The following is a 57,074-nucleotide window of genomic DNA, read 5'->3' as shown; positions in this document are numbered from 1 at the left end:
GTTTGCTCAGCCCGGCCCGCGGCCAGTTGGCGTTTGACGGCGCGCCGCTGTCGGGCACCCTGGCCGGGCGCACTGACGATCAGTTCCGGCGCATCCAGATGGTGTTCCAGAACGCCGATACCGCGCTCAACCCGATGCACAGCATCAGCACCATTCTGTCGCGGCCGTTGAAGATGTATTTCGGCCTCAAGGGTGCGCCGTTGCGCCAGCGCATCGATGAATTGCTCGACCTGGTGCGCTTGCCGCGGGACATCGCCGAGCGCCGCCCCAACGAGCTGTCCGGCGGTCAGAAGCAGCGCATCAACCTGGCCCGGGCGCTGGCGGCCAAGCCGGACCTGATCCTGTGCGACGAGGTCACCTCGGCCCTCGACACCGTGGTCGGTGCCGCGATCCTCGAGCTGTTGCGCGATCTGCGCCGCGAGCTGGGGGTGTCCTATCTGTTCATCAGTCACGATATCTCTACGGTGCGTGCGCTGTGCGATGACATCATGGTGATGTACAGCGGCCACAAGGTCGAACAGGGCCGCCGCGAAGCGTTCAGTCGCCCGCCGTTCCATCCTTACACCGATCTGCTGGTGCATTCGGTGCCCGAGCTGCGCCAGGGCTGGCTGGAGCACTGCGGTACCCAGTGCGGTCCGTTGCCGAGCATAGGCGCGCCGGCCAACGTGCCCGAGCTGTGCACCTTCCTCAATCGCTGCCCGCAGCGCATCGACGGCCTGTGCAACAAGACCGCACCCGGCCGCCGGGTGATCGAGGGCGGCAGCGAAATCCTCTGCCACCGCGACAGCGTCGAACTGCAGGACACACAAGAACCTTTGAACAGCATGATCGTGGGAGCCTACGCATGAAAGGGCGATTCGCAAGACTCGGCGAGCGCGACCGCGCCACCGTCAGCCTGCTGGTCGATGGCATGCCCATCGAGGCGTTGCAGGGCGACACGCTGATGGTCGCACTCCTGACCCAGGGCGTCGCGCTGCGCGAGTCGGAGTTCGATTCCGGGCGCCGCGCCGGTTTCTGCCTGATGGGCGCCTGCCAGGACTGCTGGGTCTGGACCCGCAGCGGTGAACGCTTGCGTGCCTGCTCCAACGAAGTCCGCGAAGGGCAAGACATCATCACCACGCAACCGGAGGCGGTATGGCCACTGCACGGGTAGTCATCGTCGGCGCAGGGCCGGCCGGCACACGCTGCGCCGAAACCCTGCTGGCGGCCGGTATCACGCCCATCGTGGTGGACGAAAATCGCCGCGATGGCGGGCAGATCTATCGTCGTCAGCCCGAGGGCTTCACCCGCGATTACCAGGCGTTGTATGGCAGCGAGGCAGCCAAGGCCGAGGCGCTGCATCAGAGTTTCGACCGCCTGCGCGACCGCATCGATTATCGGCCGGACACCCTGGTGTGGAACCTCACGCCGGGGCAGTTGCATTGCCAGAGCCAGGGCCGGCATTCGGTCATCGAGTATGACGCGCTGATTTTATGCACCGGCGCGACTGACCGGCTGATGCCGCTGCCGGGCTGGCAACTGGCGGGCACCTACAGCCTCGGCGGGGCGCAGATCGCGCTCAAGGCGCAGTCGGTGTCCATCGGCCACAACGTGGTGTTCATGGGCAGCGGGCCGCTGTTGTATCTGGTCGCCAGCCAGTACCTCAAGGCCGGCGCACAGGTGGCGGCGGTGCTCGATACCTCGCCGCTGAGCAAGCGCATCAAGGCGTTGCCCAAGCTGCTGGCGCGTCCAACCGTGCTGCTCGAAGGTGCCCGGCTGCTGGCGCGCTTGTACCGGGGCAAGGTGCCGGTGCACTTGGGTGTGGCGCCGCAACAGGTGCTGGGCGACGCTCGCACCGGGGTCAGCGGCGTGCGGTTCAAGACGGCCGACGGCCGCGAGGTGCAGCTGGACTGCGACGCCGTGGCCCTGGGATATCACTTGCGCCCGGAAACCCAGCTGGCCGATCTGGCGGGCTGCGATCTGCGTTTCGATGACGTGTCAGGGCAGTGGTTGCTGGCGGTCGATGACGAAGGGCGGACCTCGGTGAGCGGCGTTTATGCGGCCGGCGACGGTGCCAGGATTCGCGGCGCCGATGCCGCCGAACAGGCCGGACGGCTGGCGGCGATGGCGCTGTTGCACGATTTGCAGCAGCCGGTGGACGCCACCGCCCGGCAAGCCTGCAGTCAGTCGCTGGCGGTGATGGAGCGTTTCCGAGTGGGGCTGGCTGAAGCCTTCCCCTGGCCCCAGGCGCAGGCCAAGGCGTTGCCTGATGACGCGATCGTTTGTCGCTGCGAGATGATCACCGCCGGTGAGCTGCGCGGCGTGGTGCGCGAAAAGGGCGCGTGCGAAGTGAATCGCGCCAAGGCCTTCAGCCGGGTGGGCATGGGCCGTTGCCAAGGCCGTTACTGCGCGCAGGGTGGGGCGGAAATCATCGCCGCCGAGGCCGGTGTGGCCGTCGAATCGGTCGGCCGCCAGCGTGGCCAGGCACCGGTCAAGCCGCTGTCGATGCGCATCGAAGAGGAGGTGTCATGAGCCCGCAAAAAAGTGATGTGTTGATTGTCGGCGGCGGCTTCATGGGCGCGGCGTCGGCGTTTTTTCTGCGTCAGCGCGGGCGCTCCGTGATCTTGCTGGAGCGCGATCAGATCGGCCAATACGCCAGCGGCGTGAACTTCGGCAACGTCAGGCGCCAAGGCCGGCACCTGGGCCAGCTCGACCTTGCCAATCGTTCGCTGGCCTTGTGGAAGCGCCTGCCGGAGCTGATCGGTGAAGACCTGGAGTTTCTCCCCAGCGGCCATATGCGGGTGTGTTACGACGAGGCCCACATTGAAGAATTGCATGCCTATGCCGCAGCCCCCGAAGCGCGCGAGCTGGACCTCGAGGTGATTGCCGGCAAGGCCCTGCATGAGCGTTTTCCATTCCTGGGGCCAGAGGTCAAAGGCGGCTCTTATGCTCCCCACGATGGCCACGCCAACCCGCGTCTGGCCGCACCAGCCTTTGCCCGCGCCGCCGTTCGTGCCGGTGCTCGGGTCGAGGAACGTACCGAAGTGGCCGAGGTGCAGAAAGTCGGCGGCCAGTTCCACGTCACCACCACCGATGGGCAGGTGTTCATCGCCGAGCAACTGTTGATCACCGCCGGTGCCTGGGGCGCAAAGCTGTCCCAGCAGTTCGATGAGCCGGTACCGCTGGAAACCCACGGGCCGCAGATGGCGGTGACGGAACCGGTGCCCTATTCATTGCCGACGGTCATCGGCGTGTACACCCGAATCCCCGAAGAAGTGATCTATTTTCGCCAGATCGCCCGCGGCAACATTGTCATCGGTGGGGGCTATCGCAGCCGCCCCGACATGCTCAATCGCCGCGCCCTGGTCGAGCCGCGCAGCACCATCAATCAGATCGAACAGATGCGCAGGCTGCTGCCCGGGGCGGTGAACCTCAACATCATTCGGGTCTGGAGTGGCATCGAAAGCTACACGCCGGATTCGTTGCCGGTCATCAGCCCCAGCGGCAAGGTCGATGGCCTGTTCTATGCGTTTGGCTTCTGCGGCCATGGCTTTCAGCTCGGCCCTGCGGTGGGGGACGTGATGGCCGAGTTGATGAGCACTGGCCAGACCACCACCTCGATCGCGCCCTTCGACGTTCGTCGTTTCTCCACGGCCCGTGTGGGAGCGGGCTGCGTGTCCGGCGAAGCCCTGCAGCCCCCCGCACCGCCCATACCTCTGGCCGGCGACCTGGCCAGCCTGCAACCGAGGAGCACCCTGTCATGAAAGCCCGTGTGAGCGACATCCTGAAACGCCTGATCGCCTTCGATACCGTGTCGAGCGAGTCGAACATGGCGCTCATCGAGTACGTGCGTGATGTGCTGGCCAGCAAAGGCATCGATGCGCTGATCGTCAAGGACGAGACCGGCCGCAAGGCCAACCTGTTCGCCAGCGTCGGGCCTCAGGGCACGCCGGGCATCGTGCTGTCGGGGCACACCGATGTGGTGCCCGCCGCAGGGCAGGCCTGGACCGTGCCGCCCTTCGAGGCCACCTTCAAGGATGGCCGGGTATATGGCCGCGGTACCTGCGACATGAAAGGCTTCATTGCTTTGGCCATCGACACGATGCTCGAGGCGGCTGACCTCGACTTGAACCGACCGCTGCAGCTGGCACTGTCTTATGACGAAGAAATCGGCTGCGTCGGCGTGCGGCGCTTGCTCGACGTGCTGGAAATGGCGCCGCTGCGCCCATTCCTCTGCGTGGTGGGCGAGCCCACGCTGATGCAATTCGCCGTAGGCCACAAGGGCAAGGCGTCGTACCGCACCTACTGCCGCGGCCAGGAGGCGCATTCCTCACTGGCGCCACGGGCGATCAATGCTATTCACCTGGCCAGCGATTTCATCTCGACGTTGCGCGACAGCCAGCGGCGCATCGAACAGCACGGCCAGCGCGACGAAGGCTACGACATCCCCTACAGCACCGTGCACATCGGCCGGATCGACGGCGGTAAAGCGCTGAATATCGTGCCCAACCTGTGCACGCTGGAATTCGAGTTCCGCAACCTGCCGGCCGATGATCCGCAGTTGCTGCTGGAGGAGTTGCGCGAGCGCGCCGAAGCGCTGGTCAGCGAAGCCCGGCAAGTGTCCAGCGTTGCCGCCATCGACATCGAGCTGATGAACGAGTACCCCGCGCTCGAGACCCACCCCAGCGTCGAGGCCGTACGGCTGCTGCACCGCTTTGCCGCGCCGGGCACCGAGCACATCAAGGTCTCGTTCGGCACCGAGGGCGGCTTGTTCGCCAATCGCCTCAACGTGCCGGTGGTGGTCTGCGGCCCGGGCTCGATCGAGCAGGCACACAAGCCTGACGAATATATCGAGGACAGCCAGCTCGAAGCCGGCGAGCGGTTCCTGCACACCCTGCTCGGCTCGTTGAAGCAGTAGAGCCTGCCGTGGGCGCGTGAATTTCAGCATCCCGCGCTGCTGGCGCACCGCTTTCAGCATCCTGCACCGAGGCGCCTGCATAGACTGGCAGTTGTCTCGGATCAGGACTCGATCATGCTCAAACATCAATTGAAAGATGCCAGCCTGCTGGTAGAACGCGCCTACGTGAACGGTCAGTGGATCAGCGCGCAGGACGGCGCCACGCTGGCGGTGATCGACCCCGCCACCGGCGAGTGCCTGGCCCATGTGCCGGCCATGCAGGGCGACGACACCCGCCTGGCCATCGCCGCCGCCGAGCGCGCCTGGCCGGCCTGGCGCGCCAAACCTGCGGCCGAGCGCGCGGCGCTGCTCGAGCGTTGGCATCAGGCCATGCTGGATAACGTCGACGATCTCGCCCTGATCATGACCCTGGAGCAGGGCAAGCCGCTCAACGAGGCCAAGGGCGAGATCCGCTACGGCGCCAGCTTCGTCAAATGGTTCGCCGAAGAAGCCCGCCGCAGCTACGGCCAAACCATCCCGTCGCCTGCCGCCGACCGTCGCCTGATGACCCTCAAGCAGCCGGTGGGCGTGTGCGCGGCCATCACCCCATGGAACTTCCCCAACGCCATGATCACGCGCAAATGCGCGCCGGCGCTGGCGGCGGGTTGCCCGATCATCGTCAAGCCCTCGGAACTGACCCCACTGTCGGCGCTGGCGCTGGCAGTGCTGGCCGAGCGTGTCGGTATTCCCGCTGGCGTCTTCAACGTGATCACCGGCTTGCCCGCCGCAATTGGCGAGGAGATCACCGGCAACCCCGCCGTGCGCAAGATTTCGTTCACCGGTTCGACCGCGGTCGGGCGTTTGTTGATGCGCCAGAGCGCCGAGCACATCAAGCGCTTGAGCCTGGAGCTGGGCGGCAATGCGCCGTTTATCGTGTTCGACGACGCCGACCTGGAGCAGGCCGTGGCCGGCATCATGCTCAGCAAGTTTCGCAACGCCGGCCAGACCTGCGTGTGTGCCAACCGCATCCTGGTGCAGAACGGCATCTATGAACGGTTCGCCCAGCGGCTGGTGGAGGAGGTCGGCAAGCTCAAGGTCGGCAACGGCCTGGAAGACGGCGTGACCATCGGCCCGCTGATCAACCCCGCCGCCGTCAGCAAGGTCGCGCGGCACATCGACGATGCCCTGAGCCAGGGCGCCAAGCTGCTGTGGGGCGGCATCCCGAGCGGCGACAGCCAATTCGTGCAGCCCATGGTGCTGGGCGATACCCACGCCGGCATGCTGTTGGCCAACGAAGAGACCTTCGGCCCGGTGGCGCCGCTGATGCGCTTTACCGACGAGGCCGAGGCGCTGGCGCTGGCCAATGCCACGCCTTACGGGCTGGGTGCCTATTATTTCACTCAGGACCTGCGTCGCTCGTGGCGCTTCGGTGAGGCGCTGGAGTTCGGCATGGTCGGGCTCAACACCGGAATCATCTCCATGGAAGTCGCACCGTTCGGCGGCATCAAACAGTCGGGCCTGGGCCGAGAAGGGTCGAGCCACGGGCTGGACGAGTACCTGGAGGTCAAGGCCTTCCACGTGGGTGGTCTATAACCTATTGCACGCTTCGATCGATTGGCTGAGGGCACAACAATAATGAGCAAGGTATTCAGGATCGCCGCAATCGCCGGCGATGGGATCGGCAAGGAAGTCATGCCCGAAGGGCTGCGCGTGCTCGATGCCGCAGTGCGCAAGTGGGGCCTGGCGCTGGAAGTCGAGGTGTTCGAGTGGGCGGACTGCGATTATTACCTCGCTCACGGGAAGATGATGCCGGATGACTGGTTCGCTCAGCTCAAGGGTTTCGACGCGATTTTCTTCGGCGCGGTCGGCTGGCCGGACAAGGTCCCGGACCACATCTCCCTGTGGGGGTCACTGCTCAAATTCCGCCGCGACTTCGACCAGTACGTGAACATCCGCCCGGTGCGCTTGTTCCCCGGTGTGCCGTGCCCGTTGGCGGGGCGCGAGCCGGGCGACATCGATTTTGTGGTGGTGCGCGAAAACACCGAGGGCGAGTACTCGTCGGTCGGCGGCAAGATGTTCGAAGGCACCGAGCACGAGTTCGTGCTGCAGGAGTCGGTGTTCACCCGGCGTGGCGTTGACCGCATCCTCAAGTTCGCCTTCGAGCTGGCGCAAACCCGGCCGCGCAAGCGTCTGACTTCGGCGACCAAATCCAATGGCATCTCCATCAGCATGCCGTATTGGGATGAGCGCACGGCGCTGATGGCCGCCAATTACCCCGAAATCACCTGGGACAAACAGCACATCGACATCCTCTGCGCGCGCTTCGTGTTGCAGCCGGATCGTTTCGACGTGGTAGTGGCCTCCAACCTGTTCGGCGATATCCTCTCCGACCTCGGGCCCGCCTGCGCCGGCACCATCGGTATCGCGCCGTCGGCCAACCTCGACCCGCAGCGGCGCTTCCCTTCGCTGTTCGAGCCGGTGCATGGCTCGGCGCCGGATATTTATGGGCGCAACATCGCCAACCCGATCGCGATGATCTGGTCGGCGGCATTGATGCTGGATTTTCTCGGGCAGGACGACGCGCGTTATCGCGCGGCCCATGACGGCATTCTCGCGGCCATCGAGCAGGTCATCGCCAATGGGCCGACCACGCCTGATTTGGGCGGCACGGGGTCGACCCAGGCCGTGGGCGAGGCCATCGCGCAGGCGCTGTGACGCTCTGCGCCCGATGCGGCAATGGCCGACTCAGTAGCCGCGGATGCGGTCGACCTGGCCTTGCATCGGCTCGCCGCGTTCGAAGCGGCGGATGTTTTCCAGCAGCTCGGGGAAGGCGCTGTCGGGTTGCGTCATGGCGGCGATGTGTGGGGTGAGCAGGATGTTCGGGTGGCCCCAGAAGGGGTGATCCGGCGCCGCTGGCTCGTGCTGCAGCACGTCGAGTACGGCGGCGCTGAGCTGACCGCTGTCGAGCGCGTCCAGCAAGTCGGCTTCGACCAGATGCTTGCCGCGGCCCATATTGATCAACGCCGCGCCGGGAGGCAGTTGCGCGAACAAGGCGCGGTCGAGGATGCCCTCGGTCTGCTCGGTCAACGGCAGGACGCACAGCAAGATATCGCACTGGCCAAGAAAGGCGGGCAACTGCTCGACGCCCGCGTGGCAGGTGACCCCTTCGATCTGATGCACGCTGCGCGCCCAGCCTGAGAGCTCAAAGCCGAAGGGCTTGAGGCTCGACAAAATATGCTGCGCCTGCAAACCCAGGCCTATGACCCCGATCCGGCGTTTGGCGGCCGGCACCAGCCGATGTGCTTGCCACTGGTGCTGTTGTTGCTGCTGGCGATACCGCAGCAAGTCGCGGTGCAGGCTCAGTACGGCCAGGCAGGCGTATTCGCACATGCCCTGGCTGATGCCTGGATCGAGCAGCCGTACCACCGGCAAGCTGGCCGGCAAACGGCCCAGGTCCAATTGGTCGACCCCCGCGGACAAGGCAAACAGCACCTTGAGATTGGGCAGTCGTTGCTCCAGGTCTTCGGGCGCCTGCCAGGCGGCGAGGTAGTGAATGTCTTCAGGGTTGCCGATATCCGGCCACGCGCGCCATTCGATATCCGGGGCATGCTGGGCGAACAGCGCTCGCCACTGTTCACCGCGCACGGGGTCAGCTTTATAGAGGAGCGCCATGGGCATTTCCTGAGTCGAGAAAGAGGGCGCTTCATGATGCCCGAGTGGCAAAGCAGGATCGCCTGAATGGATGATCCAGGCGGCGCGCGAAGGCCCGTATTCGGGCCCGCTGCAGCAGATTCGACGGGCCCGATGGTGGCTGAAGGATTCTGCCGTTTGCCAGGGGTAAAACAGTGGATGTGGACGTCTGGGCGGGCAAGTTCGGCGTAGTCGATTGTGCCGAAGCTTTAACCTGAACAGCATCGCCACCCCCTGCCGATTGTCAGGACCCTTATGGAAATCGCCATGAACAGCAAAGTCGACGAAGCACCTCATTTTCTGCGCCTGCGTGATCAGTATGTTCCACGCGGCATTGTCACGGCCCACCCGTTGGTCATCGATCGCGCCCAAGGCTCCGAGTTGTGGGACGTGGACGGCAAGCGTTATCTGGACTTCGTCGGCGGCATCGGCGTGCTGAATATCGGGCACAACCACCCGAATGTGGTCAAAGCGGTGCAAGCCCAGCTGACCAAGGTCTCTCACGCTTGTTTTCAGGTGGTCGCGTATCAGCCCTATATCGACCTGGCCAAGCGCCTGTCGCAGCTGATCGGGGGCGCACAACCGTACAAGGCGGTGCTGTTCACCTCCGGTGCCGAAGCGGTAGAAAATGCCGTCAAGATTGCCCGCGCCCACACGCAGCGCAGCGCGGTCATCGCCTTTCGAGGTGGTTTCCATGGCCGCACCTTGCTGGGCACCACGCTGACCGGCATGAGCCAGCCCTACAAGCAGAACTTCGGGCCGTTCGCGCCGGAGATCTTCCATACCCCGTACCCCAATGCGTATCGCGGGTTCAGCAGCGACATGGCCCTTGCCGCGCTGGATGAACTACTGGCGACCCAGGTGGCGGCCGAGCGCGTGGCCGCGATCATCATCGAGCCGGTGCAGGGCGATGGCGGCTTCCTGCCCGCGCCCGTGGAGTTCCTGCAGGCCTTGCGCGCCTTGACCCTCAAGCACGGCATCGTGCTGATTGTGGATGAAATCCAGACCGGCTTCGGCCGCACCGGCAAGATGTTCGGCTTCGAGCACGCGGGCATCGAGCCGGATCTGGTCACCGTCGCCAAGAGCCTGGCCGGTGGCTTGCCGCTCTCCGGGGTGGTCGGCCGCGCGCAGATCATGGATGCACCGCTGCCCGGCGGCTTGGGCGGCACCTATGGCGGCAACGCGCTGGCCTGCGCCGCAGCGTTGGCGGTGCTCGACACCTTTGAGCAAGAGCAACTGGTCGAGCGCGGCCAGCAGCTCGGCGCTCGCTTGCGCGATGGCCTGCTGGCGTTGCAGGGGCGTTACCCGCAGATCGGCGACGTGCGCGCGACGGGCTTCATGGTCGCCATCGAGCTGATCAAGGACGACGATCAGCGCAGCGCCGACGCCGATCTGACGCAGCGCTTGATCGACCAGGCCCGCGTGGGCGGGCTGCTGGTGATCAAGTGCGGGGTCTACCGCAACGTCCTGCGCTTCCTGGCGCCGTTGGTGACCACCGAAGCGCAGATCGACGAAGCCCTGCAGATTCTGTCGGCGGCCTTGGCACGCGTCTTGATCACCAAGTAGCCATCACTGCGCTGGCGTGGGGAGTGTTCTTCGCGCCGACGTGCACGCAATGAATGTTGGGCTGTATCGGAGGTTTGACTTGCCATGGGGCTGACTGAATATCGCGCACTGCTGATCGACTGCGATGAAGTATTGGTAGACCGCGACTCCGGGGTATGGAGCGCCTTGCAGCCCTTGCTCGAAAGCCGCAGTGGCGCGTCTGACCGGGCGCAGATCCTGGCCGAGTACAAGACCGTGATCGGCGCACTGTATCCACGGTTCGACGAACTGGGCTTCAGCGGCTTGCTGTGCTTTGCCCACCGCCAGATGGCCGAACGCCTGGGCATCAAGGCCAGCTGGGAGGAGGGCATGACCTTCGCCCGCTCGGTGCCGACCTGGAGCGTGTTCGAGGATGCACCGGGGGCCATGCTGTACCTGCGCAAGTTCTACCGGCTGCTGGTGTTCGTGGACCGCGATGCCGAAGACCGCGGCGTGCTGTGCGAGCGCCTCGGCTTGGTGCCTGACGACCTGCTGTCGCCCGCAGCCTACCCGATCGAGCGCACCGATTGGCTCAGCGCGCTGGACATCGATCCGCGCCATACCCTGCGCCTGTCTCGGCCACCGGCCAGCGCCATGGCCGACGGCGGCCTGTGCCTGATCCGCCGCGACCGCGCCGACCACCGCCAACCGTGCCCGGCCGACGTGTGCATCAGCAGCATGGCGGACCTTGTCCGACAACATCAGCTGTCTTTACGGCGCTGATTTTGCTAGAAGATTGACCACAACGAACGGCAGTGCAGAGGCGCGTAATGGAAGGCTTGGTCAAACTGGATCGTATTGACATCAATATCCTGGTCGAGCTGCAAAAGGATGGACGCATGACTAACGTCAGCCTCGCTGACGCGGTCGGGTTGTCCGCCAGCCCGTGCCTGCAACGGGTCAAACGCCTCGAGTCGGCCGGCTATATTTCCAGCTACAAGGCGCATCTGAACCTGGCGAAGATCACCGAATCGGTGACGGTGTTTACCGAGGTGTCGCTGAGCGATCACAAACGCGAGGATTTTGCCAAGTTCGAGGCGAATATTCGCTTGGTGGACGAGGTGCTGGAGTGTCATTTGATCAGCGGTGGGTATGATTATCTGGTGCGGTTCATGACCCGCAGCATTCAGCATTATCAGGATGTGATCGAGGAGTTGCTGGACAAGAATATCGGGATTTCGAAGTACTTCAGTTACATCGTGATCAAGTCGCCGGTGATGAAGGATGGGGTGCCGTTGAGGAAGTTGTTGCGGCATTGAGGGGGGGGATTCGATCAAGGCTGCTTTAGCATTGGTCGAAGCCGTTCAAGATGGGGATGCTGCAGATGACAATACGCTGATCCGGTCGATGCCTGTAGCCTGTGAAGTTAGTGGCGAGCCTCAGCCTTTCGATGCTTGCGGGGGGTGGTCGGATGGCCCACGACAAACGCGCTGAAACAAGTGCTGCCTCAAATTAAAAACTCAAAGATTGATAATAGCTTCACGGTCTCGGGCAGCTTTTGTTGAAGCAACTTATCGAGGTACTGCCTTGCGCTCAGTGGTGGTGTAGCCAGTGACCAAGCCGTCAGGCACAGCTGCATCCATCAGTGAGGACGTCCTGTCCAACTGTTCCCGGTTGAGCTCAGGGCGATTCACTAAAAGATTACGCTTCCACTCCTCATGGATTTGCTCTGACCACCGTGCGCGATACACACCGGTTAGTGCCAGATGCATCAGGAAATCACGCAGCGGGGCAGGTTAAAGCACGTTCGCATCATAAACCGCTGTGAACGGCGAACACCTCATTCGTATCCCATCCCCAGTTCCTGGGCTTGCGCCGCCAACTCGTCCATTGCCGAACGACTTGCGTGATCGCGCTTTTCCTTATACGCCATCAAGTCAGCGAATTTGACCCTGCGGTGGCGGCCCGTCTTCGTGTGGGGCAACGCACCTTCATCCAGCAGCTTCACCAGGTGTGGCCGGGAAACATTAAGGATGTCCGCGCCTTCCTGAGTGGTCAGCTCGGCATGAATCGGCACGACCTTGACGGCATTGCCTAGCGCCAGTTCGCTGAGGATTTCGCCGAGCAAGCGCAGAGCGAATGTCGGCAGTTCGACGATTTCACGATGCTGGCTCTCACCCACCAGTTCAATCTGTTGAGTTTCAAGCTTAGTGGACAGGAACGCGGCCAACTGGCGGCTTGACTCCACGGCGGCAGCAATTTCCTTCGCGTCAGGAAGCGCAGTGCGGGTGAGGTCGGCGGTGAACATGATCATCTCCATAAAGGCTGTATTGAGCTGTGACCGAGTGCACGATCGCCAGCTACGAGGCCTTTATATTCGAAATCAAAGATAATCGCAATAAACGAAACGATCTTGTCAGCAGAACCAGCCGCCCACAAAAAAGCCCTGACTCTTGCGAGCCAGGGCTTTTTTGTTTGCAATCAATGGTGCACCAGGCGGGATTCGAACCCACGACCCCCGACCTAGGGATGCTCCGATCAACTTGCCGCGCAGCGATGGCAGGCCGTAATTCACCAGGCACACAGCGCTATTTCCGGAAAAACGGCCTAATACAGTGTGCAGCGGAGCGTTTTCCGCTCGGCTCTCCGTGTTAAGTGCGCAACTCACCCAAACCCATCAGTCGTTTTCGAGCCATCCACAGGTTCGACAGGGCGAACAGCGTGGTCAGTTGGGCCGTGTTTTTCAACAGACAGTTTGTCTTTAGCACCCGCGAAGGTACGCCGCACGCATATCTCTGTTAGGTCTACGGGTAGAGCGTGAACCGTGCCGATGCGAGGTACACGTCCGCTCAAGTCATCTAGCTGGCCATTTGGATATGTGGTAACTGCTGCTCTACCGCTGTTTCAGCTTCGTCGTGCTTACGAGGCGCAGACCTCAGCAGCATCATCGAGGCATTGAACTTAGAGCCGGATCACGCTCACGTCGACGCTATTCGTGACTTTGGAGCAAATATCATTTACCTACGCCGATCTTTTTCGGCATGAATAAAACTCACAAACTCCGCTCCACACATCCTTGGAGCGGCAACCATGCCCATAGCCTTACTTGCTTTGACCCTGAGCGCATTCGCGATTGGAACCACCGAATTCGTCATCGTCGGCCTACTACCGACAATTGCGAATGATCTAGGCGTCACTCTCCCCTCGGCGGGGCTGCTCGTCAGCCTTTACGCTCTCGGCGTCGCCATTGGCGCACCACTCCTCACCGCACTTTCTGGAAAAGTGCCGCGCAAACCCCTACTGCTGTCATTGATGGTGCTGTTCACCCTTGGCAACCTGCTCGCCTGGAAAGCCCCAAGCTATGAGTCATTGATCATCGCGCGAATTGTGACCGGTCTTGCGCATGGGGTGTTCTTCTCGATTGGATCGACCATCGCCACCAGCCTGGTTTCCAAGGAGAAAGCCGCGAGCGCTATCGCAATCATGTTTACTGGCCTGACGGTTGCCTTGGTCACAGGCGTTCCTTTGGGCACCTTCATCGGGCAACATTTCGGTTGGCGCGAAACCTTTCTGGCTGTCTCGGCCCTTGGCGTCATTGCATTCGTCGGTAGCCTTATCTTCGTGCCGAAGAACATTCACCACAGCGCCCCTGCATCGATCATGCAACAACTGCAAGTCTTGAAGCAGCCTCGCCTGTTATTGGTGTACGCCATGACGGCCATTGGCTACGGCGGGTCTTTCATTGCGTTCACCTACCTTGCACCAATCCTTCAAGATATCTCCGGTTTCGAACCGTCGACAGTTGGACTGGTGCTCCTGGTGTACGGTGTTTCGGTGGCCATCGGTAATATCTGGGGAGGCAAACTTGCCGACCGTAAAGGCCCGGTGGGTGCGCTGAAAATCATCTTCCTGGCGCTTGCCGCCGTATTGATCCTACTGACCTTTACTGCGAGTTCACCCTGGCTTGCCTTGCTCACGGTACTCCTCTGGGGCGCGGTTGCGTTCGGCAACGTACCAGGCTTGCAGGTCTATGTCGTGCGTCAAGCCCAATTGCACACCCCTCGCGCCGTCGATGTCGCTTCGGGCCTCAATATCGCCGCGTTCAACCTGGGTATCGCCGGGGGCGCCTGGGGAGGTGGTTTGATCGTCGAGAACTTCGGCCTGATCAATACCGCTTGGATCGGTGGTTTGGTGGTGTTGGTTGCCTACGTCCTGACTGTCCTAAGCGGCCGGCTCGACAAACACCAACCTTTGTCGACTACGCCTATTAGCGTATCGGCTCACTGATCAGGGAAGCGAACCATGCATCCAAGATTTCAACGCCTGATTGGCACTGGCGGTTTTTCAATTGGCCTGGAGTTGCCGCTGGATAATGACTGGTCCACAGCCGGCCAACAGCTGCGCGAGAAGCAGGGGCGCCCCTTCGGGGTACCGGACATGCACCGACATGGGGAACTGGCCCGTCAGGCAGATGAAAGTGGGTTCTCGGCGCTTTGGGTACGTGACGTACCACTCTATGACCCATCGTTTGGTGACGCGGCCCAGGTGTTCGAGGTATTCGCATACCTCGGATACCTGGCGGGTATCACTCGCAATGCCATGCTGGGGACCGCAGCAGTGGTGCTGCCGCTTCGCCGACCCTGGCTGACATTGAAATCCGCCAACAGCGTCGACCAGCTCAGTGACGGGCGCTTGCTCCTTGGCGTTGCCAGTGGTGATCGCCCCATGGAGTATCCACTGTTCGGCCTGGACTTCGCCGGCCGTAGTGAAGTATTCCGGCGCGCTGTCGAACTGATCCGGCACAACGGTGAGGGATCGCTGCACAACGGCGCACAATTGGTCCCGCAGCCTCACAGCGCATTGCCGCTCTTGGTGGCCGGACTGGCTCAGCAGACGCCAGAATGGGTCGGCCAGCACATGGACGGTTGGCTGAGCTACCCAGGAACACCTGAAGACCATCACAAGCGTATAGCAATGTGGCGCCAGGTCGCCGGCGACAAACCTTACATCACATTCATCCACCTGGACCTGGAGGCAGATCCGGAGGCTCCTCTGCGGCGGTTTCATTTCGGCATGCAGACCGGAGCCAGGGGGTTGATCGCTGAATTGCAGACTCTACGCGACGCAGGCGTGCAACATGTGGCCCTGCATCTACGCCGAAGTCAGCGCGACGTCAGCACAGTAATTGAAGACCTGTCGACACAGGTGCTGCCACACTTTCATTCCTGAGCATGCCGGCACCAGGGGCTTCGCCCTCGGGACGATGGGCATCAAATACCCACGGTAGCGGTGGTGAAGCCCGCTACCGCAACCTCCTCTTTCAAACAGTATTGCTGCGTAACCAACTCACCACCCTACCTAATGGGGAACCTGGATCTGGCTCGGTAGCAGTGAGCAGGTAAAACCCGGCACGGATATCCAAGTAGTCTGGAGTTGTCAGGGCTTCCACGAGCGTTCCGATCCTCAAGGCATCCCCTACCAAAACTTCAGAGACCAAAGCGACCCCTAAGCCCTGCTCGGCGGCCTCAATCGCCAGACTGGTTTGCGAAAATCTTTGTACACTCGATGTTGTTCGCGGCCCGTTTGCTGTGACCCATTTCGCCCAGTTGTCATGCGAGTCGGCGATCAACGGAGCGTTGCGCAAAAGGTCACTGATAGTTTCCCAGCGATAGGCTTCTTTCAATTCAGGTGAGCAAACGGGAATGGCCCTGCCGGAGTGCAATGGGCAAGCCCAGCAGCCTAAGAAAGGAGGTTCGCCCCAGCGAATCGCCACATCAACCGAACCGGGCCCCTTCAACGGGCGGAGCGCCTCGGATGCATCAATCATGATCGATACCTGGGGCTCGACAATGCTTAGATGAGCTAGTTTTGGAATCAGCCAACGACTCGCAAAGGCGCTCGTGGTGCTAAGCGTAATCGCTTGTATTGCCGTGGTGCTTCGCAGGGATGTTATTTCGTGTGTTGCGTCATCGACAAGGTCCAAGGCGAGCTGGACTTTGTTTAAAAAACCTTCAGCTTCAGTTAGCAGACGAGTCCCGCGTGGTAATCGCTCAAACAATTTCATACCCAGTTTTTGTTCCATCAGCCGTATCTGTTGCGCCACGGCACCTGTCGTAAGATGAAGCTCATCAGCCGCAGCGCGAAAACTATTTAGCCGAGCGGTCGCTTCGAACGCCACGAGCTGGCCAAGCAACGCCTGACCTAAACGGCGGGTTCTGCCCAATGCCATCCCCTGCTCCAAGATCAAATAAAAGCTTCACTGCCCGAGCAATCCGGACCCGCAAAAACGGCTCTCGGCTCTCGGAGCCTGTAGTATTTCTACACTCTGAAGAGTTAATAAATCAATAGTAACTGCCCCCTGTTGGCACTAAATTGAACGCTTAACAGCGAACTCAGCAGAGGATTGGACATGCTCGACTCCAAGGTGGCAGTGATCATTGCAGGTGGTAGCGGTATGGGAGCAGCGGCCGCGCGCCGTTTGGCCGCGGATGGATTCAAAATTGGAATTTTGTCTTCATCCGGTAAAGGTCAATCCCTAGCCGAGGATCTGGGCGGCATAGGCATCACTGGTTCGAACCAATCCGTCGATGACATTGATCGCTTGATAAAAGCGGTGGTTGAGCAATGGGGGCGTATCGACGTGTTGGTTAACAGTGCCGGACACGGCCCCCGTGCGCCAATCCTGGATATTACGGATGATGAGTGGCATCGCGGAATGGACGTGTATCTGTTAAACGTCATTCGAGCGACGAGAGCAGTGACGCCTTACATGCAAAAACAGAACGGCGGCGCCATCATCAATATTTCCTCCGCCTGGACGTTCGAACCGAGTGACCTATTCCCGACATCAGCGGTTTTTCGCGCAGGACTTGCCTCATTCACCAAAGTTTTTACGCAGACATATGCTGCTGAAAATATTCGCATGAATAATGTACTGCCAGGTTGGATTGACAGCCTGCCTGGCACCGAGGAGCGGCGTGACAGCGTGCCGCTCAAACGGTATGGGACTAGCGAAGAGGTGGCCGCTGCCATCGCCTTTCTCGCCTCAGAAGGAGCGGCCTACATCACAGGCCAAAATATCAGAGTCGACGGAGGCGTCACCCGCTCAGTTTGATATGACCTGGATACATGCGGGTCGACCAAAGCGTGTCCAATCAAGTGCCATAGCACTGAATCAGGGTAATAACATGCGTGCAGTAGTGTTCGATCATTTTGGTTCACCAGACGTTTTAGAGTGGCGGCAAGTCTCCGACCCTCAGCTCTTGGAAGGTCAGGCTCTAGTCAGCATCAAAGCGGCAGGGTTGAATTATGCAGACGTCTATCGTCGCCAAGGCAACTACCATATGGAAGCAACGCCACCTTGGATCCTGGGCTATGAAGGAGCAGGAGTTATTGTTGAGCTGCTTGGGCATAGCGATACGTTCAAGGTAGGAGATCGTGTCGCCTTCGCCGACAGCCCACGCGCCAACGCAGAACTGGTCGCTGTCGCGTTGGACAAGTTAGTCAAGCTACCCGACGACATACCTTACGAAATAGCTGCCGCCATTATGCTCCAGGGCCTAACCGCGCAATATCTCATACAAGATAGCTACGTCGCCAAAGAGGGCGACATTGCACTGGTGCATGCTGCGGCCGGTGGAGTCGGAATCCTCATCACTCAGATGCTGGTTGCACGCGGTGTGACCGTCGTAGGCTTGACATCGAACCCACAGAAAGCAGCGGTTGTGAAAGCGCTGGGCGCCCGTCTGGTGTTATCCAATGACGAAGATTGGGCACAACAGATTCTCAGCCACTTCGGAAGAGGGGCAGATGTCGTCTATGAGTCTACGGGCAGTACTCTGCTAAAAAGCATGGAAGCTTTACGAACAGGCGGTCGTGTCGTTTTCTTTGGCTTCGCGGGCGGAGAACCGCCCCCGATCAATCCACGAGCCTTGATGGATCGCTCTCTCACCATCACTGGAGGCGACCTTTGGAATGTATTGACCGGACCCGAAGAGCGCCGCTGTCGCACAGACGATTTATTCATGCTCTACCGCAAAGGGATTATCGTACCGACAATCGCCGCTGAAGTGCCTATGTCACAAGCCGCACACGCCCATACCCTGATCGAACGCCGTGGAACGGTTGGTAAGATTCTTCTTATCCCCACTCCAGAACCAGTTCGCATCGGCGTTTCATCGTAAGCGTACGGGGAATACGCCTTGCGTAGTTCAGCTCGACATCCACTGATGCGGCAGCAACTGCTCGATCCCACTGGCCTTCTGCGTCTGCAGCCGCATCAGCACATCCTTGAGGTATGCATACGGATTATGCCCGTTCATGCGTGCCGACTGGATCAGACTCATGATCGGCGCAGCCCGTTTACCACTGCGCAGCGACCCAGCAAACAGCCAGTTGGAACGGCCAAGCGCCCATGGCCTGATCGTATTTTCGACCGGGTTATTGTCGATGGGCACAGCACCATGATCCAGGTAGCGCGTCAGCGCTACCCAGCGTTTGAGGCTGTATCCAGTGCCTTGGCCGTGGCCGATCCCTCGGGCACAAGCGCTGAGCCAACATCCACTCATGCAACTTCTCAGCGACGGGCACCGCAACTTCTTGGCGTAATCGCCAGCGATCTTCATCGCTCATGTCCTTGGCCTGCCGTTCGACTTCGTACAACCCGCCGATGGAGTCCTAAAAGTCGGCGTTTAGAATCAATACGTTAGCGGGGATTAGCTACGAAATCAACGGGTTGTGTTAGCTGGGGTTAGCGAGTTTTCGCCCCGGTTAGTGGGGTGAGTGTGGCAAAATTGTGGCATTGGAAAACTGCCGTCGTCATTGGCAGCGTGGGTGGTGACCAAATTGACCCTTTGATTCACATCCATTAGCTGAACGGATCGGCTGCCGACCTACAGCTGACCAAAGCTCGTGCCGCATGAGCATCATCCGCGCTGGCTTTCAGCTAACGACTGGCGTGGTAGCCTTGCGCTATCACCAAGTTAAAGTTGGCGGTAACGTCAATCGTGTAGTGGTCAACTGATCCCGGACACTGAATTGAGTTTTTCCTCAGCGACCGCAGGCGCTAGCCCTTCGTTGAACTGATGCGGTCGCCGCCAGTTGTATCGCTCCATTAGGAATCGGCCGATATCCTGTTGCGCTAGCGCAGCGCTCATGTAGCCCACCGTCGGTATCCATTCTGTTTTCAGACTGCGAAACAGCCGCTCCATCGGCGCGTTATCGTGGCAGTTGCCGCGCCGACTCATGCTCTGTGTGAAGCGGTATCGCCATAGTCTTTGGCGGAAACTTCGGCTGCCATATTGGCTGCCCTGGTCGCTATGAAACAGTACGTTTTGCGGCCTGCCACGCTGCTCGTAAGCCATGTCCAGTGCCTTGATTACCAAGTCGGCGTCGGGCTTGGGTGAGAACGCCCAACCCACAACACGGCGGGCACAAAGGTCGATGACAGCTGCTAGATAGTGCCATCGACCTTCGGCCCAAACGTATGTGATGTCACCGCACCAGACCTTGTTTGGGGATGCGACGGTGAATCCTCGATCAAGCACGTTCGGAATATCAGGTCGCTCCACGGTCGCCTTTTTATAGGAATGCGAACCGGGCTGTTTGCTGATCAGGTTCATCTCGCGCATCAACTCGCGCACCTTGAATCGCCCGATCTGCATGCCGTCCTCTTTCATCATCAGCATGATGCTCCGGCTGCCCGCAGCGCTTCGGCTTTGCGTAAACAGCTCGTTCACGCGGCTGCGCAAAACCACCCGTTCGGCATCTGAATACCGGCGTTTTCGGCAGTACGCGTAGTAGCAAGATCGGGTTACTTCAAATACCGAGCACAACAGATCAATCGGCTCTTGAGCCCGCAATTGATCGATTAACGCGAACGCTCGTGTTCCTCGGCCATCAAGAGCGCGGTGGCCTTTTTTAAAATCGATTTCTCTCGTTCCAGGCGGTTGATTCGGGCTTCCAGTTCCTGGATTTTCTGCTGCTCGGGTGTCAGCGCTTTGCTTGTCGGTGTGGCACCGGCTCGTTCCTGCTGGAGCTGGTTGACCCACCGGCGCAAGGCCGACTCTACCAACCCAAGCGACTGGGCTGCATCAGCGTGGCTGTAGCCCTGGTCAAGCACCAAGCTGGCAGCTTCGCGCTTGAATTCGGGGGTGAAGGTACGTCGTTGTCTGCTCATCGAACACCTCTGTGTGGCGATCATTTTCGCCTAAAAAGGTGTCCGGGGTTAGTAGACCACTACATTAAGCAACTGAATAGCCTTCGGCGAAAGCGGGACGGTTCTGGGCAGTCCGTTCTTCGTCGCGGGTAGGTGCGCGGTTCTACGATCCAGGTTCACATGCTTCCAGCGCAGCTCGAAAATCCCGCCACGGCGCATTGCTGTCTCAAGCGCCAATTGGACGATGGGCCGTATCCAGGGGTTGTGTGATGCATCGGCGTAGGTCCCATCGGCACGTCGCTCACGAAGCTCCAAGGCTCCGAGCATGTATTGCTCTTCAATTGGATCGAGCCGTCGCGAGCGTTCGTCGTTGTAGCTGGGACGGCTGACCATCCGCACCGGATTCTCGGCAAGATGGATTCCCCACTCGCGGCGAGCGACTTCGATCACGCACTGAAACAAAGCCAGCTCACGCTTCACCGTATTGCCCTTGCGGATCTTCAGGCGCTCGTCACGGTAGCGGGCGAAATCTGAAGAGGTGAGGGTGGCGACGATGCGCGTCGCCAGCGGATGACGCTTGAGCGCTTCCAGGCGTTTGATTTCCGAATACGCGCCTTTGTGCTTCGGAGCAATTTCGGAGATGTAGCGATCAATGAGTTGATGAAAGGCGGTGCGTTCAGCCTCGACGCGAGAGACAAAGATGCCCCGGTCGATTTCGCTTTCGATCATGCGCGCCCAAGCTTGAGCATCGGATTTGGTTTCGAAGGTTTTGCGCTGGGCTGGATAGCCCTTACGGCGAATTTGCGCTTCCCACTGCCCTTTCCTAACGGCTGGGCCGCGATTCCTGATTGTTGCCATTTCGACCATTCCCGCCACACTTGAGTGTGGCAAATTTGTGGCAAAAATGACTTTCAGGACTAGGACAGGTTTCTGGCAGTGAAGCTAATCCCTTGTAATACAAGGGATAGAAGATGGTGCACCAGGCGGGATTCGAACCCACGACCCCTGCCTTCGGAGGGCAGTACTCTATCCAGCTGAGCTACTGGTGCAGCGCGGGCGCCATCATACCCATCTCGATACCCGTCGTCCATGGCGACGAACTGCACATCATTTCAGGATGTATGTGGTCAAACCCCACACAGTGAGTGGAAAAACCCACATCTGCCGCTACAATTGTTCTTTTTTTCGAACGGCCTATTGTCCTTTGGCCCCATAGATCCTAGGATTCGTTTGAGATTTCAAACGCTATTGTCTGGTCGCTGACGCCCTGCACCCACCTGTGCAAACCTTCGCTTCAGCCTGGGCACCTTTTCATATTTATCCTCGCGCCCGCCAACGGGTGCCGTTAAGGAAGCCGACATGCAGCTCAAAGATTCGTCCTTGTTCCGCCAGCAAGCCTATGTCGATGGTGCCTGGCTCGATGCGGACAGCGGTCAGACCATCAAGGTCAACAACCCAGCCACCAATGAAATCATCGGCACCGTGCCAAAAATGGGCGCCGCCGAGACTCGCCGTGCCATCGAGGCTGCCGACAAGGCGCTGCCGGCCTGGCGTGCTCTTACCGCTAAAGAGCGCTCGGGCAAGCTGCGTCGCTGGTACGAACTGATGCTCGAGAACCAGGACGACCTCGGCCGCCTGATGACACTGGAGCAGGGCAAGCCGCTGGCCGAGGCCAAGGGCGAGATCGCCTATGCCGCTTCCTTTATCGAGTGGTTTGCCGAAGAAGCCAAGCGCGTCTATGGCGACACCATTCCGGGCCACCAGCCGGACAAGCGCCTGATCGTCATCAAGCAGCCGATTGGCGTGACCGCCGCCATCACCCCGTGGAACTTCCCGGCGGCGATGATCACCCGTAAAGCCGGCCCGGCGCTGGCCGCCGGTTGCACCATGGTGCTCAAGCCCGCGTCGCAAACGCCGTTCTCGGCGTTGGCGCTGGCTGAGCTGGCTGAGCGTGCCGGCATCCCTAAAGGTGTGTTCAGCGTGGTCACCGGCAGCGCCGGCGACATCGGCAGCGAGCTGACCAGCAACCCGATCGTGCGTAAACTGAGCTTCACCGGCTCGACCGAAATCGGTCGCCAGTTGATGGCCGAGTGCGCCAAGGACATCAAGAAAGTCTCGCTGGAGCTGGGTGGCAACGCGCCCTTCATCGTGTTCGACGACGCGGACCTGGATAAGGCCGTCGAAGGCGCGATCATCTCCAAGTACCGCAACAACGGCCAGACCTGCGTGTGCGCCAACCGCCTGTACGTGCAGGACGGCGTGTACGACGCGTTCGCCGAGAAGCTCAAGGTCGCGGTGTCCAAGCTCAAGATCGGTAACGGTCTGGAAGACGGCATCACCACCGGCCCGCTGATCGACGACAAAGCCGTCGCCAAGGTCAAGGAACACATCGCCGACGCCCTGAGCAAAGGCGCCAAGGTGCTGACCGGTGGCAACGCGCTGGAAGGCAGTTTCTTCGAGCCGACCGTGCTGGTCAACGTCTCCAAGGACGCCGCCGTGGCCAAGGAAGAGACCTTCGGCCCACTGGCGCCGCTGTTCCGCTTTACCGATGAAGCCGAAGTCATCGCAATGGCCAACGACACCGAGTTCGGCCTGGCGTCGTACTTCTATGCCCGCGACCTGAGCCGCGTGTTCCGTGTCGCTGAAGCGCTGGAATACGGCATGGTCGGCATCAACACCGGCTTGATCTCCAACGAGGTCGCGCCGTTCGGTGGGATCAAGGCGTCGGGCCTGGGCCGTGAAGGCTCCAAGTACGGCATCGAGGACTATCTGGAAATCAAATACCTCTGCATTTCGGTCTGACCGGCAGCGGTAGTACCCACCCGTGGGGCGCGAGAGCGACGCTCCGCGGGCGTTTGGCCCGCACTATCATTTTCCAGTCGGGAGGCCGTGGCAGTCGATCATCGTATGCTGCCACCGTTGACCCTGGCTGTTTTCTCCTTGAACCACGCCGACCGATGAGCGGCGAATGAGGACATCATGAGCAAGACCAACGAATCCCTGATGCAGCGCCGCGTCGCTGCGGTACCCCGCGGCGTGGGCCAGATTCACCCGATCTTCGCCGAGTCGGCGCAGAACGCTACCGTGACTGACGTCGAAGGCCGCGAGTTCATCGATTTCGCCGGCGGTATTGCGGTGCTCAACACGGGCCACGTGCATCCAAAAGTGATCGCCGCCGTTGAGGCGCAACTGCACAAGCTCACCCACACCTGCTTCCAGGTGCTGGCGTACGAGCCGTACGTTGAAGTGTGCGAAAAAATCAACGCCAAGGTACCGGGCGACTTCGCCAAGAAGACCCTGCTGGTGACCACCGGTTCGGAAGCGGTCGAGAACGCCGTCAAGATCGCCCGTGCCGCTACCGGCCGTGCTGGCGTGATCGCCTTCACCGGCGCTTACCACGGCCGCACCATGATGACCTTGGGCCTGACCGGTAAAGTCGTGCCGTACTCGGCCGGCATGGGCCTGATGCCCGGCGGTGTGTTCCGCGCCCTGTACCCGTGCGAGCTGCATGGCGTCAGCGTCGACGACTCCATCGCCAGCATCGAGCGCATCTTCAAAAACGATGCCGAGCCCAAGGACATCGCCGCGATCATCATCGAGCCGGTTCAGGGCGAGGGTGGTTTCTATGTGGCGCCGAAGGCGTTCATGACCCGCTTGCGCGCGCTGTGCGACCAGCACGGCATTCTGCTGATCGCCGACGAAGTACAGACCGGCGCTGGCCGTACGGGCACCTTCTTCGCCATGGAGCAAATGGGCGTGGTTGCTGACCTGACCACTTTCGCCAAGTCGATCGCGGGCGGCTTCCCGCTGGCCGGCGTGTGCGGCAAGGCCGAGTACATGGATGCCATCGCTCCAGGTGGCCTGGGCGGCACCTACGCCGGTAGCCCGATCGCCTGTGCGGCGGCGTTGGCGGTGATGGAGGTGTTCGAAGAAGAGCACCTGCTGGATCGCAGCAAGTCGGTGGGCGAGCTGATCGTCACCGAGCTCAAGGCGATTCAGGCCAAGTACCCGGTCATCGGTGATGTCCGTGCTCTGGGCGCGATGATCGCCATCGAGCTGTTCGAAGGCGGTGACAGCCACAAGCCGAACGCTGCGGCAGTGGCGCAGGTGGTCTCCAAGGCTCGCGACAAGGGTCTGATCCTGCTGTCCTGCGGCACTTACGGCAACGTGTTGCGTATTCTGGTGCCGCTGACCGCGCCGGACGAGCAACTGAAGCAAGGCCTGGCCATCATCGAAGAGTGCTTCGCCGAACTGGCGTGAATTCTCATCGTTGAATGAAAAAACCCGCTTCGGCGGGTTTTTTTTTGCACAAACGGCAATACCGGCCGTTAATAAGTAGATCAATAGCCTTTTGATTGCAGGGAGCGACTGAAGATGAGCGAAGAGTCGGTGACGGCGCCGCGAATACTGATTGCGGAGACCGACCCTTGGACCCGTGACCTCCTGACCCAGATTATCCTGACCGTGCGCTGCGACGCCGTGGTGGACATCTGCGAGAACGGTTTGCAGGCGGTGGCCAGGCTGGCGCAGCATCCCGATCTGGTGCTGGCCTCGCGCGAGCTTTCGGGCGTGGATGGGCTGGACCTGTTGCGCCACGCGCGGCGGACCCGGTCGGATCGCATCCTGCCGTTCATCCTGATCAGCAGCCGCAGCGACGCCGCCAGCGTGCGCGAGGCCTTGCCGCTGGCGCCTACGGCGTATCTGACCAAACCCCTGAATGTCGAGTCGCTGCGCCAACGCCTCGAAACCTTGCTGCTCAGCGGCGGCGCCCCGGTGTTTTGCGAAGTGCCGGCGATCATGCCGGGGATGGTCCTCAATCGGTTTCTGGACAGCCGCCGCGAGCAGTCCGACGGTGCGCCGTTGTTGGCGGACGTGCAGGTGGCGGTCAAGCGCAGCCTGCAGGCTGATGGCTTGAACCTCAAGTTGCTGGAAGAAGAGGTGCGCGCCGATCCGCAGATCACTGCCGTACTCATCGCTGCCGCCAACAGTGCCGCGCAGCACCGCGAAGGCCCGGCGCAAACCCTGTTGCAGGCCATGAACCGACTGGGCGCGACCCAGAGCATGAACCTGATCCTGGGCCTGACGCTCAAGCGGGCCGCACGGCTCACCGACCCGCGCCTGGCCGAGCCTGCCGAGCACTATTGGAACTTGTCGTTGCACACCGCTGAATACGGGCGCACGTTGGCACGTTTGATGGGCCTCGATCAGGAACGTTGTTACTGCGCGGGGCTGCTGCACTGCCTGGGCGACCTGGCGCTGCTGCGCTGTCTGCAGGAATGGACCCTGGCCGGCGGTAGCCTTTCGGAAGAAGACATCCCCAACTCCCTGAAGCAATACGGTGCGGGTTTTGGCTCGGCGCTGCGCACGCGCTGGCGGCTGCCGCTGGAACTGCGCGAGCTGATCGCGGCGATCTACCAGTTGGGCGGCGGGGTGTATTCGCGTGATGCCTTGGCGATGAATCTGGCGGCGCAGATGGCTCGGCTCAAGCCGGGCGAGGATCTGGACGCGGTGATTAAAGGCAAGACCGCGCGGTTACTGAAGATCAGCCCGGTGGAGTTGCAGCGGATGCGACGTAGCTGAGTGCGTAGTGGCCTGATAGGTTGCGCGTCCCCAATGCTGTTCACTTTGCTTGCCCAGGTAAACGACTGTGGGAGCAAGGCTTGCCCGCGAAGAGGCCGGGCACTGCCAGCCCGTCTCGATAAAGACTACGCCAGCACGATCTGATTCTTGCCCTGACGCTTCGCTTGGTACATTGCCGTATCCGCGCGAGAAAACAACGCGTCGAGCATCTCGTCTTCCGGGCTCAGATTGGTCAGGCCCTGGCTCACCGTCACGCCGTATTGCTTGCCGTTGTGGTTGAAGCTCAGACGCTGAATTTCGCGCTGCAGGCGTTCGGCAATCTGCTTGGCCATCTCTGGCGCACAGCCTGGGAATACCGCCGCGAACTCTTCGCCACCGATGCGCCCGAATAGATCGCCGCGGCGCAACGCGCCTTTGCCGCTCTCAGCAATACGCTGCAGCACCTGATCGCCCGCAGGGTGGCCGTAGGAGTCGTTGATGATCTTGAAGTCGTCGATGTCCAGCAGCAGGAAGCCCATGGGCGTGCCGTCCAGCCTGGCCTGCTCGAACTCGCGATGGGCACACTCGAAGAAGTGCCGGCGGTTGCTGCTCTGGGTCAGCACGTCGGTGGTGGCCAGGCGTTGCAGCTCGCCTTCGAGGTGCTTCTTTTCGGTGATGTCCTCGGCGATGCCGACAACGATGACCTTGCTTGCATCCACTTGCTGATTGACGAAGCACTTGTCGCTGATCCAGCGCACTTGCCCGTCGGCGCGGATGATGCGGTATTCGCGGTCGACGACCGAGCCTTTCTCCAGCACCTCGGCCAGGGTACGTTCGGCGTAATCCAGGTCGTCAGGGTAGATGCTGTCGCGCCACTCGTTGTAGTCCGCCAGCAACAGTCCGGCCGAGCGCCCGAAAATGCGCTCGTAGGCCGGGCTGACATAGATCATCTGCTGGGTTTCCCAGTCGAACGCCCAGAGCACCGCATTGACGCTGACCAGCAGCGAGCTGAACAATTGCTCGCGCTCGCTCAGGCGTGCCACTTCCCCCTGAGCATGCATCAACGCCATCAATGTCTCAGCGGCTTCGGGCATCTGCTTGAACGGAATCGAATGCGGTTTTTTTATACCCATCATGGGTGCATCTCAAAAGGCGTGGGGTCTATGGCGAAATGCGCAAGCGATAGGCAGCCACGGCACTGCCCGCTGACACGGCGAGTATGTCCTGAGAGTAAAAAATTGTTACGAAGTTCCGACAGACGCCCCCTATTTACGGGGGCGTACCGATGGACGGCTCACGCCAGGGCAGGGCGCAGCGAGTAGGTTTTAAGCTGGGCGGCGAACTCGTGCAGCGATTGGATACCGCTGGTTTCAGCGTCCTGTACCCACTCCTTGATGGCGGCCAGCATGTCATGGCCGTTCGCGCTGGTTCGCGCCCAGATCAGCTGCAGTGCCAGGCGCTTCTCATAGATCACCTTGAGCGCGTGGCTGTGCTCCAGCATGCCCTGTATGCGCTGCTGGTGCCGATCATCGAGCAGGCTGGTTTCGCGCGACAGCAGGCGCTTGGCCCGGCGGAATTGGTGGCGCACCGACTGGTCGACGCGATCGAGCTCCTGTTGCACCAGCGGCGCGATCACCAGCTTGCGGTACTGCGCCATGATCTGGAATCGGTTGTTGAGGATGGCCATGGCGGTGTCCATGTCCAGGTGGCCCTTGCCTTCGACGCGGTGGGCGATCGGTGCCACGCGCTGCACCTTGGCCAAGCGCAGGGCGCTGAAGATGCGGATCCACATCCAGCCCATGTCGAATTCCCACTTGCGCACCGACAGCTTGGCCGAGTTCGGGTAGGTATGGTGGTTGTTGTGCAGCTCCTCGCCGCCCACGATGATGCCCCAGGGCACCAGATTGGTGGCTGCGTCACGGCACTCGAAGTTGCGATAGCCCATTGCGTGGCCCAGGCCGTTGATGACGCCGGCAGCCCAGGAGGGGATCCACATCATCTGCACGGCCCAGACGGTCAGGCCGAGCGCGCCGAACAAGGCGATATCGATGACCGCCATGATGGCGATGCCGCCCAGCTTGTAGCGGCTGTACAGGTTGCGTTCGATCCAGTCCTCGGGGCAGTTCTTGCCGTAGATACGCAGTGTTTCCGGGTTCTGCGCCTCGGCGCGATACAGCTCGGCGCCGGTGCGCAGAACCGTGCCCAGGCCCTTGATGACGGGGCTGTGCGGGTCGTCGACGGTCTCGCACTTGGCGTGGTGCTTGCGGTGGATGGCAGTCCACTCGCGGGTATTCTGGCCCGTGGTCAACCACAGCCAGAAACGAAAGAAGTGCTTGAGCCCGGCATTGAGCTCCAACGAGCGGTGCGCCGAATAGCGATGCAGGTAGATCGTGACGCTGAGGATGGTCACGTGAGTCAGCAACAGGGTGATGGCCACCAGTTGCCAAGGCGATAAATCGAGAAAACCGTTGTACCACATAGGCAAGAAAGCCCTCGGTAGAAAATGAAACCGTGACCGGCATTATCAACATGCGCCGGGATAAAACCAGTCGCGATTTTAAAGAATGGTGGCAGAATGTACGCTGCTTATAATCGCCGTTTCAGTGTAAGGGTTTTGCAACACAATGGCCGTACCCTCCCGAAATGCGCTGCGTGTAGCGCTGTCTTACCTTGCACTGTCGGTGCTCTGGTATGTGCTCACTGATCAAATATTGAGCAGATTTTTCGATAATTCCGTCCAAATTGCCCATGGGCAAATGATTAGCGGATATTTCTGGATCGTGCTCAGCGCCTTGGTGCTGCTGTTCGCGCGTTCCAGGCTGCTGCGTGACCTGGCTGCCGAGGGCTCCCAGCGCCGTGCCGAGCAAGACCGCCTGCGCATGGCCGCTGCGGTCTTCGACAGCACCCTTGAAGGCGTGCTGGTGACCAACGCTCAAGGACAGATCGTGCACGTCAACCGAGCGTTCATGGACATCACCGGTTACTGCGCTGAAGAGGTTATCGGCTGCAATCCGAGCAAGTTCAAGTCCGGTCGTCATGATCCTGCCTTCTACCATCAACTGTTCGCCGATCTCGATGCCAAGGGCGAATGGCATGGCGAGATCTGGAATCGGCGCAAAAGCGGCGAAGTGTACCCGCAATGGCAGACCATCCGCGTCATCCGGACCCCGCGTGGCGTCATTACCCATTATGTCGCAGTGTTTTCCGATGTCAGCGCGAGCAAGCGCTCGGCGCAAGAGCTGACCCGCCTGGCGCACCACGACCCACTCACCGAGTTGCCCAATCGCCTGTTGTTCAGCGACCGCGTCGAGCAATCGTTGAGCGCGGCGCGGGCGCACAAGCGTATTTGCGCGCTGTTGTTCATCGATCTCGATCATTTCCAGAGCGTCAACGATGGCCTCGGCCATGCGGCGGGTGATCGCCTGCTCAAGGCCGTCGCCCAGCGCCTGGAGGCGTTGATGGGTGAGAGCATGACCTTGGCGCGGCTGGGCGGCGACGAGTTTGCCGTGCTGATCGAGAACTGTGTACAGGTCGCCCAGGCCGCCGAACTGGCGCAGCGCCTGGCAAACGCGCTCAAGGAGCCGTTCACGCTCGACCAGCAAACGCTGTTCATGGGCGCCAGTGTGGGTATCAGCCTGTTCCCCGACGATGCCAGCAGCGCCGAGCAACTGCTGCGCAACGCCGACTCGGCACTGTTCAAGGCCAAGAACAGCGGTCGCGGCGGCTACGCCTTATATACCGAAGCGCTCACGGCCCACGCCCGCCAGCGTCTGGAGGTGGGCGCCGAACTGCGCCGGGCCTTGCAGCAGGAAGAACTGCGCGTCTATTACCAGCCGGTGCACGACCTCGGCAGCGGGGCCATGGTCGGCGTCGAGGCGCTGGTGCGCTGGATGCACCCGCAGCGCGGCCTGGTGCCGCCGATCGAGTTCATTCCGGTGGCCGAAGACAGCGGCTTGATCGTCGATATCGATCGTTGGGTCACGCGCCAGGCCTGCGAGCAGATGGTCGCCTGGCAGGCCCAAGGGCGAGCGCTGGAATTCGTTGCGGTCAATCTGTCGAGCCGGCTGTTCGGACACGCTGACCTGAATGCCGGGTTTGCCCAGGTCCTCGACAGCACCGGGCTGGACCCGGCGCTGCTGGAAGTGGAAGTGACGGAGAGCGCGGTCATGGACGACCCGGACCGTGCGCTGGAGCAGTTGCACAGCTTGCGCGCGCTGGGCCTGCGCCTGGCGATCGATGATTTCGGCACCGGTTATTCGTCGTTGCTGCGCCTCAAGCGCCTGCCCGTGCACAAGCTGAAGATCGACCAGGGCTTCGTGGCCGGTCTTCCAGATGACGAAGACGATATCGCCATCGTCCGCGCCATCATCGCTCTGGCCCACAGCATGGGCTTGCAGGTGCATGCCGAGGGCATCGAGCAGCCCGAGCAGGGCGAGTTCCTGCGCCGCCATGGCTGCGAACTTGGCCAGGGCTATGGCTTCGGTCGTCCTGTGCCTCCCGAGCAGCTTCAGTGGGCGCAGGCCTTGTAGCGACAGTAGCTGGCGGGCAGATTGAACAATGTTTATTTGGTTATATAAGCATTCTTAAATAGTCTTTTTAAGAATATCCCGCCTCTTTTATAGTTCGCTCAAGCCCTGCCTCAGCAGAGCACCCCTTGCCATAGGAGCATGATCATGAGCGCACCTCTGCGTAGTGTCGACGGACAGGACGAAGCCACCATCCTGCGTGAAATTCAAAGCGCGTTGCGCGATCTGCGCTTCGGTGCCGTGGAAATCACCGTGCACAACGCTCAGGTCGTGCAAATCGAGCGCAAGGAAAAATTCCGGCTTCAGCATCAGGGCAACAAGCCCAGCTGAGCCAATCGACTACCGTTTCACCCAAAGCGCCCATCAGAAGCGCGAACCACACTCCAGGAGCATCATTCATGTCGATTCGCCGTTATGCGTTGGCCGCCATCGCCAGCGCCGTATTTGCCGGTTCCGCCGTCGCCAAAGACTACGAACTGCTGAACGTGTCCTACGACCCGACCCGCGAGCTGTACCAGGACTACAACGCCGAATTCACCAGCTTCTGGACCAAGGATCACCCTGGCGACACCGTCAAGATCCAGCAATCCCACGGTGGTTCGGGCAAGCAAGGGCGTTCGGTGATCGATGGTTTGCGCGCTGACGTGGTGACTTTGGCCCTGGCCGGTGACATCGACGAAATCGCCAAGCTCGGCAAGACCCTGCCCGAAAACTGGCAGACCCGCCTGCCGGATGCCAGCACCCCGTACACATCGACCATCGTGTTCCTGGTGCGCAAGGGCAACCCCAAGGGCATCAAGGACTGGGGCGATCTGACCAAGGACGGCGTTTCGGTCATCACGCCTAATCCAAAAACCTCGGGTGGCGCGCGCTGGAACTTCCTGGCAGCCTACGCCTACGGCCTGAAAGCCAACGGCGGTGACGAAACCAAGGCCAAGGAATACCTCAAGACCCTGTTCAAGCACGTCCCGGTACTGGACACCGGTGCGCGTGGCTCGACCATCACCTTCGTCAACAACGGTCAGGGCGACGTCTTGCTGGCCTGGGAAAACGAAGCGCACCTGGCGCTGAAAGAAGACGGCGGCGACGCCAAGTTCGACATCGTCACCCCGTCGCTGTCGATCCTGGCCGAACCACCGGTCGCCGTGGTCGACAAGAACGCCGAGAAGAAGGGCAACGAAGAGATCGCCAAGGCGTACCTCGAGCACCTGTACAGCCCGGCCGGCCAGGAGATCGCAGCGAAGAACTTCTACCGCCCGCGTGACGAGAAGGTCGCGGCCAAATACGCTGCGCAATTCCCGAAACTCAACCTGGTTACTATCGACAAGGACTTCGGCGGCTGGAAAACTGCACAGCCGAAATTCTTCAACGATGGCGGGATTTTCGACCAGATCTATCAGGCGCAGTAATCAGCGCTTAGGCGGCTGGCCCCTTCGCGGTCAGAGACTGCTCCCACAGGCGTAAGCGTATCCTGTGGGAGCGGGCTCTCCCCCGCGAAGGGGCCAACGCGTATCTGCAATCTGCCAAACCAAGGACCACTATGTCGCGTCGTATCTCCCCCGTCATACCCGGCTTCGGGCTGACGCTGGGCTACACCATCGTGTACCTCAGTCTGATTGTGTTGATTCCTCTGGCGGCGATGTTCATCCATGCCGCCCAGCTGACCTGGGACCAGTTCTGGACCATCGTCACCGCACCACGGGTGCTGGCGGCGCTCAAGTTGAGCTTTGGCACGGCGCTGGCCGCCGCCATCATCAACGGCATCATCGGCACCTTGCTGGCCTGGGTGCTGGTGCGTTACACCTTCCCCGGTCGCAAGATCATCGACGCCATGATCGACCTGCCATTCGCCCTGCCCACGGCCGTGGCCGGGATCGCGCTCACCGCGCTGTATTCGCCCAACGGCCTGGTCGGCCGCTTCGCCACCGACCTGGGCTTCAAGATCGCCTACTCGCCGCTCGGCATCACCCTTGCGCTCACTTTCGTGACCCTGCCGTTCGTGGTCCGCACCGTGCAACCAGTGCTCGCCGACATCCCCCGTGAAGTCGAAGAAGCCGCCGCCTGCCTGGGCGCCAAGCCGCTGCAGGTGTTTCGCCACATCCTCGTGCCGGCCTTGCTGCCCGCCTGGCTGACCGGCTTCGCGCTGGCGTTGGCCCGGGGCGTGGGCGAGTACGGATCGGTGATCTTCATCGCCGGCAACATGCCGATGAAGACCGAAATCCTGCCGCTGCTGATCATGGTCAAGCTCGATCAATACGACTACACCGGCGCCACCGCCATCGGCGTGATGATGCTGGTGGTTTCCTTCATCATGTTGCTGCTGATCAACTTGCTGCAGCGGCGTATCGAAACCCCTTGAAGGAGCGCTGAACATGTCTTCGTCCACTACTTCGGCGGCCAATGCCGCGCGGCGTGGCAGCGTACTTTCACGGCGCATCCTGATCACCCTGGGCTGGCTGGTGTTCGCGTTGTTCCTGTTGCTGCCGCTGTTTATCGTGGTGTCCCAGGGGCTGAGTTCCGGCCTGGGCGCCTTCTTCACCGCTATCTTCGAGCCTGACGCGCTGTCGGCGCTGAAGCTGACCGTGCTGGCGGTGGTCATTTCGGTGCCGCTCAACTTGCTGTTCGGCGTGTGCGCGGCCTGGTGCGTGAGCAAGTACAGCTTCCGCGGCAAGACCATCCTGGTCACCCTGATCGACCTGCCGTTCTCGGTCTCGCCGGTGATCGCCGGCCTGGTCTACGTGTTGATGTTCGGCGCCCAGGGGTTGCTTGGGCCGTGGTTGCAGGATCACGACATCCAGATCGTCTTCGCCCTGCCGGGGATCGTGCTGGCGACCATCTTCGTCACTGTGCCCTTCGTCGCCCGCGAGCTGATCCCGCTGATGCAGGAGCAGGGCACTCAGGAAGAAGAGGCCGCGCGCCTGCTCGGTGCCAACGGCCTGCAGATGTTCTGGTACGTGACGGTGCCCAATATCAAGTGGGGCCTGATCTACGGCGTGGTGCTCTGCACGGCGCGGGCGATGGGCGAGTTCGGCGCGGTGTCGGTGGTGTCCGGGCACATCCGCGGGGTGACCAACACCTTGCCGCTGCACGTCGAGATCCTCTACAACGAATACAACCACGTGGCTGCGTTTGCAGTGGCCAGCCTGCTGCTGATCCTGGCGCTCTTTATCCTGCTGCTCAAGCAGTGGAGCGAGTCCCGTATTAACCGCCTGCGCAATAGCGCCGCGGAGGAATAAATCATGTCGATCGAAGTGCGTAACGTCAGCAAACGATTCAATGCCTTTCAGGCCCTCGACCGCATCGATCTGGACATCCAGAGCGGCGAGTTGGTGGCGCTGCTCGGGCCGTCGGGCTGTGGCAAGACCACCCTGCTGCGTATCATCGCCGGGCTGGAGACGCCGGATCAGGGCAATATCGTCTTCCATGGCGAAGACGTCTCGGGCCATGACGTGCGCGATCGCAACGTCGGCTTCGTGTTCCAGCACTACGCCTTGTTCCGCCATATGACAGTGTTCGACAACGTCGCCTTCGGCCTGCGCATGAAGCCCAAGGCCGAGCGCCCCAACGAGACCCGCATTGCCGAGAAGGTCCACGAGCTGCTGAACATGGTGCAGCTCGACTGGCTGGCCGATCGATATCCCGAGCAATTGTCCGGTGGCCAACGCCAGCGTATCGCCCTGGCCCGCGCGCTGGCGGTGGAGCCCAAGGTGCTGCTGCTCGACGAGCCCTTCGGCGCACTGGATGCCAAGGTGCGCAAGGAGCTGCGCCGCTGGCTGGCGCGCCTGCACGAAGACATCAACCTGACCTCGGTGTTCGTGACCCACGACCAGGAAGAAGCCATGGAAGTGGCCGACCGCATCGTGGTGATGAACAAGGGCAAGATCGAGCAGATCGGCTCGCCGGGGCAGGTCTACGAGAACCCGGCCAGCGATTTCGTCTATCACTTCCTCGGCGACTCCAATCGTCTGCATCTGGGCGGTGAAGAGCACGTGCTGTTCCGCCCCCACGAGGTGTCGCTGTCGCGCAGCGAGCTGGAAGACCACCACGCCGCCGAAGTACGCGATATCCGCCCACTGGGTGCGACGACGCGAGTGACGTTGAAGGTGGAAGGCCAGCCGGACTTGATCGAGGCTGAGGTGGTCAAGGATCACGACAGCCTGGTGGGCCTGGCGCGCGGCGAGACGTTGTTCTTCAAGCCGAAGGTGTGGCAGAAGGTTTCGGGCATCTAGGCAGGTTTGGTGGCGCCTGTGATGGCCACCTCGCCGCCGGAGCTGCGAGCCTGCTCCCACGGGTCTACAAGAAGCCTGTGGGGGCGTGCTATGCCCGCAGGCCGTTATAACGGCTGATAAACTTTTTTATGTGCTTTTTAGTTATTAATAAATAGCCTCTTATTCCTTAGAGAATATAAAACTCGCCCCTATACTAAGCCTCTGACAACGTATTTTTTTGGCAGGAGGCTCCCTCTCATGCGCAACGACTCCATCCGCTACCTGATCGTGCCGGGCTGGCAAGGCTCTGCCGATGATCATTGGCAGAGCCATTGGCAGCGCAGCCTGCCGAACAGCAGCCGTGTCGAGCAGGCCGACTGGATGACGCCGTCGTGCGCGGATTGGGTCGCGGCGCTCGAGCAGTCGATCATCGCCGCCGCCGGCCCGGTCATCCTCATCGCTCACAGCCTGGGCTGCATGGCCGTGGTGCACTGGGCTGCGCAGGCGCCTCGCGCACTGTTGCAGCAAGTCCAGGGTGTGCTGCTGGTGGCGCCGGCCGATGTCGAGCGTCCCAACTGCCCGCCAGCGCTGCAGAATTTCGCACCGATCCCACGGCACTTGCTGCCGTTCCCGAGCCAGGTGGTGAGCTCCGACAACGATGCGGCCATCAGCGCTACGCGGGCGATGGAACTTGCCCGTGACTGGGGTGCCGAAATCGGCATCCTCACCGGTGCCGGCCACATCAATGTCAAGTCCGGACATCAGCGCTGGGAGCAGGGGTTCGCCTACCTGTATCGCCTGCAAAGCCGTCTGGAGCAAGGGTCGCTGCGCCGCGCCTGACGCCACAAGGTTTTTCCAAAATTCGTTCTTATAACGCTGCCACCCCCATTGGGTGACGGCGGGAGTTTCCCATGAGTGTGCAAGACCTTTTCGCCCAGCCATTGCTGACCTTCCCCGATGCCGAAAAGAGCCCGTTGAGCATCCGTGCCAAGGCGCTGGTGTTTGTCGATCCACGCTCGCGGCAGCTGCGCGAGCAGCTCGAGACCCTGGCCCCGAAGTCGGTGCCGGTGCTCATCCACGGTGAAACAGGCACGGGCAAGGAACTGCTGGCCCGGCACATTCACCGTGGCAGCGATCGTGCCGGTCTGTTCGTGTCGGTCAATTGCGGGGCGATCAGCCCGACCTATGCCGATGCCGAATTGTTCGGGTATGCCGCCGGCGCCCACAGCGGCTCGGTCAGCAGCCGTGCCGGGTGGTTTGGTTCGGCCAACGGCGGCACCCTGTACCTGGACGAGATCGGTGATTTGCCGCTGGCCATCCAGACCAAACTGCTGGCCGCGTTGGAGAATCACGAAGTGACGCGGGTCGGTGCCCATCAGCCCAGCCCCGTGGACGTGCGCCTGGTGGCGGCCACCAGCATCGACCTGTCCAAGGCTGTAGCGGCGGGTAAATTCCACGAGCGCCTGCTTCGTTATCTGCACGAAGGTGTACTGGAGCTGCCGCCCTTGCGTGATCGCCCGGGCGACATCCCTTCGCTGGCCGAATATTTCCTCGGTATCTACAGCCAGCGCCTGGGCCTGGCGGTGCCGTTGATCAGCGATGCCGCGCAGCAATTGCTCGACCAGCACCCGTGGCCGGGGAACACTCGCGAGCTGGAGAACGTCATACATTTTGCCCTGCTGGTCAGCAGTGCGGACGTGATCCTGCCCGAGCATCTCAATCTGCCGATCGGGCTTGCTACAAAATAGATATAAGTACCTGATTAAACGGTATTTCTGCATCGCTACCAGAGTCGGTATCGTCGCGCGCAAGCCAGCTCGCTGGCGCCCTTATAAAATCGAGATCATCCATGAAAAAGACTTTGTTGTTGACCGCTTTCGCCGCCGCTCTGTCCCTGGCAGGCTTCGCCCATGCCGGCGAAAAACTGGTGGTCGCGGCCACGCCTATCCCGCACGCCGAGATCCTCGAGCTGATCAAGCCGACCCTGGCCAAAGAAGGCGTGGACCTGGAAATCAAAGTCTTCACCGACTATGTGCAGCCGAACGTGCAGGTCGCCGAGAAGCATCTGGACGCCAACTACTTCCAGACCAAACCGTACCTGGACAACTTCAACAAAGGCAAAGGCACCAACCTGATCACCGTTGTCGGCGTGCACGTCGAACCCTTTGGCGGTTACTCGAAGAAGGTCACCAAACTGGCTGATCTGAAAGACGGCGCCACCGTGGCCATTCCTAACGAGGGCAGCAACAGCGGCCGCGCCTTGCTGCTGCTGCAAAAATCCGGCTTGATCACCCTGAAAGATCCGACCAACGCCCTGGCCACGCCGAAAGACATCGTCAAGAACGACAAGCACCTGAAGTTCAAGGAGCTTGAGTCGGCCATGCTGCCGCGCGTACTGGACCAGGTCGATCTGGACATGATCAACACCAACTACGCGCTGGAAGCGGGCCTGAACCCGGCCAAGGATGCGCTGGTGATCGAAGGCGCCGATTCGCCGTACGTGAACTTCCTGGTGGCACGTCCTGACAACCAGAACAGCGACGCCATTCAGAAGCTGGCCAAGGCGCTGACCAGCCCTGAGGTCAAAGCCTTCATCGCGGAAAAATACAAAGGCGCCGTACTTCCTGCGTTCTAAGCCTTTAGCCTGAACCCATGTAGCGAGGGGGCTTGCCCCCGAAAGATCTTCGCCCTCCTCGGATTTTTGCAGGGAGGCGAGATTTTTCGGGGCAAGCCCCCTCGCTGCATCTGTATGGCGGATCCGCCAAAATTGGGTTCGTGCGTGTCATGCGTGCATAGCAAATGCTATAAGGAACCCTTTCAGCCCGCTCGCAGTCGCATAGTCACTGCGCGCCCCCCTCTCGATCATTTCAGCGCACGCAAAGGAGCCTGCATGGCTGTCTCTTTCTCACGGTGGCGGCTCGGCCTGTGCCTGGTCAGCCTCCTGGCCCTGTCTGCTTGCGACGATGCCCCGCCAGCGGCGCCCGAGCTGGTCCGCGTGCGGGTACAGCCGGTACAACCCGCCGATTTTGCCAGCACCGCCAACATGACCGGTGATATTCAGGCCCGCGTGCAGACTGAGCTGTCGTTCCGCGTGGGCGGCAAGATCGTCCAGCGCAAGGTCGAAGTCGGCGATCGAGTCACCGCCAAGCAGGTGCTGGCGCAGCTCGACCCCAAGGACCTGCAGGTCAATGTCGATTCCGCCAAGGCCGAGGTCGGCGCCGAGCAGGCACGGGTCACGCAGGCCCAGGCCGCCTTCGAGCGTCAGGCCAAGTTGCTGCCCAAGGGCTACACCAGCCGCAGTGAATACGATTCCGCCCAAGCGTCGCTGCGCAGCAGCCAGAGCGCCCTGGCCGCTGCCAACGCGCAGCTGGCCAACGCCCGCGAGCAGCTGGGTTATACGGCGCTGGTGGCCGATGCGCCGGGCGTCATCACGGCACGCAAGGCCGAGGTCGGGCAGGTGGTGCAGGCCACCGCGCCGATCTTCAGCCTGGCCCGTGATGGCGAGCGCGATGCGGTCTTCAACGTGTACGAATCGCTGTTCGTGCAGCCACCCACCGATCAGCCCGTCACGGTCAGCTTGCTCGAAAATCCGGCGATCAAAGCCACCGGGCGCATTCGTGAAATCACCCCAGCGGTCTCGGCCGACACCGGCACGCTGCAGGTCAAGGTGGCACTGTCGCAGGTGCCCGCGCAAATGCCACTGGGCGCGGTGGTCAGCGGCGCGCTGGTAGGCCAGGGCAAATCCAGCGTCTCGCTGCCGTGGGCGGCGTTGACCAAGGACGCCAAGGACCCTGCCGTATGGCTGGTCGACAACGACAGCAAGGTCGCCTTGCAGCGGGTCACGGTGGGCCGTTACCTCACCGGCCAGGTGATCATCAGCGACGGCCTGGATCAAGGCCAGCGAGTGGTAGTCGCCGGGGGCCAGTTGCTGCACCCCGGCATGCAGGTTGAAGTGGCTGATGAGGTCAAGCAATGAAGCGGGCTCTACTGACCGGTTGTCTGTTGCTGTGCGCCTGCTCCAAGGAACAACCGCCACCCGAACCCGTACGTCCGGTGCTGTCGATGCTGGTCAGCGCGCAGGATCAGGCTCAACTGGGGCGCTTCGCTGGCACTGTCGAGGCGCGCTATCAAAGTACCTTGGGCTTTCGCGTGGCCGGGCGCATCGCCCGCCGCGAAGTCGATGTCGGCGCTCAGGTGCAGGCCGATCAACTGCTGGCCGTGCTTGACCCCACCGATCAACAGAATCGCCTGCGCTCCAACCAGGGCGACCTGGCTCGGGTCGAGGCGCAATACATCAACGCCCAGGCCAATGCCCGTCGCCAGCAAGAGCTGTTCGACCGTGGCGTCGGCGCCCAGGCCGGGTTGGACATCGCCCTGACCGACCTGAAAACCGCCAAGGCCTCCCGTGATCAAGCCCAGGCCGCCGTCAGCCAGGGCCGCGACGAGCTCAGCTACAGCGAGCTGCGCGCCGATCATGCGGCCATCGTCACCCAATGGCAGGCCGAGGCCGGGCAGACCGTCGCCGCGGGCCAGCAGATCGTCACCCTCGCGCGGCCGGACATCAAGGAAGCGGTCATCGACCTGCCCTCCGAGCTGGCCTCGCGCTTGCCGCTCGGCGTGCAGATGCAGGTCTCGGCGCAACTCGATCCCAGCCAGCAGACCACCGGCGTGGTGCGAGAAATCGAACCCCAGGCCGACAGCAGCACTCGCACCCGCCGTGCGCGCCTGACGCTGGCCGACACGCCCGCAGGCTTTCGCCTCGGCACGGCCATCAGTGTGACCCTCAGCTCGGCGATCGCGCCGCAGATCGAACTGCCGCTCAGCACCCTGCTCGAAACCGACGGCAAGACCCAGGTGTGGGTAATCGATCCGCAGGCCAGTACCGTGTCAGTGCGTGACGTTCAAGTGCTCTCGCGCAGTGCCGGCCTGGCGTTGATCGGCAACGGCGTCAAGCCCGGCGAGCGCGTGGTGACCGCCGGCGTCCACAGCCTCAAACCGGGCCAGAAAATAAAAATAGATGAGGAAGGCCCGCAATGAAAGGGAGCTTCAACCTGTCCGACTGGGCCATCAAGCACCAGTCGTTCGTGTGGTACCTGATGTTCGTCGGCCTGCTGATGGGGGTCTTCTCGTACCTCAATCTGGGCCGCGAGGAAGACCCGTCCTTCACCATCAAGACCATGGTCATCCAGACCCGCTGGCCCGGTGCGACTCAGGAAGAAACCCTCAAGCAGGTCACCGACCGCATCGAGAAGAAACTCGAAGAGCTGGACTCCCTCGACTACACCAAAAGCTATACCCGCCCTGGTGAGTCGACGGTGTTCGTGTATCTGCGCGACACCACCAACGCCAAGGCGATTCCGCAGATCTGGTACGAAGTGCGCAAGAAGATCGACGATATTCGCGGCGACTTCCCCCAGGGCCTGCAAGGGCCGGCCTTCAACGATGAATTCGGTGACGTGTTCGGTTCCATCTACGCCTTCACCGCCGACGGCATGAGCATGCGCCAGCTGCGCGATTACGTGGAGCAAGTGCGCAGCGATATCCGCTCGGTGCCCAACCTGGGCAAGGTGCAGATGATCGGCGCCCAGGACGAGGTGATCTACCTCAACTTCTCGACCCGCAAGCTGGCTGCGCTGGGCCTGGATCAGAACCAGGTCGTGCAGGCTCTGCAGGCGCAGAATGCGGTGACGCCGGCAGGGGTGATCGAGGCTGGACCGGAGCGCATCAGCGTGCGCACCTCGGGGCAGTTCAAGTCGGAAAAGGACCTGGAGAACGTCAACCTGCGGGTCAATGATCGCTTCTATCGTCTTGCCGATGTGGCCGAGATCGTGCGCGGCTACACCGATCCGCCCAAGCCGCTGTTCCGCTACAACGGCCAGCCGGCGATCGGCCTGGCCATCGCCATGCGCAAAGGTGGCAACATCCAGTCGTTCGGCAAATCGCTGCACGAACGCATGACCGCGTCCACCGCCGACTTGCCGGTGGGCGTGGGCGTGCATGTGGTGTCCGATCAGGCCGAGGTAGTGGAGAAAGCCGTCGGCGGCTTTACCAGTGCGCTGTTCGAAGCGGTGGTCATCGTGCTGATCGTGAGTTTCATCAGCCTGGGCATGCGCGCCGGATTGGTGGTGGCCTGCTCGATCCCGCTGGTGCTGGCGATGGTGTTCGTGTTCATGGAATACAGCGGCATCACCATGCAGCGGATTTCCCTCGGAGCGCTGATCATTGCCCTCGGCCTGCTGGTGGACGACGCCATGATCACCGTGGAGATGATGGTCACCCGCCTCGAGAAGGGCGACACCCGTGAACAGGCGGCCACCTACGCCTATCACTCGACCGCCTTCCCGATGCTCACCGGCACGCTGGTGACGGTGGCGGGCTTCGTGCCCATCGGCCTCAACAACAGTTCCGCCGGGGAATACACCTTCACCCTGTTTGCGGTGATCGCCGTAGCGATGCTGGTGTCCTGGGCGGTGGCCGTGGTGTTTGCGCCGGTGATCGGCGTGCACATCCTCAGCAGCAAGAACGTCAAGCCCCATAGCGATGAGCCCGGGCGCATCGGCCGCGGTTTGAATCACGGCCTGCTGTTCGCCATGCGCCATCGCTGGCTGACCATCGGCTTCACCATCCTGTTGTTCGCCGTGGCGCTGTTTTGCATGCGCTTCGTGCAGAACCAGTTCTTCCCTTCGTCCGATCGGCCGGAAGTGCTGGTGGACCTCAATCTGCCGCAGAACGCCTCGATCAACGAGACCCGACGCACCGTCGACAGGCTCGAAGCCACGCTCAAGGACGACCCGGACATCGCGCGCTGGAGCACCTACATCGGCCAGGGCGCGATTCGTTTCTACCTGCCGCTCGACCAGCAGCTTGAGAACCCCTATTACGCGCAGCTGATCATCGTCAGCAAGGGCCTGGAGGAGCGCGGTGCGCTGATGACCCGGTTGCGCGAGCGCCTGCGCAAGGATTTCGTCGGCATCGGCAGCTATGTGCAAACGCTGGAGATGGGCCCGCCGGTGGGCCGGCCGATCCAGTATCGGGTCAGCGGCAAGGACCTCGATCAGGTGCGCAAGCATGCTATTGAGTTGGGGGCCTTGCTGGACACCAATCAGCATGTCGCGGACACCATCTACGACTGGAACGAGCCCGGCAAGGTGCTGCGCATTGATATCGCTCAGGACAAGGCCCGGCAACTGGGGCTGTCGTCCGAGGACGTGGCCAAGCTGATGAACAGCATCGTCAGCGGTGCGGCAGTCACTCAGGTCAACGACGATATCTACTTGGTCAACGTGGTCGGCCGCGCCGAGGATGCCGAGCGCAACTCGCCGGAAACCCTGCAGAACCTGCAGATCGTCACCCCCCGTGGCGTGTCGATCCCGCTGCTGGCGTTCGCGACCGTGCGCTACGAACTGGAGCAGCCGCTGGTGTGGCGCCGTGATCGGCACCCGACCATCACCCTCAAGGCGGCCGTGCGCGATCAGATCCAGCCGACCGACCTGGTGAACCAGCTCAAGCCGCAGATCGACAAGTTCGCCGCCGGCCTGCCGCCAGGCTACAAGGTGGCCACGGGCGGTACGGTGGAGGAGAGCGGCAAGGCGCAGGGCCCGATCGCCAGCGTGGTGCCGTTGATGCTGTTTTTGATGGCGACCTTCCTGATGATCCAACTGCACAGTGTGCAGAAGATGTTCCTGGTGGCCAGCGTGGCACCGCTGGGGCTGATCGGCGTGGTGCTTGCGCTGGTGCCGACCGGCACGCCCATGGGCTTCGTGGCGATTCTGGGGATCCTGGCGCTGATCGGCATCATCATCCGCAACTCGGTAATCCTGGTAACGCAGATCGACGAGTATGAGCGTGACGGCTACCTGCCTTGGGACGCGGTGCTGGAGGCAACCCAACACCGGCGCCGGCCGATCCTGCTGACGGCCGCAGCGGCCAGCCTGGGCATGATCCCTATCGCCCGCGAAGTGTTCTGGGGGCCGATGGCCTACGCGATGATCGGCGGCATTATCATCGCCACGCTACTGACGTTGCTGTTCCTGCCGGCGCTGTATGTGGCTTGGTATCGGATCAAGGAACCGACGGAAGGCGAGCGTAAAGAGCAGCATCCAGCTAACGCCTGATCGCCTGCTGCCCCCCCCGCTATCGAGGGGGCTTGCGCCCGATCCGGTGTCGATGCCGAGGTTGCTGGCACCATTCTTCGGCGCCGGACGCGCAGGCCCCTCGCTACAGGTCATGGCGGGTAATCAGCGGCGCCACACACTCGCCAGCCATGGCTGCTGCTCGCGCGGCAGCCCGGCGGGTCGGTAGTAGTGCTCCAGCTCGCTGAAACCGGCCGCGGTCAGCAGCGCGGTCCAGCTGGCCAGATCGTGATATGCGCCGTAGCGCTGGCCTTTCCAGCCTTCCTGATTGTCGCCCCGGGGGTTGGAGCTGAACAGCGCGCCGCCTGGCTTGAGGGTGGCATGCAGCTGACGCAGGACCCTCGGCAGCTCCTGAGCCGGCACGTGGAACAGCGAGGCATTGGCGAAGATGCCGTCGAAACGCGCTTCAGGCAGATCCAGCTGCAAAAAATCCTGATGCCAGACCTCGCAGCCGCTGTCGGCGCGGGCCATTTCGGCGAAGCGCTCGGTGCCGTCGAGGCCGACGGCAACATGGCCCAGGCGGGTGAAGGTCTGCAGGTCACGGCCAGGGCCGCAGCCGAAATCGAGGATGTGCCACGGGGCGGGGCCCTGCAGGTGACGCAACAGCGCCTCGATGTTCTGGCTGACGTCGTGGTCGCGCGTGCCTTGGCGGAAGTCTTCGGCAACCGCCTCGTAGTTGCTCAGGGTCGTGGTGGTGATGTGTTCGAGGTCTTGCGAGTCGAGTTTCATGGCGCTGTCGATGGCTGGGTGAAGTGGGGTAGATCATAGGGCAACAGACGTATACCGGGTGATTTCCTGTCGTGACATCGGGGGGATGTTCTGATGGCTTTGCGCAAGCTGTACCGGCCTCTTCGCGGGCAAGCCTCGCCCCCACAAGGATGCGTTGGCAGAGCAGCTTTGTGCCCGCAGGCTTTTGTGGCGTAATGTGTCATCCCCGTCGTGAGCACAGGAGTAGTCAACGTGAGTGATTCCCCTCAAGGCCGTGCTGGCCATTGGCACCTGAACGACATCGTCGCGCAACTGCGCAGCGCCCGCGAGCAGTGGCGCAGCCAGAACGGCCGTAGCTGTGGCGCTCAGGGTGGCCGCGAACTGCCCTCGCGCGATGCCATGGCAACGCTCCTCGAGCAGCTCTGCGGCGCGCTGTTCCCCATGCGCCTGGGGCCGGTGGATCTGCGCGAGGAGAGTGAAGACTTCTACGTCGGCCACACGCTGGATGCGGCCCTCAACGCCCTGCTGGTGCAAGCGCGGCTCGAGTTGCGCTACGCCACCCGTCAGGAGCCTTGCAACAACGACGCGGTGGATGCCCAGGCTGTGAGCCTGGTCCAGGCTTTCGCGGCGGCGTTGCCAGGCTTGCGGCGCTTGCTCGACAGCGATGTGCTGGCGGCCTACCACGGTGATCCGGCGGCGCGCAGCGTCGACGAGGTACTGCTGTGCTATCCGGGGATACTGGCGGTGATCCATCATCGCGTGGCCCACCACCTGTACCGGGCGGGCTTGCCGTTGCTGGCGCGGATCAGTTCCGAAATCGCCCATTCCTCCACGGGTATCGATATCCACCCCGGCGCCCAGATCGGCGGCAGCTTCTTCATCGACCACGGTACGGGCGTAGTCATCGGCGAAACCGCCATCATCGGCGAGCGGGTGCGGATCTATCAGGCGGTGACCCTGGGCGCCAAGCGCTTCCCGGCCGACGAGTCGGGGCAGCTGCAGAAAGGCTGGCCGCGTCACCCGATCGTCGAAGATGACGTGGTGATCTACGCCGGTGCGACCATTCTGGGGCGCATCACCATCGGCAAGGGCTCGACCATCGGCGGCAACGTCTGGCTGACCCGCAGCGTGCCGGCGGGGAGCAACCTGACCCAGGCCAATCTGCAACATGACGATGGGACGCAGAAGTAGATTTGAGTTGAATGTACCGGCCTTATTGCGGGCCAGCTTTGCCCCCACGGTGTGAGCAGTTCGATTGCGCACCTGTGGGAGCAAGGCTGCGCGCTCGGCGGCGAAAAGGCTCTTGAAAACGGCGCAAATATCCGCCCGATACCTCACCACTCGGCCCGTCAATTAGGCCCTTGACCCCCTTTCATGTTTTAATTGAACGCTCGTTCAATATAAACATTGGTTCGCGATCCGCGTTCAACAGGAGGCCAACCCCGCAATGAGTGTTTCTTCTGCGCCCGCAAGCACCACCGTCCGCATGAACCCACCGGTGTTCTTTTTCGCCGCCAGTTTCATTCTGCTCTTCGGCATCATCGTCATCGCCTTCCCGCAAACCGCCGGAGCCTGGCTGGCCGCCGCGCAAAGCTGGGCTGCCAATACCGTTGGCTGGTATTACATGACCGCCATGACCCTGTACCTGATCTTCGTGGTCGGTACGGCGTTGTCCGGGTACGGCAAGCTCAAGCTGGGCGCCGATCATGACGAGCCCGAATTCAGCTACCTGTCCTGGGCCGGCATGTTGTTCGCTGCCGGTATCAGCATCACGCTGTTCTTCTTTTGTGTGTCCGAACCGTTGACCCACATGATGCACCCACCCCAAGGCGAGGGTGGCACCCAGGCTGCAGCGCGCCAGGCCATGCAGTTGGTTTTCCTGCACTGGGGCCTGCACGGCTGGGGTGTGTTCGCCTTCGTCGGCATGGCCCTGGCGTTTTTCGCCTATCGCCACAACCTGCCTTTGGCGCTGCGTTCGGCCCTGTATCCGCTGATCGGCAAGCGCATCAACGGCCCGATCGGCTATGCGGTCGACGGCTTCGCGATCATCGCCACGGTGTTCGGCCTGGGCGCCGACATGGGCTTCGGCGTGTTGCACCTCAACGCCGGGCTCGACTACCTGTTCGGCGTTGCCCATACCCATTGGGTGCAGTTGATCCTCATCACCTTGATGATGGGCGCGGCGATCATCGTCGCGGTGTCCGGCGTCGACAAGGGCGTGCGGGTGATGTCCGATATCAACATGCTGCTGGCTGTCGCGCTGCTGCTGTTCGTACTGTTCGCCGGGCCGACCCAGCATCTGCTGACCACCTTGATTCAGAACGTCGGTGACTACCTGTCGGTGTTGCCAGCCAAGAGTTTCGACCTGTACGCCTACGACAAACCCAGCGAGTGGCTGGGCAACTGGACGGTGTTCTATTGGGCCTGGTGGATTGCGTGGGCGCCGTTCGTGGGGCTGTTCATCGCGCGGATCTCGCGCGGACGGACCATTCGCGAATTCGTCTTCGGGGTGCTGCTGATTCCGCTGGGCTTCACCCTGGCGTGGATGTCGATCTTCGGTAACAGCGCCATCGAACTGGTACTTGGCCATGGCATGGCGGCGCTGGGCGACTCGGCGTTGGCGGATCCATCGAAGACCCTTTACCTGCTGCTTGAAACCTATCCGTGGAGCAAAACGGTGATCGCCGTCACGGTCTTCATCAGCTTCGTGTTCTTCGTTACTTCGGCCGACTCCGGCACCGTGGTGCTCTCGACCCTGTCGGCGCATGGCGGCAGCCCTGACGAAGACGGGCCGAAATGGCTGCGGGTGTTCTGGGGCGTGATGACTGCGTTGATCACCAGCGGCTTGCTGTTCGCCGGCAGTATCGATTCGCTCAAGTCTGCGGTTGTGCTGACCTCGCTACCGTTCTCGTTGATCCTGCTGGCGATGATGTGGGGGTTGCACAAGGCGTTTTATCTGGAGTCGCAGCGCAAGATCGCGCAGCTGTACTCGCTGGCGCCGGTGTCGACTTCGCGGCGTGCCAGTGGTGGCTGGCGTCAGCGCTTGAGCCAGGCCGTGCACTTCCCCTCGCGGGACGAGGTGTACCGGGTGATGGACACGCTGGTGCGGCCGGCGATTGCCGACGTGTCGGCGGTGTTCGTCGAGAAGGGCCTGAGCGTGGTGACCCAGGAAGACCCGAGTGCCGACAGCGTGATGCTGGAGGTGGGCCACGGCGAGGAACGGCCGTTCATCTATCAGGTGCTGATGCGCGGTTACTTCACGCCGTCGTTCGCCCGTGGCGGCATGGGTACGCGGGAGTTGAAGAACCGCCGCTACTATCGCGCCGAGGTGCATCTGAGCGAAGGCAGCCAGGATTACGATCTGGTGGGCTACAGCAAGGAGCAGGTGATCAACGATATTCTTGATCAGTACGAACGGCATTTGCAGTTCTTGCATCTTGTGCGCTGATTACTGCGGGTAACGATATTGCTGCGTGCCAGTGCCGGCCTCTTCGCGAGCAAGCTCGGCTCCCACAGGTGTACGACTCAAGGCCAGCCGCCGCTGTGGGAGCAAGGCTTGGCTCCCACAGGTGTACGGCTCAAGGCCCGCCGCCGCAGTGGGAGCAAGGCTTGTTCCCACAGGTGTAGGGCTCAAGGCCAGCCGCCGCTGTGGGAGCAAGGCTTGGCTCCCACAGGTGTACGGATCAAGGCCAGTCGCCGCAGTGGGAGCAAGGCTCGGCTCCCACAGGTGTAGGGCTCAAGGCCAGCCGCCGCTGTGGGAGCAAGGCTTGCTCCCACAGGTGTACGGCTCAAGGCCAGTCGCCGCTGTGGGAGCAAGGCTTGCCCGCGAAGAGGCCGTGCGTTGCAGCGCATAGCCCACGGCGACCCGCTCTATTGGAGGCGACGCTGATTAAACCAAGCCGCCATTGGCCCGCAGGATCTGCCCATTGATCCAGCCGCTGTCCGGGCCGGTCAAAAAGGCCACCACACCGGCGATGTCGTCCGGCTGGCCCAGGCGCTCCAGCGGTGGCATCTTCGCCAGGTTCTGGATCTGCTCCTCGCTTTTGCCGTTGAAGAACAAGTCCGTCGCCACCGGCCCCGGGGCGACCGCGTTGACCGTGATCCCGCGACCGCGCAGTTCCTTGGCGAATACCTGAGTCAGGGATTCCACCGCCGCCTTGCTGGCGATGTACACCGAGTAATTGGGCAGGTTCATGCCCACGGTGCTGCTGGAAAAATTGATGATCCGCCCGCCATCGTTCATCCGCGACGCTGCTTCACGCAGGGTGTTGAAGGTGCCGCGGGTGTTGATCGCGAAGGTCCTTTCATACAGTTCGTCGTCGGTTTCGGCCAATGCCACCATTTTCAGAATGCCGGCGTTGTTGACCAGCACATCGACCTTGCCCAACTGTTGCTCGGTCGTGTCGAACAGCGCCCGCACATCGCTGGCGCTGGCCACATCGGCCTTGACCGCAATTGCCTTGCCGCCCTTGGCCTGAACACTGGCCACCAGGGCTTCGGCCTCGGCCGCGCTGCTGGCGTAATTGATCACTACAGCGAAACCTTCACCGGCCAGGCGTTCGGCAATCACTGCGCCGATGCCACGGGAGGCGCCGGTCACAATCGCAACTTTCTGAGTCATGGAATATTCCTCGCGGTAAATGTGCGTTCAGCATCCCAGCTTTGGCGCCTTCGATAAACAGCCAGTGCGCTGGGTCGTCGTGGGAGAGGTGAAAATCCCATGACGACCTTTTCACAAATCGTTAGCTTGATAATGAAAAGTTCAACCCCTCCGTTTTTCTCAACTTTGCTGGGGAACTTTCAAGCTCTCGGCTGTCTCGGGGAAAAATCCTTTCAGCGGCAAAAAAAACAGGGTTTCGGCCCGCAAAATGGGAGATTGTCATATTGCTGCCATGAAGATGGCTTATTGAGCGCTCTATTTTTATGCGGCTAAAGCGCTAAAAATTGTTCCTTTATTCTAAAATGATCTAATTTTTCAAAAACAGTCCTATGGTGAATTGTGAAAAATTCATTAGTCTGCATCCCCGGAGACCCGAACTTAGACGCGGGCCCGAGTTCGCCGCAAGGCTGACCACACATTTGAGTTTTGGTGGACATTGCGCGGGTGCAAACGATCACAGGGCACAAGACCCTGCCGCCAAAAACAAAAAAAATAGCAATTTCGAGGAGCAACACATGCGTAAGTCGAGTCTGGCCCTGGCCATTGCAGTAGGCGCACTGGCACAACAAGCAAGTGCAGCAGGTTTTCTTGAGGACAGCCACGCGTCGGTCAGTTCGCGTACCTTCTTTTTCCAGAACGACAACCGTGAAGCAGCTCCTGGCTCCAACGCGGACCAGCGCGAGTTGGCTACCATCCTGCGTGCGGACTTCATCTCCGGCTACACCCAAGGCACTGTTGGCTTCGGTCTCGACTTGGTTGGCTTCCAGGCTTTCTATCTGGGCGGTGACAACAAGCACACTGCTAACAACAGCTTTTTCCCTGGCAAGGCCCAGGACGCTGACGACGCGTTCAGTGGCGCCGGTGGTAACGTAAAGGCCAAGATTTCCAAGACCGAGCTCAAACTGGGTAACGCGCTTGCACCTAACCTGCCCATTCTGGTTGCCAACGACGGCCGCGTAGCGCCCCAGTTTTTCCAGGGCGGCTCGATCACCAGCAAGGACATCGACAACCTGACGTTGACCGCTGGTCAGCTCGAGCAGCAACGCGGCCGTGCGTCCAGCAACTGGACTGGCATGAGCGTTAACGGCGCGATCAAGGACAGCAACAAGTTCATCTATGCTGGCGGTGACTGGAAAGCGACTAAAGACCTGACCCTGCAGTACTACTTCGCCAACCTGGAAGACTTCTACAAGCAGAACTTCCTGGGCCTGCTGCACGTTTGGCAGATCGACAAAGACCAATCCTTCAAGACCGATCTGCGCTGGTTCAATACCACTTCCGACGGTGCTAACGCCGACCATCAAGCCGGTTATGGCTTCAACGGTAACGGTAGCGGCAATACTGGCGCTGCCACAGCTCGCGGCTGGCGTCGTGCCGATGGTGAGATCGATAACACCATGGGTATCGCCATGTTCACCTACACCTTGGGCGGCCACTCGCTCATGGTCGGTCACCAGCGTATTTCCGATAGCGGTGGCTTTGTGTACATGAACTCCGGCAGCATGCGTGAGGGCACCAATGCCGCCACCGGCAACGGCGGCGTCAGCTTCTACTCGTTCACTGACTCCCTGATCAGCGGCTTCAACAAAGCCGGCGAGAACACCACCTTCGGTCAGTACAGCTATGACTTCGCCCGCCTTGGCGTCCCAGGCCTGAAGGCATCCGCTGCCTACCTCTCTGGTGTGAACGTACGTCCGTACGGTAATCAAGATGGCCGTGGCACTGAGCACGAAACCGACCTGCGTGTTGACTACGTCATCCAGTCTGGCGCCCTCAAAGGTTTCGGTACTACCCTGCGTCAAGGTATCTACAACGGCAACGTTGGTACTGCCAAGACCAACCAGACTCGCCTGATCTTCAACTACACCTACAACTTCTTCTAAGTCGTAGCGCGTAGCGAAAAACCCGCCCGGAGCGTGCTCCTGGCGGGTTTTTTCATTTCTGGCTGATGGTAAAGGTCGCGTGCGGGAAAGGGCTTTGCCCGCGAAAGCGCCAGTGGATCCACCGCGTGTGCTCAGATATGCCAGCGGGGTGGCGGAGGTTCACGAGCAGAGCCCGCCCCACAGGGATCACGGCATCGATCTCCACTTATGTTTTTCAGGAATATCCAAGGCACTATCCATTCCTTTTAAACCGCGCGCCCGCGAGGCACAGTGTCTCCACCCACTCAGGAGCCACGTTCATGACCATCCGCCTTGGCGACATCGCCCCCGACTTCCAGCAAGACTCAAGCGAAGGCCCGATCCAGTTCCACGAGTGGCTTGGCGACCAGTGGGGCGTGCTGTTCTCTCATCCGGCCGACTACACCCCCGTATGCACCACCGAGTTGGGCCTCACCGCCAAGCTCAAGGACGAATTCGCCCAGCGTGGCGTCAAGGCCATCGCCCTGTCCGTCGACCCGGTGGAGTCGCACCACGGCTGGATCAAGGACATCAACGAAACTCAGAACACCGTGGTCAACTTTCCGATCCTGGCCGACGCCGATCGCAAGGTGTCCGAGCTCTATGACCTGATCCACCCCAATGCCAGCGAGACCCTGACTGTCCGCTCGCTGTTCGTGATCGATCCGAACAAAAAGGTGCGTCTGATCATCACCTACCCGGCCAGCACCGGGCGCAACTTCAATGAAATTCTGCGCGTCATCGACTCGCTGCAGCTGACCGACAGCCACAAGGTGGCAACTCCGGCCAACTGGCAGGACGGCGATGAGGTGGTCATCGTGCCGTCGCTCAAAGACGAGGCCGAAATCGCCAAGCGCTTCCCTAAAGGCTATCGCGCCGTCAAACCGTATCTGCGTTTGACGCCGCAGCCGAACCGTTGACAGGTAGGGTCTTCAGGGCGCTTCGGCGCCCTTTTTTTATTCCGTTTTAGCGTGAGGCAGTAGATAAACATCGCATATAGCGTTAACGAATAACTAAATGAATAAATATGATTTATGGATATATATATCTAGCTGTTAAGGTTTCCTCCATCACAGCGTGTTCACAGAACCGCGGCAATTTGAAGGAAGCCTAGCGATGTTGGTTGTAGCGATCGGTGGTAGCCCAAGTCAACGTTCACGCTCCGGCGTATTGCTCGAGCGTGCCAAGCACACCCTGCAAGGCAAGGGCGTCGAAGTGGTGACCTTTCAAGTACGCGACTTCAATGCAGAAGACCTGCTGCATGCGCGTTTCGACAGCCCGCAAGTGCTCGACTTTCTGCAACTGGTCGAGAAGGCGGACGGCGTGATCGTCGCCACGCCGATCTACAAGGCCGCCTACTCCGGTGCCCTCAAGACGCTGCTGGACCTGCTGCCCGAACGTGCCTTGAGCGGCAAGGTGGTGTTGCCGATTGCCACCGGTGGCAGCATCGCTCACCTGCTGGCCGTCGACTATGCGCTCAAGCCGGTGCTGTCGGCGCTCAAGGCCCAGGAAACCCTGCAAGGCATTTTCGCCGACGACAGCCAGATCACTTACGGCGAGGGCACTGCCGCCGCCCAGTTGGAAGAACGCCTGGCAGAACGCTTTGAAGCGGTACTGACCGAATTTCACCAGACTATCGCCAGCCGCCCGAAACCCCTGGACCCTGGCTTGCTCAATGAACGTCTGCTCAGTGCTCGCTGGAGCATCTGAGCCGCCACACCCCTTGTAGCCATTGATGTACTCGCCGCTACGGTATCGCGGCGATCGGACCTCTACACCTGAAGGAAAGCAAAATGCGTAAAGTCTTGTTGCGTCGTGGTCTGGTCGCGCTGTTTGCCACGGCGGTGGCGCTGGGTGCAATAACCGAGGCCCAGGCCGAAACCCTGCGTATCGGTTATCAGAAATACGGCACCCTGGTGCTGCTCAAGGCCCGTGGCACTCTGGAGAAGCGTCTTGCCGATCAGGGTGTGGACGTCAAGTGGACCGAGTTCCCAGGTGGCCCACAGCTGCTCGAGGGCCTCAACGTCGGTTCCATCGATTTCGGCGTGACCGGCGAAACCCCGCCCGTGTTCGCCCAGGCGGCCAAGGCCGATCTGGTCTACGTCGCCAACGAGCCACCTGCGCCAACCAGCGAAGCGATTCTGGTGCCCAAGGATTCGACCGTTAAATCGGTCGCCGACCTCAAGGGTAAAAAGGTCGCCCTCAATAAAGGCTCCAACGTCCACTACCTGCTGGTGCGTGCGCTGGAAGATGCCGGCCTGAAATACACCGATATCCAAACCGTGTACCTGGCGCCCGCCGATGCCCGCGCCGCGTTCGAGAAGGGCGCTGTGGATGCCTGGGTGATCTGGGACCCCTACCAGGCGGCCGCCGAGAAGCAACTGCAAGCGCGCACCCTCAAGGATGGCACCGGCCTGGTGGACAACAACCAGTTCTACCTGGCCACCCGCACCTTCGCCAAGGATCATCCGAAAGTGATCGAAGCCCTGGTGGACGAAGTGCGCAAGACCGGCGAATGGTCCAAGGCCAACCCCGAGCAAGTGACTGACGAGGTCGCGCCGCTGCTGGGCCTGCCGAAGGACATCACCCTGACCTCGGTCAATCGCCAAGGCTTCGGTGCCCAGTACCTGACGCCGGCAGTGGTCGAGGCGCAGCAGAAAATCGCCGATACCTTTTACCAGCTCAAACTGATTCCTCAGCCTTTGGTGATCAAGGACGTGGTGTGGACGCCGCCGGTTGGCGTGGCCGCTGCCGGACAGTAATGCCTGCGCCGGAGCAGGTTCCGGCTTGAGCCCATCTATAAGGAGACAACTTCAATGAGCCTCAACATTTTCTGGTTCCTGCCCACCCACGGTGACGGTCATTATCTGGGTACCGCCGAAGGCGCTCGCGCCGTCGACCATGGTTATCTGCAACAGATCGCTCAAGCGGCCGATCGCCTTGGCTTCGGGGGTGTCCTGATCCCCACTGGCCGGTCGTGTGAAGATTCCTGGCTGGTGGCCGCTTCGCTGATTCCGGTGACTCAGCGCTTGAAATTCCTGGTGGCGCTGCGCCCCGGGATCATCTCGCCCACCGTGGCTGCGCGTCAGGCCGCGACCCTGGATCGCCTGTCCAACGGCCGCGCGCTGTTCAACCTGGTGACCGGGGGTGACCCTGAAGAATTGTCCGGTGACGGCCTGTTCCTGACCCACGAAGAACGCTACGAAGCCTCGGTGGAATTCACCCGCATCTGGCGCCGCGTGCTCGAAGGCGAAACCGTCGACTACGATGGCAAGCACATCACGGTCAAAGGCGCCAAGCTGCTCTATCAACCGGTGCAGCAACCACGCCCGCCGCTGTATTTCGGTGGTTCTTCGGACGCCGCTCAGGATCTCGCGGCCGAGCAGGTCGAGATGTACCTGACCTGGGGCGAGCCGCCGGCTGCCGTTGCCGAAAAAATCGTCCAGGTCCGGGAAAAGGCGGCGCGTCAGGGCCGTACCGTGCGCTTCGGCATTCGCTTGCACGTGATCGTGCGCGAGACCACCGAGGAAGCGTGGCGTGCCGCCGACAAACTGATCTCCCACGTCGATGACGCAACCATCGAGCGGGCGCAGAAGTCCCTCGCCCGTTACGACTCCGTGGGCCAGCAGCGTATGGCCGCCCTGCACGGCGGCGACCGCACCAAGCTGGAGGTCAGCCCCAACCTGTGGGCCGGCGTCGGCCTGGTGCGCACCGGTGCCGGCACTGCCCTGGTGGGCGATGGCCCGACCGTCGCGGCGCGGGTCAAGGAATACGCGGCATTGGGCATCGATACCTTTATTTTCTCCGGCTATCCGCACCTCGAAGAGTCCTACCGGGTTGCGGAGTTGCTGTTCCCCCATCTCGACGTGGCACCCTCCGAGCTGCCAGCGGGCGGGCGCGCTGTAACCGCCGCCGGTGAAGTGGTGGCCAACGATTACGCACCTGCTACCGCAAACGCGGCGCAGGGCTGAGGAATAGATAATGAGTAAGCCTGTTCATCCCTGGGTGCACCGTGTGGCGCCCTGGATCCTGCCGATATTGCTGCTCGGCAGCTGGCAACTGGCAGTCAGCGTCGGCTGGTTGTCGACGCGCATCCTGCCGGCCCCCAGCGCGGTCATCGAAGCCGGCGTTGCGCTGGTGCGCAGCGGTGAAATCTGGACCCATCTGGCAATCAGCGGCTATCGCGCCGGTGTCGGCTTTGTGATCGGTGGCAGCATCGGTCTCGCCTTGGGTTTCATCACCGGTCTGTCGAAGTGGGGCGAACGCCTGCTCGACAGTTCGGTGCAGATGATTCGTAACGTCCCGCACCTGGCGCTGATTCCGCTGGTGATCCTGTGGTTCGGCATCGACGAGTCGGCGAAAATATTCCTCGTGGCGTTGGGCACGGTGTTTCCGATCTACCTCAACACCTATCACGGGATCCGCAACGTCGATCCGGCGCTGGTGGAGATGTCACGCAGCTACGGCCTGTCCGGCTTCAGCCTGTTCCGCCAGGTGATTCTGCCGGGTGCGCTGCCATCGATTCTGGTGGGTGTGCGCTTTGCGCTAGGCTTCATGTGGCTGACGCTGATCGTTGCCGAAACCATCTCGGCCAGTTCGGGTATCGGTTATCTGGCGATGAATGCCCGTGAATTTCTGCAGACCGACGTGGTGGTGCTGGCGATCGTCATGTACGCCATCCTCGGCAAGCTGGCTGATCTCGCGGCCCGCGGTCTGGAACGGGTGTGGCTGCGCTGGCACCCGGCTTATCAAGTCAAGGGAGGTGCGGCATGACCGTTCTCGCCGAACATTCCACGCAGTTGCTCAAGGGCATTCCCCTGGCGGTGCGCAAGTTGCGCAAGTCGTTTGGTCCGCGTCAGGTGCTCAAGGACATCGAGCTGCGCATTCCGGCCGGGCAGTTCGTGGCTATCGTCGGGCGCAGCGGTTGCGGCAAGAGCACCTTGCTGCGCCTGCTGGCCGGGCTCGACCAGCCGACCGAAGGCGAATTGCTGGCCGGCAAGGCGCCGCTGAGCGATGCGCGTGAAGACACCCGATTGATGTTCCAGGAAGCACGTCTGCTGCCGTGGAAAAAGGTCATCGACAACGTCGGTCTGGGCCTTAAAGGCGACTGGCGGCCGAAGGCGCTGCAAGCGCTGGAAGCGGTGGGCCTGAGTGACCGGGCCAATGAGTGGCCAGCAGGGCTGTCCGGTGGACAGAAGCAGCGCGTGGCCTTGGCCCGTGCCCTGATTCACAAGCCGCGCCTGCTGTTGCTCGATGAGCCGCTGGGTGCACTTGATGCCCTGACCCGCATTGAAATGCAGCAGTTGATCGAGCGTCTGTGGCAAGAGCATGGTTTTACCGTGCTGCTGGTCACCCATGACGTCAGTGAAGCCGTAGCCGTAGCCGACCGGGTGATCTTGATCGAGGAGGGTGAAATCGGCCTCGATCTGCTGGTCGACTTGCCTCGTCCGCGTGCGCGGGGCGCCTATGCCTTGGCGGCGCTGGAAGCTGAAGTGCTTAAACGCGTGTTGTCGTTGCCCGGCACCCCGCCTGAACCCGAACCCCCTTCGCCCCTGCCTACGCAATTGCGTTGGGCTTATTGATCCAAACCTCAAATACAGGAAATACGCTCATGACTATCAAGGCAATCAACGTCCGTAACCAGTTCAAAGGCACCATCAAGGAAATCGTCGAAGGCGACGTGCTGTCCGAAATCGACGTCCAGACCGCATCGGGCATCGTGACTTCGGTGATCACCACTCGCTCGGTCAAAGAGCTGGAGCTGGTGGTAGGCAGCGAAGTGATCGCGTTCGTGAAGTCGACTGAAGTGTCTATCGCCAAATTGTGATGATGTGGTGATGTTGCTGGCCTCTTCGCGGGCAAGCCTTGCTCCCACAGGTGTAAGACTCACCACTGTGGGGGCATTGCTGTTGCCATGGATGTAAGAGTCACCACTGTGGGGGCATTGCTGTTGCCATGGATGTAAGAGTCACCAATGTGGGGGCATTGCTGTTGCCATGGATGTAAGACTCACCACCGTGGGAGCAAAGCTTGCTCGCGAAGGGCCTTCTGCCGCGCCATCATCTTCAAGCCCGCTTAGGCAGATAAGGCGGCAGATACAATCCCAGATACGCCTCGAATACCCGCATGCCTTCTTCGGCCATGCGCGGGGTTATTTCGCCGTGCAACTGCACCGAGCGCGCGTACACCCGGTCCCCCAACTCCATCGCCAGCGCGAACACGTCGACTTCGTCGGTGAGCCGTGGCAGTTCGAAATGACGATCGAACAGCTGCTGCATCAGGGCGCCCAGCTCCAGATCATGCTGCCGATCGGCCTGCATCACCTCGCTGAGTCCATGCTGCGCGAGGATCAACTGCCGTGCGGCAGAGTCCTGGCTGTAGATGACCAGCATGCGCTGCTCCACCACTCGCGACAGATCCCGCCAGGTGCCCAGCGCCTGATGATCGATCGGTGCCTGCAGGCACGCGCGAAAGGCGGCGTGGATATCGGCGGTCAGCGCTTCGAGCAGCGCGGGCACGCTGGCGAAAAAGTGATAGACCGATGACGGCGGTATCTGCGCGCGCTCCGCGACGCCGTAGATCGACAGGCTGGCGACCCCTTCGCTGGCCAACAAGGCACGCGCCGCCGCCAGTATCGACTCGATCCGCGCCTGGCTGCGGGCGCGCGGCTTGCGGGGTGTAGCGGGGCGATTCATGGCGGCTCTCCTGGGCATGGCGGCTGCATTGTAGCGTCAAGCCGGGAGGATTCGGCGCTTTCCCTGCGGCGCTGGACGCTGAACGAACACGGCATCCAGGTCGCTGGTCTGTCCCAGCAGTGAGGCGCCCCAATGGTGCGAATGATGAATGTAGCGGCGGTACAGCAATGCCTGTTCGCTGGCGCTGAGGCTCGGCGCCGTGGCGTTGCCGCAGGCACTGGCCAGCAGTTTGGCGACGATGGGCTGCAGTTCCTCAGGGTACGTGGGCTGCGCCAGCGGTTCGAAGGGCACGCCCTCGGCCACTGCCAGCTGGTGCATGGCCTGCAGATACAGGCGCGAGAGATCGTTGCGTACGCTGCGCCGGCCTTCGAGGGCGGCATGCACCTGGACGGCGTCGACACGGTCACCGCGCGTGCTGCTGTAGGTGTTTTTGGTCCAG

General features: G+C 61.5%; 49 protein-coding genes, 1 tRNA gene and 3 pseudogenes (2 of these 53 running past the window's edge). 39 read left to right on the top strand and 14 right to left on the bottom strand.

Going from position 1 to position 57,074, the window contains the following annotated elements; translation table 11 throughout:
- From REH34_RS14520 to REH34_RS14490, 7 genes are all read left to right on the top strand, one after another.
- On the top strand, positions 1-848 hold the 3' end of the coding sequence (locus tag REH34_RS14520) for an ABC transporter ATP-binding protein (RefSeq protein ID WP_311971997.1). It extends 994 nt beyond the left edge of the window; only the last 848 of its 1,842 coding nucleotides appear in the window; the start codon falls outside the window, past its left edge; its stop codon occupies positions 846-848.
- Positions 845-1,153: a (2Fe-2S)-binding protein gene (locus REH34_RS14515; RefSeq protein ID WP_226505376.1), complete on the top strand. Its 309-nt coding sequence runs from the start codon at positions 845-847 to the stop codon at positions 1,151-1,153. Before REH34_RS14520 ends, REH34_RS14515 begins: the two co-directional genes overlap by 4 nt.
- On the top strand, positions 1,135-2,511 hold the full coding sequence (locus tag REH34_RS14510; protein ID WP_311971996.1) for an FAD-dependent oxidoreductase: 1,377 nt from the start codon (positions 1,135-1,137) through the stop codon (positions 2,509-2,511). The genes REH34_RS14515 and REH34_RS14510 overlap by 19 nt, the downstream gene beginning before the upstream one ends.
- A complete protein-coding gene (locus tag REH34_RS14505) occupies positions 2,508-3,743 on the top strand; it encodes an FAD-binding oxidoreductase (RefSeq protein ID WP_311971995.1) in 1,236 nt (411 codons plus the stop codon). Before REH34_RS14510 ends, REH34_RS14505 begins: the two co-directional genes overlap by 4 nt.
- Positions 3,740-4,897, top strand: a complete 1,158-nt coding sequence (argE, locus tag REH34_RS14500; protein ID WP_226505379.1) for an acetylornithine deacetylase — start codon at positions 3,740-3,742, stop codon at positions 4,895-4,897. The genes REH34_RS14505 and argE overlap by 4 nt, the downstream gene beginning before the upstream one ends.
- A gap of 114 nt (positions 4,898-5,011) precedes the next feature.
- Entirely contained in the window at positions 5,012-6,469 is a 1,458-nt protein-coding gene (locus REH34_RS14495) for an NAD-dependent succinate-semialdehyde dehydrogenase (protein ID WP_311971994.1), read from the top strand.
- Positions 6,470-6,511: 42 nt separating this feature from the next.
- Positions 6,512-7,591: a tartrate dehydrogenase gene (locus REH34_RS14490; RefSeq protein WP_311971993.1), complete on the top strand. Its 1,080-nt coding sequence runs from the start codon at positions 6,512-6,514 to the stop codon at positions 7,589-7,591.
- Positions 7,592-7,621: 30 nt separating this feature from the next.
- Here REH34_RS14490 and REH34_RS14485 read toward each other — a convergent pair whose 3' ends face one another.
- On the bottom strand, positions 7,622-8,548 hold the full coding sequence (locus tag REH34_RS14485) for a 2-hydroxyacid dehydrogenase (protein ID WP_409373301.1): 927 nt from the start codon (positions 8,546-8,548) through the stop codon (positions 7,622-7,624).
- Between the two features lie 285 nt (positions 8,549-8,833).
- On the opposite strand from REH34_RS14485, the gene gabT (REH34_RS14480) reads away from it, so the two are divergent.
- The 3 genes from gabT (REH34_RS14480) to REH34_RS14470 all read left to right on the top strand — a co-directional run bounded on the left by gabT (REH34_RS14480) (position 8,834) and on the right by REH34_RS14470 (position 11,409).
- Positions 8,834-10,132, top strand: a complete 1,299-nt coding sequence (gene gabT / locus REH34_RS14480) for a 4-aminobutyrate--2-oxoglutarate transaminase (RefSeq protein ID WP_311971991.1) — start codon at positions 8,834-8,836, stop codon at positions 10,130-10,132.
- An 84-nt stretch (positions 10,133-10,216) separates the two neighbouring features.
- Positions 10,217-10,873, top strand: coding sequence for a 2-haloalkanoic acid dehalogenase (locus tag REH34_RS14475; protein ID WP_311971990.1), 657 nt, complete (start codon positions 10,217-10,219; stop codon positions 10,871-10,873).
- Positions 10,874-10,920: 47 nt separating this feature from the next.
- Positions 10,921-11,409: an Lrp/AsnC family transcriptional regulator gene (locus REH34_RS14470; RefSeq protein ID WP_226505385.1), complete on the top strand. Its 489-nt coding sequence runs from the start codon at positions 10,921-10,923 to the stop codon at positions 11,407-11,409.
- A 285-nt stretch (positions 11,410-11,694) separates the two neighbouring features.
- On the opposite strand, the pseudogene REH34_RS14465 reads toward REH34_RS14470, so the two are convergent.
- Positions 11,695-11,877, bottom strand: a pseudogene (locus REH34_RS14465) (PIN domain-containing protein); the annotation flags it as partial.
- A 53-nt stretch (positions 11,878-11,930) separates the two neighbouring features.
- A complete protein-coding gene (locus REH34_RS14460; protein WP_226505387.1) occupies positions 11,931-12,398 on the bottom strand; it encodes a helix-turn-helix domain-containing protein in 468 nt (155 codons plus the stop codon).
- Positions 12,399-13,180: 782 nt separating this feature from the next.
- On the opposite strand from REH34_RS14460, the gene REH34_RS14455 reads away from it, so the two are divergent.
- Both REH34_RS14455 and REH34_RS14450 read left to right on the top strand, forming a co-directional pair.
- The gene (locus REH34_RS14455; protein WP_311971989.1) at positions 13,181-14,377 is read left to right on the top strand and encodes an MFS transporter; all 1,197 of its coding nucleotides are present in this window, start codon (positions 13,181-13,183) and stop codon (positions 14,375-14,377) included.
- Between the two features lie 15 nt (positions 14,378-14,392).
- Entirely contained in the window at positions 14,393-15,319 is a 927-nt protein-coding gene (locus tag REH34_RS14450; protein ID WP_311971988.1) for a TIGR03571 family LLM class oxidoreductase, read from the top strand.
- 91 nt (positions 15,320-15,410) lie between these two features.
- Here REH34_RS14450 and REH34_RS14445 read toward each other — a convergent pair whose 3' ends face one another.
- Positions 15,411-16,319: a LysR substrate-binding domain-containing protein gene (locus tag REH34_RS14445; protein ID WP_311971987.1), complete on the bottom strand. Its 909-nt coding sequence runs from the start codon at positions 16,317-16,319 to the stop codon at positions 15,411-15,413.
- 180 nt (positions 16,320-16,499) lie between these two features.
- On the opposite strand from REH34_RS14445, the gene REH34_RS14440 reads away from it, so the two are divergent.
- Both REH34_RS14440 and REH34_RS14435 read left to right on the top strand, forming a co-directional pair.
- Complete coding sequence (locus tag REH34_RS14440; RefSeq protein WP_311971986.1) at positions 16,500-17,204, top strand: SDR family oxidoreductase; 705 nt, start codon at positions 16,500-16,502, stop codon at positions 17,202-17,204.
- A 73-nt stretch (positions 17,205-17,277) separates the two neighbouring features.
- The gene (locus tag REH34_RS14435; protein WP_311971985.1) at positions 17,278-18,273 is read left to right on the top strand and encodes a quinone oxidoreductase; all 996 of its coding nucleotides are present in this window, start codon (positions 17,278-17,280) and stop codon (positions 18,271-18,273) included.
- Between the two features lie 27 nt (positions 18,274-18,300).
- On the opposite strand, the pseudogene REH34_RS14430 reads toward REH34_RS14435, so the two are convergent.
- The 4 genes and pseudogenes from REH34_RS14430 to REH34_RS14415 all read right to left on the bottom strand — a co-directional run.
- Positions 18,301-18,763 (bottom strand): annotated as a pseudogene (locus REH34_RS14430) (transposase); the annotation flags it as partial.
- A 341-nt stretch (positions 18,764-19,104) separates the two neighbouring features.
- Positions 19,105-20,267, bottom strand: a protein-coding gene (locus REH34_RS14425; RefSeq protein ID WP_311971984.1) for an IS3 family transposase whose coding sequence is annotated in 2 segments (ribosomal slippage) — positions 19,105-20,012 and positions 20,012-20,267 — 1,164 coding nt in all. Because the reading frame shifts where the segments join, the coding sequence is not laid out codon by codon here.
- Positions 20,268-20,315: 48 nt separating this feature from the next.
- Positions 20,316-21,113, bottom strand: coding sequence for a tyrosine-type recombinase/integrase (locus REH34_RS14420; RefSeq protein ID WP_311971983.1), 798 nt, complete (start codon positions 21,111-21,113; stop codon positions 20,316-20,318).
- Between the two features lie 105 nt (positions 21,114-21,218).
- Positions 21,219-21,295: transfer RNA gene (locus REH34_RS14415), tRNA-Arg, on the bottom strand.
- A 310-nt stretch (positions 21,296-21,605) separates the two neighbouring features.
- Here REH34_RS14415 and gabD point away from each other — a divergent pair.
- The 3 genes from gabD to REH34_RS14400 all read left to right on the top strand — a co-directional run bounded on the left by gabD (position 21,606) and on the right by REH34_RS14400 (position 25,826).
- Positions 21,606-23,048, top strand: a complete 1,443-nt coding sequence (gabD, locus tag REH34_RS14410) for an NADP-dependent succinate-semialdehyde dehydrogenase (protein ID WP_311971982.1) — start codon at positions 21,606-21,608, stop codon at positions 23,046-23,048.
- A 177-nt stretch (positions 23,049-23,225) separates the two neighbouring features.
- Positions 23,226-24,506 (top strand): 4-aminobutyrate--2-oxoglutarate transaminase, encoded by a 1,281-nt coding sequence (gene gabT / locus REH34_RS14405; RefSeq protein WP_226505389.1) that lies wholly within the window; start codon positions 23,226-23,228, stop codon positions 24,504-24,506.
- 114 nt (positions 24,507-24,620) lie between these two features.
- Complete coding sequence (locus REH34_RS14400; protein ID WP_311971981.1) at positions 24,621-25,826, top strand: response regulator; 1,206 nt, start codon at positions 24,621-24,623, stop codon at positions 25,824-25,826.
- A 125-nt stretch (positions 25,827-25,951) separates the two neighbouring features.
- Here REH34_RS14400 and REH34_RS14395 read toward each other — a convergent pair whose 3' ends face one another.
- Together REH34_RS14395 and desA are read right to left on the bottom strand one after the other, a co-directional pair.
- Positions 25,952-26,938: a GGDEF domain-containing protein gene (locus REH34_RS14395; protein WP_409373325.1), complete on the bottom strand. Its 987-nt coding sequence runs from the start codon at positions 26,936-26,938 to the stop codon at positions 25,952-25,954.
- A 161-nt stretch (positions 26,939-27,099) separates the two neighbouring features.
- Positions 27,100-28,284, bottom strand: coding sequence for a delta-9 fatty acid desaturase DesA (gene desA / locus REH34_RS14390; protein ID WP_311972095.1), 1,185 nt, complete (start codon positions 28,282-28,284; stop codon positions 27,100-27,102).
- Positions 28,285-28,429: 145 nt separating this feature from the next.
- Between desA and dibA the strand changes: the two genes are divergently transcribed.
- The 12 genes and pseudogenes from dibA (at position 28,430) to REH34_RS14330 (ending at position 42,653) form a co-directional block, all read left to right on the top strand.
- Positions 28,430-30,334, top strand: a complete 1,905-nt coding sequence (gene dibA, locus REH34_RS14385) for a phosphodiesterase DibA (protein WP_311971980.1) — start codon at positions 28,430-28,432, stop codon at positions 30,332-30,334.
- Positions 30,335-30,478: 144 nt separating this feature from the next.
- A complete protein-coding gene (oscA, locus tag REH34_RS14380; protein ID WP_226505393.1) occupies positions 30,479-30,661 on the top strand; it encodes a sulfur starvation response protein OscA in 183 nt (60 codons plus the stop codon).
- Positions 30,662-30,729: 68 nt separating this feature from the next.
- Positions 30,730-31,740, top strand: a complete 1,011-nt coding sequence (locus REH34_RS14375; RefSeq protein WP_226505394.1) for a sulfate ABC transporter substrate-binding protein — start codon at positions 30,730-30,732, stop codon at positions 31,738-31,740.
- A gap of 131 nt (positions 31,741-31,871) precedes the next feature.
- Complete coding sequence (gene cysT, locus REH34_RS14370) at positions 31,872-32,690, top strand: sulfate ABC transporter permease subunit CysT (RefSeq protein ID WP_226505395.1); 819 nt, start codon at positions 31,872-31,874, stop codon at positions 32,688-32,690.
- Positions 32,691-32,703: 13 nt separating this feature from the next.
- Positions 32,704-33,567 carry a sulfate ABC transporter permease subunit CysW gene (cysW, locus tag REH34_RS14365; protein WP_226505396.1) on the top strand — a complete coding sequence of 288 codons (864 nt, stop codon included), beginning with the start codon at positions 32,704-32,706 and terminating at the stop codon, positions 33,565-33,567.
- Positions 33,568-33,570: 3 nt separating this feature from the next.
- Positions 33,571-34,560: a sulfate/molybdate ABC transporter ATP-binding protein gene (locus REH34_RS14360; RefSeq protein WP_226505397.1), complete on the top strand. Its 990-nt coding sequence runs from the start codon at positions 33,571-33,573 to the stop codon at positions 34,558-34,560.
- A 237-nt stretch (positions 34,561-34,797) separates the two neighbouring features.
- Positions 34,798-35,379: an alpha/beta hydrolase gene (locus REH34_RS14355; protein ID WP_226505398.1), complete on the top strand. Its 582-nt coding sequence runs from the start codon at positions 34,798-34,800 to the stop codon at positions 35,377-35,379.
- A gap of 71 nt (positions 35,380-35,450) precedes the next feature.
- Positions 35,451-36,269 (top strand): annotated as a pseudogene (locus REH34_RS14350) (sigma 54-interacting transcriptional regulator); the annotation flags it as partial.
- A gap of 119 nt (positions 36,270-36,388) precedes the next feature.
- Positions 36,389-37,174: a MetQ/NlpA family ABC transporter substrate-binding protein gene (locus tag REH34_RS14345; RefSeq protein WP_226505399.1), complete on the top strand. Its 786-nt coding sequence runs from the start codon at positions 36,389-36,391 to the stop codon at positions 37,172-37,174.
- A gap of 255 nt (positions 37,175-37,429) precedes the next feature.
- Positions 37,430-38,515: an efflux RND transporter periplasmic adaptor subunit gene (locus REH34_RS14340; protein ID WP_311971979.1), complete on the top strand. Its 1,086-nt coding sequence runs from the start codon at positions 37,430-37,432 to the stop codon at positions 38,513-38,515.
- Entirely contained in the window at positions 38,512-39,576 is a 1,065-nt protein-coding gene (locus tag REH34_RS14335; RefSeq protein ID WP_311971978.1) for an efflux RND transporter periplasmic adaptor subunit, read from the top strand. Before REH34_RS14340 ends, REH34_RS14335 begins: the two co-directional genes overlap by 4 nt.
- Positions 39,573-42,653 (top strand): efflux RND transporter permease subunit, encoded by a 3,081-nt coding sequence (locus REH34_RS14330; protein WP_226505402.1) that lies wholly within the window; start codon positions 39,573-39,575, stop codon positions 42,651-42,653. Before REH34_RS14335 ends, REH34_RS14330 begins: the two co-directional genes overlap by 4 nt.
- Before the next feature lie 123 nt (positions 42,654-42,776).
- Here REH34_RS14330 and REH34_RS14325 read toward each other — a convergent pair whose 3' ends face one another.
- Entirely contained in the window at positions 42,777-43,400 is a 624-nt protein-coding gene (locus REH34_RS14325) for a class I SAM-dependent methyltransferase (protein WP_311971977.1), read from the bottom strand.
- Positions 43,401-43,631: 231 nt separating this feature from the next.
- Between REH34_RS14325 and epsC the strand changes: the two genes are divergently transcribed.
- Both epsC and betT read left to right on the top strand, forming a co-directional pair.
- Positions 43,632-44,570 carry a serine O-acetyltransferase EpsC gene (gene epsC, locus REH34_RS14320; protein WP_311971976.1) on the top strand — a complete coding sequence of 313 codons (939 nt, stop codon included), beginning with the start codon at positions 43,632-43,634 and terminating at the stop codon, positions 44,568-44,570.
- 295 nt (positions 44,571-44,865) lie between these two features.
- Positions 44,866-46,827 carry a choline transporter BetT gene (gene betT / locus REH34_RS14315; protein WP_226505652.1) on the top strand — a complete coding sequence of 654 codons (1,962 nt, stop codon included), beginning with the start codon at positions 44,866-44,868 and terminating at the stop codon, positions 46,825-46,827.
- A 441-nt stretch (positions 46,828-47,268) separates the two neighbouring features.
- Here betT and REH34_RS14310 read toward each other — a convergent pair whose 3' ends face one another.
- The gene (locus tag REH34_RS14310; protein WP_311971975.1) at positions 47,269-48,000 is read right to left on the bottom strand and encodes an SDR family oxidoreductase; all 732 of its coding nucleotides are present in this window, start codon (positions 47,998-48,000) and stop codon (positions 47,269-47,271) included.
- A gap of 554 nt (positions 48,001-48,554) precedes the next feature.
- On the opposite strand from REH34_RS14310, the gene REH34_RS14305 reads away from it, so the two are divergent.
- The 8 genes from REH34_RS14305 (at position 48,555) to REH34_RS14270 (ending at position 55,767) form a co-directional block, all read left to right on the top strand.
- Positions 48,555-49,922, top strand: coding sequence for an OprD family outer membrane porin (locus REH34_RS14305; protein ID WP_311971974.1), 1,368 nt, complete (start codon positions 48,555-48,557; stop codon positions 49,920-49,922).
- A gap of 299 nt (positions 49,923-50,221) precedes the next feature.
- Positions 50,222-50,860, top strand: coding sequence for a peroxiredoxin (locus REH34_RS14300; RefSeq protein WP_311971973.1), 639 nt, complete (start codon positions 50,222-50,224; stop codon positions 50,858-50,860).
- A gap of 196 nt (positions 50,861-51,056) precedes the next feature.
- Entirely contained in the window at positions 51,057-51,650 is a 594-nt protein-coding gene (ssuE, locus tag REH34_RS14295; RefSeq protein WP_226505408.1) for an NADPH-dependent FMN reductase, read from the top strand.
- Positions 51,651-51,733: 83 nt separating this feature from the next.
- Positions 51,734-52,702: a sulfonate ABC transporter substrate-binding protein gene (locus REH34_RS14290; protein ID WP_311971972.1), complete on the top strand. Its 969-nt coding sequence runs from the start codon at positions 51,734-51,736 to the stop codon at positions 52,700-52,702.
- A 54-nt stretch (positions 52,703-52,756) separates the two neighbouring features.
- Positions 52,757-53,911, top strand: a complete 1,155-nt coding sequence (ssuD, locus tag REH34_RS14285) for an FMNH2-dependent alkanesulfonate monooxygenase (protein WP_311971971.1) — start codon at positions 52,757-52,759, stop codon at positions 53,909-53,911.
- Between the two features lie 10 nt (positions 53,912-53,921).
- Positions 53,922-54,713: an aliphatic sulfonate ABC transporter permease SsuC gene (ssuC, locus tag REH34_RS14280; RefSeq protein ID WP_311971970.1), complete on the top strand. Its 792-nt coding sequence runs from the start codon at positions 53,922-53,924 to the stop codon at positions 54,711-54,713.
- Entirely contained in the window at positions 54,710-55,522 is an 813-nt protein-coding gene (gene ssuB / locus REH34_RS14275) for an aliphatic sulfonates ABC transporter ATP-binding protein (protein WP_226505412.1), read from the top strand. The genes ssuC and ssuB overlap by 4 nt, the downstream gene beginning before the upstream one ends.
- 29 nt (positions 55,523-55,551) lie before the next feature.
- Positions 55,552-55,767, top strand: coding sequence for a molybdopterin-binding protein (locus REH34_RS14270; protein ID WP_020291765.1), 216 nt, complete (start codon positions 55,552-55,554; stop codon positions 55,765-55,767).
- A gap of 238 nt (positions 55,768-56,005) precedes the next feature.
- On the opposite strand, the gene REH34_RS14265 is transcribed toward REH34_RS14270, so the two are convergent.
- Positions 56,006-56,635 carry a TetR/AcrR family transcriptional regulator gene (locus REH34_RS14265; RefSeq protein ID WP_226505413.1) on the bottom strand — a complete coding sequence of 210 codons (630 nt, stop codon included), beginning with the start codon at positions 56,633-56,635 and terminating at the stop codon, positions 56,006-56,008.
- A 36-nt stretch (positions 56,636-56,671) separates the two neighbouring features.
- Positions 56,672-57,074, bottom strand: the 3' portion of a protein-coding gene (locus REH34_RS14260; RefSeq protein ID WP_311971969.1) for a DUF2235 domain-containing protein. 842 nt of this gene lie beyond the right edge of the window; 403 of the gene's 1,245 nt are visible here — the last part of the coding sequence; its start codon lies beyond the right edge, outside the window; its stop codon occupies positions 56,672-56,674.

It is taken from the genome of Pseudomonas baltica (assembly GCF_031880315.1).
Classification (GTDB): Bacteria; Pseudomonadota; Gammaproteobacteria; order Pseudomonadales; family Pseudomonadaceae; genus Aquipseudomonas.
This window is presented reverse-complemented; position numbering and strand designations above follow the sequence as displayed.

Bases quoted from the DNA above. Each gene is read 5' to 3' on its own strand.
- REH34_RS14515 (WP_226505376.1), top strand. From the start codon at position 845: ATGAAAGGGCGATTCGCAAGACTCGGCGAGCGCGACCGCGCCACCGTC.
- REH34_RS14510 (WP_311971996.1), top strand. From the start codon at position 1,135: ATGGCCACTGCACGGGTAGTCATCGTCGGCGCAGGGCCGGCCGGCACA.
- REH34_RS14505 (WP_311971995.1), top strand. From the start codon at position 2,508: ATGAGCCCGCAAAAAAGTGATGTGTTGATTGTCGGCGGCGGCTTCATG.
- argE (WP_226505379.1), top strand. From the start codon at position 3,740: ATGAAAGCCCGTGTGAGCGACATCCTGAAACGCCTGATCGCCTTCGAT.
- REH34_RS14495 (WP_311971994.1), top strand. From the start codon at position 5,012: ATGCTCAAACATCAATTGAAAGATGCCAGCCTGCTGGTAGAACGCGCC.
- REH34_RS14490 (WP_311971993.1), top strand. From the start codon at position 6,512: ATGAGCAAGGTATTCAGGATCGCCGCAATCGCCGGCGATGGGATCGGC.
- REH34_RS14485 (WP_409373301.1), bottom strand. From the start codon at position 8,548: ATGGCGCTCCTCTATAAAGCTGACCCCGTGCGCGGTGAACAGTGGCGA.
- gabT (WP_311971991.1), top strand. From the start codon at position 8,834: ATGAACAGCAAAGTCGACGAAGCACCTCATTTTCTGCGCCTGCGTGAT.
- REH34_RS14475 (WP_311971990.1), top strand. From the start codon at position 10,217: ATGGGGCTGACTGAATATCGCGCACTGCTGATCGACTGCGATGAAGTA.
- REH34_RS14470 (WP_226505385.1), top strand. From the start codon at position 10,921: ATGGAAGGCTTGGTCAAACTGGATCGTATTGACATCAATATCCTGGTC.
- REH34_RS14460 (WP_226505387.1), bottom strand. From the start codon at position 12,398: ATGTTCACCGCCGACCTCACCCGCACTGCGCTTCCTGACGCGAAGGAA.
- REH34_RS14455 (WP_311971989.1), top strand. From the start codon at position 13,181: ATGCCCATAGCCTTACTTGCTTTGACCCTGAGCGCATTCGCGATTGGA.
- REH34_RS14450 (WP_311971988.1), top strand. From the start codon at position 14,393: ATGCATCCAAGATTTCAACGCCTGATTGGCACTGGCGGTTTTTCAATT.
- REH34_RS14445 (WP_311971987.1), bottom strand. From the start codon at position 16,319: ATGGCATTGGGCAGAACCCGCCGTTTAGGTCAGGCGTTGCTTGGCCAG.
- REH34_RS14440 (WP_311971986.1), top strand. From the start codon at position 16,500: ATGCTCGACTCCAAGGTGGCAGTGATCATTGCAGGTGGTAGCGGTATG.
- REH34_RS14435 (WP_311971985.1), top strand. From the start codon at position 17,278: ATGCGTGCAGTAGTGTTCGATCATTTTGGTTCACCAGACGTTTTAGAG.
- REH34_RS14420 (WP_311971983.1), bottom strand. From the start codon at position 21,113: ATGGTCGAAATGGCAACAATCAGGAATCGCGGCCCAGCCGTTAGGAAA.
- gabD (WP_311971982.1), top strand. From the start codon at position 21,606: ATGCAGCTCAAAGATTCGTCCTTGTTCCGCCAGCAAGCCTATGTCGAT.
- gabT (WP_226505389.1), top strand. From the start codon at position 23,226: ATGAGCAAGACCAACGAATCCCTGATGCAGCGCCGCGTCGCTGCGGTA.
- REH34_RS14400 (WP_311971981.1), top strand. From the start codon at position 24,621: ATGAGCGAAGAGTCGGTGACGGCGCCGCGAATACTGATTGCGGAGACC.
- REH34_RS14395 (WP_409373325.1), bottom strand. From the start codon at position 26,938: ATGGGTATAAAAAAACCGCATTCGATTCCGTTCAAGCAGATGCCCGAA.
- desA (WP_311972095.1), bottom strand. From the start codon at position 28,284: ATGTGGTACAACGGTTTTCTCGATTTATCGCCTTGGCAACTGGTGGCC.
- dibA (WP_311971980.1), top strand. From the start codon at position 28,430: ATGGCCGTACCCTCCCGAAATGCGCTGCGTGTAGCGCTGTCTTACCTT.
- oscA (WP_226505393.1), top strand. From the start codon at position 30,479: ATGAGCGCACCTCTGCGTAGTGTCGACGGACAGGACGAAGCCACCATC.
- REH34_RS14375 (WP_226505394.1), top strand. From the start codon at position 30,730: ATGTCGATTCGCCGTTATGCGTTGGCCGCCATCGCCAGCGCCGTATTT.
- cysT (WP_226505395.1), top strand. From the start codon at position 31,872: ATGTCGCGTCGTATCTCCCCCGTCATACCCGGCTTCGGGCTGACGCTG.
- cysW (WP_226505396.1), top strand. From the start codon at position 32,704: ATGTCTTCGTCCACTACTTCGGCGGCCAATGCCGCGCGGCGTGGCAGC.
- REH34_RS14360 (WP_226505397.1), top strand. From the start codon at position 33,571: ATGTCGATCGAAGTGCGTAACGTCAGCAAACGATTCAATGCCTTTCAG.
- REH34_RS14355 (WP_226505398.1), top strand. From the start codon at position 34,798: ATGCGCAACGACTCCATCCGCTACCTGATCGTGCCGGGCTGGCAAGGC.
- REH34_RS14345 (WP_226505399.1), top strand. From the start codon at position 36,389: ATGAAAAAGACTTTGTTGTTGACCGCTTTCGCCGCCGCTCTGTCCCTG.
- REH34_RS14340 (WP_311971979.1), top strand. From the start codon at position 37,430: ATGGCTGTCTCTTTCTCACGGTGGCGGCTCGGCCTGTGCCTGGTCAGC.
- REH34_RS14335 (WP_311971978.1), top strand. From the start codon at position 38,512: ATGAAGCGGGCTCTACTGACCGGTTGTCTGTTGCTGTGCGCCTGCTCC.
- REH34_RS14330 (WP_226505402.1), top strand. From the start codon at position 39,573: ATGAAAGGGAGCTTCAACCTGTCCGACTGGGCCATCAAGCACCAGTCG.
- REH34_RS14325 (WP_311971977.1), bottom strand. From the start codon at position 43,400: ATGAAACTCGACTCGCAAGACCTCGAACACATCACCACCACGACCCTG.
- betT (WP_226505652.1), top strand. From the start codon at position 44,866: ATGAACCCACCGGTGTTCTTTTTCGCCGCCAGTTTCATTCTGCTCTTC.
- REH34_RS14310 (WP_311971975.1), bottom strand. From the start codon at position 48,000: ATGACTCAGAAAGTTGCGATTGTGACCGGCGCCTCCCGTGGCATCGGC.
- REH34_RS14305 (WP_311971974.1), top strand. From the start codon at position 48,555: ATGCGTAAGTCGAGTCTGGCCCTGGCCATTGCAGTAGGCGCACTGGCA.
- REH34_RS14300 (WP_311971973.1), top strand. From the start codon at position 50,222: ATGACCATCCGCCTTGGCGACATCGCCCCCGACTTCCAGCAAGACTCA.
- ssuE (WP_226505408.1), top strand. From the start codon at position 51,057: ATGTTGGTTGTAGCGATCGGTGGTAGCCCAAGTCAACGTTCACGCTCC.
- REH34_RS14290 (WP_311971972.1), top strand. From the start codon at position 51,734: ATGCGTAAAGTCTTGTTGCGTCGTGGTCTGGTCGCGCTGTTTGCCACG.
- ssuD (WP_311971971.1), top strand. From the start codon at position 52,757: ATGAGCCTCAACATTTTCTGGTTCCTGCCCACCCACGGTGACGGTCAT.
- ssuC (WP_311971970.1), top strand. From the start codon at position 53,922: ATGAGTAAGCCTGTTCATCCCTGGGTGCACCGTGTGGCGCCCTGGATC.
- ssuB (WP_226505412.1), top strand. From the start codon at position 54,710: ATGACCGTTCTCGCCGAACATTCCACGCAGTTGCTCAAGGGCATTCCC.
- REH34_RS14270 (WP_020291765.1), top strand. From the start codon at position 55,552: ATGACTATCAAGGCAATCAACGTCCGTAACCAGTTCAAAGGCACCATC.
- REH34_RS14265 (WP_226505413.1), bottom strand. From the start codon at position 56,635: ATGAATCGCCCCGCTACACCCCGCAAGCCGCGCGCCCGCAGCCAGGCG.